We start from the raw sequence: 55,955 nt of genomic DNA on the forward strand, positions 1-55,955 counted from the left end.
GGGGCGGAAGTCACGGGCGGAGATTGCGGCGGAGGCGGCGGGGTAATCCTGCCGCACCGTAGCCCTATCTACTAATTGGAGACGAAGAAGCTAAGTAGTTATGGATAGAATTCTGTCCAAGTCGCGACGCATAGCATCGCGCTGATTATCTTCCATATGCCGAAATCCCCAGCCTGCATCTAAGATGTCCGCAACGATCCGCGCCACCAACTTGGCAAAGTCCGGCAATCCAGATATTTCGATCACCCAGCCGGTAGGTTCGAAATGGATGAACTGGTTGCGGATTTCATTATGCAATAACCGAAGCCAGTTAAGCTCCTTATCACTGATTGCTATATTTTTTCCGCCAAAATGACTGTCAGTTGAGTTTGGATTTCGTACTGCTTTCAGCAAACCTGGCAGACTCATCAAACAAGTCTTAGGCGGTGTCGCGGACTTATTTAAACGACGTTCTTCAAAATATTTTATCCATTCTTTACTATTGCTTTCTGTAATCGCTCCAAGTGGTGCGGCGGTGGTTGTCAGATGGCAGACGCAAGCACCCTGCAATGCAGAATGAAGCGAAAGCATGAACCATTTCCAAGCCTGAGGATCTTCGTTCACGAACTTGCTGCAACGGAGTGCATGGCGAATAGAGCCGGCTACATCTTCAGCCTCATTGGTTTCGATCCAAGCTTCAGTGGCCATCTTGATGATTCTTCCAAGCTGCTGATCACCTCAGATAACTGACAGTCTTCAGACTGGCTTCCCCCACCCATCAATGATCCCTACCGCCTCCTCCGCCGTCTCGACAAAGCGGAACAGGCCCAGGTCCTCCTCGGAGATCGTGCCGGCCTCGGCCAGAGCCTTCCAGTTTATGATCCCTTCCCAGAATTCCCGCCCGAACATCAGGAAGGGGACGCGGGCCATGCGGCCGGTCTGGATCAGGGTCAGGGCCTCAAACAACTCGTCCAGGGTGCCGAAGCCGCCGGGGAAGATGGTGATCGCCCGCGCGCGCATCAGGAAATGCATCTTGCGGATCGCGAAATAGTGGAAGTTGAAGCACAGTTCCGGCGTGACATAGACGTTCGGCGCCTGTTCGTGGGGTAGCACGATGCCCAGGCCGATGGACTTGCCGCCGACCTCGTGCGCGCCCAGGTTGCCCGCCTCCATCACGCCGGGGCCGCCGCCGGTGGTGATGACGAATTCGCGCCCGCCGGCTTCCAGGCTGCGGCGGGTCATCTCCTGCGCGAAGAGCCGCGCCTGTTCGTAATAGGCCGACAGCTTCGCCAGCGTCGGCGTGCGCGCAAGACCCGCGTTTTCGGGCGAGGGGATGCGCGCGCCGCCAAACATCACCACGGTCGATTCCACCCCGGCCTCGTCCAGCAGCATCTGCGGCTTCAGCAGCTCCAGTTGCAGGCGGACCGGGCGCAGTTCTTCGCGCAGCAGGAAGTCGCGGTCGGTGAAGGCCAGCTGATAGGCGGGCGAGCGGGTCTGCGGCGTGTCGGGGATCTGTTCGGCGCGGACCGCATCCTCGTCGCTGTGGGGAAAGGGATGGGCGCGGTCTTCGGCGGTCTTGGTCGCGTCGTTCATCGGATCCTCGGATTGCACGGGCCTCGGATTGCATGGGCCTTGTCCCAGGCTTATAGCCCCGGTGAACCAGTTTCCACCCGCAGTAGCCATCCAGGAGAGGCCCATGACCCAAGCACTTGAGACCGCCATCGAGGCCGCGTGGGAGGCCCGCGCCGATATCGACGCCGGCACGACCGGCTTCGTGCGCGAGGCGGTGGAGGAAACCCTGGCGCAACTGGACAGCGGCGCCCTGCGCGTGGCCGAGAAGCGCGGTACCGACTGGCATGTGAACCAGTGGGCGAAAAAGGCGGTGCTGCTGTCCTTCCGCCTGAACGACATGGAGGAGATGTCGGGCGGCCCGCAGGGCGGGAACTGGTGGGACAAGGTGCCCTCGAAATTCGCGGGATGGGGCGACAGCCAATGGCGCGCGGCCGGTTTCCGCGCCGTGCCCGGCGCCATCGTGCGGCGGTCGGCCTTCATCGGCAAGGGCGCGGTGCTGATGCCCTCCTTCGTGAACCTGGGCGCCCATGTGGGCGAAGGCACGATGGTCGATACCTGGGCCACGGTGGGCAGCTGCGCCCAGATCGGGAAAAACGTCCACCTGTCGGGCGGCGTGGGCATCGGCGGCGTTCTGGAACCGCTGCAGGCCGGGCCCACGATCATCGAGGACGACTGCTTCATCGGCGCCCGGTCCGAGGTGGTCGAGGGCTGCATCGTCCGCGAAGGCTCGGTCCTGGGGATGGGCGTCTTCATCGGCCAGTCCACCAAGATCGTGGACCGCGAAACGGGCAAGGTCATGTATGGCGAGGTTCCGGCCGGATCGGTCGTCGTCGCGGGGTCGATGCCGTCCAAGAACGGCGTCAGCCTGTATTGCGCGGTGATCGTCAAGCGGGTGGACGCCAGGACACGCTCCAAGACCTCGATCAACGAATTGCTGCGCGACTGACGGGGGCCGGGTGACCACGCTGTTCATCGACGCCGACGCCTGCCCGGTCAAGGCCGAGGCGGAGCGCGTGGCGACGCGCCTGAAGGTGCAGATGGTGCTGGTCTGCAATGGCGGGCTGCGTCCCTCGGCCAATCCGCTGGTCAGCCTGCGGATCGTGGCCGAGGGACCGGACGAGGCCGACAAGTGGATCGCCGACCAGTGCGGGCCGGGCGATGTGGTGGTCACTGCCGACCTGCCGCTGGCCGACCGCTGCCTCAAGGCCGGGGCGCGGGTCGTCACACATGACGGCGAGGTGCTGACCATCGCCAATATCGGCCCTCGATTGGCGACGCGCGACCTGATGGCCGATCTGCGCGCCGCCGATCCCTTCCTGCAGGGCGGGGGTGCGGGTTTTTCCAAGGCCGACCGATCGCGCTTCCTGCAGGTTCTGGACCGCGAACTGGGCGCCGCCCTGCGCGGCTGACCTTCGGGCCGAACCTTCCGCCGCCGGGATGCGTTGGCCCCCGGCCATTGCAGGAAGGGGAAACGGTGCAGGACGAGGAAACGGTGCAGCCCCTGCTGGACGCGGCAGGCGCGGCCTCGGACGGCAAGAAGACCTCGGTCGGGCAGATCGTCGAATCGCTGGGCGAGAATTCCCTGATCCCCAACCTGATCTTCGTGGCGCTTGCGGTCGTGTCGCCCTTGTCCGGCATCCCGCTGTTCTCGTCGGTCTGCGGCATCGCCATCGCGCTGATCTCGGGGCAGATGCTGGTGGGGCGCGATCATATCTGGCTGCCGGGCTTTGTGATGTCGCGCCAGATCGACAGCGACAAGCTGGATCGCGCGCTGAAGATCATGCGCCGCCCGGCCCGCTGGCTGGACCGCGTCGCAAGGCCCAGGCTGGCTTTTCTGGTCCATGGCCCCCTGCGCAAGCTGACGCAGGCGCTGTGCATGGTCTGCGGCCTGGCGATGCCCTTTCTGGAACTGGTTCCCTTCACATCCTCGATCCTGGGAACCGTGGTCAGCCTTCTGGCCTTCGGGATGCTGGCACGGGACGGGTTGTTCACCCTTCTGGGATTTGCCATTCTGCTGTCCTTGGGCGGCGGCGTCCTGTGGTTCCTGCAATAAACGGGCAAAAAGCCCGTCGTCTTGCCTTGCGGTCCGACCGTGCATGGCTATAACCCCGGACGATTTATCAGCCGCAAGCCCCAGGGGACCCCCATGCCGAAAAGAACCGATATCAAGTCGATCCTGATCATCGGCGCAGGCCCCATCGTCATCGGCCAGGCCTGCGAATTCGATTACTCCGGCGCACAGGCCTGCAAGGCCCTGCGCGAGGAAGGATACCGGGTGATCCTGGTCAACTCGAACCCCGCGACGATCATGACCGACCCGGAAATGGCCGACGCGACCTATATCGAGCCGATCACCCCCGAGATCGTCGAGAAGATCATCGCCAAGGAACGCCCTGACGCGTTGCTGCCGACGATGGGCGGGCAGACGGGCCTCAACACCGCGCTGGCGCTGGCGGACATGGGCGTGCTGAACCGCTATGGCGTTGAACTGATCGGCGCGCAGCGTGCCGCCATCGAGATGGCCGAGGATCGCAAGCTGTTCCGCGAGGCGATGGACCGGATCGGCCTGGAAAACCCCAAGGCCACCATTGTCGCCGCACCCAAGCTGCCAAATGGCAAATACGACATCAACGCGGGCGTCCAGCAGGCGATGGACGCGTTGGAGGAGATCGGCCTGCCCGCGATCATCCGCCCCGCCTTCACCCTGGGCGGCACCGGCGGCGGCGTGGCCTATAACCGCGACGATTACGAACGGATCGTGCGCTCGGGGCTCGACGCCTCGCCCGTGGCGCAGGTGCTGGTCGATGAAAGCCTGCTGGGCTGGAAGGAATACGAGATGGAGGTCGTGCGGGATCGCAACGACAACGCCATCATCGTCTGTTCCATCGAGAACGTCGATCCGATGGGCGTCCACACCGGCGATTCGATCACCGTGGCGCCTGCCCTGACGCTGACGGACCGCGAATACCAGATCATGCGCAACGGCTCCATCGCCGTGCTGCGCGAGATCGGCGTGGAAACCGGCGGGTCCAACGTGCAATGGGCGATCAACCCGGCCGACGGCCGCATGGTCGTGATCGAGATGAACCCCCGCGTCAGCCGGTCCTCGGCGCTGGCGTCGAAGGCCACGGGCTTCCCCATCGCCAAGGTCGCCGCCAAGCTGGCCGTGGGCTATACGCTGGACGAGCTGGACAACGACATCACCAAGGTCACGCCCGCGTCCTTCGAGCCGTCCATCGACTATGTCGTGACCAAGATCCCGCGCTTCGCCTTTGAGAAATTCCCCGGCAGCAAGCCCGAACTGACCACGGCGATGAAATCCGTGGGCGAGGTCATGGCCATCGGCCGCAGCTTCCACGAATCGCTGCAAAAGGCGCTGGCATCCATGGAGAACGGCCTGACCGGCCTCGATGAGATCGCCATCGAGGGCGCGGCGGACCAGGGCAAGCCCGCCGTCATCGCGGCCCTGTCGCGCGCCACCCCCGACCGCATCCGCGTCATCGCGGAGGCGATGCGCTTCGGCATGAGCAATGACGAAATCCAGCGTGTCACCAGCTTCGACCCGTGGTTCCTGGCGCGCATCCGCGAGATCGTGGATGCCGAACACAAGGTCCGGCACGAAGGCCTGCCCATGGATGCCGAAGGGCTGCGCACACTCAAGATGATGGGCTTCACCGATGCCCGCCTGGCCCATCTGACCGGCCGGGACGAAACTGATGTCCGCCGCGCCCGCCGCAATGCCGGCATCCTGCCCGTCTTCAAGCGCATCGACACCTGCGCCGCCGAATTCGAGGCGCAGACTCCCTATATGTATTCCACCTACGAATCCCCCGCGATGGGCGACGTGGAATGCGAATCGCGCCCGTCCGATGCGAAAAAGGTCGTCATCCTGGGCGGTGGCCCGAACCGGATCGGCCAGGGGATCGAGTTCGACTATTGCTGCTGCCATGCCTGCTTCGCCCTGACGGATGCGGGCTATGAAACGATCATGATCAACTGCAACCCGGAAACGGTGTCCACCGATTATGACACCAGCGACCGGCTGTATTTCGAGCCGCTGACCCTGGAACACGTCCTGGAAATCCTGCGCGTGGAACAGGAGAACGGCACGCTGCACGGCGTGATCGTCCAGTTCGGCGGCCAGACGCCCCTGAAGCTGGCCAACGCGCTGGAGGCCGAGGGCATCCCGATCCTGGGCACCACCCCCGACGCCATCGACCTGGCCGAGGACCGCGAACGCTTCCAGAAGCTGCTGAACGACCTGGACCTGCGCCAGCCGATCAACGGCATCGCCCATTCCGATGCCGAGGCGATCCAGATCGCCGAACGCATCGGCTTCCCGCTGGTGATCCGCCCCTCCTACGTCCTGGGCGGCCGCGCGATGGAGATCGTGCGCGACATGGACCACCTGCGCCGCTACATCACCGAGGCCGTCAGCGTGTCCGGCAAGAACCCGGTGCTGCTCGACAGCTATCTGTCCGGCGCGATCGAGGTCGATGTGGACGCCCTGTCGGACGGCGAGAATGTCCATGTCGCGGGCATCATGGAGCATATCGAGGAGGCCGGGGTCCATTCGGGCGACAGCGCCTGCTGCCTGCCCCCGCACACCCTGGACGCCGCCACCATCGACGAACTGAAGCGCCAGACCGTCGCCATGGCCCGCGCCCTGCGGGTGAAGGGCCTGATGAACGTGCAATTCGCGATCAAGGACGGCGCGATCTATGTGCTGGAGGTGAACCCGCGCGCGTCCCGCACCGTGCCCTTCGTCGCCAAGGCCACCGACAGCGCCATCGCCTCCATCGCCGCGCGGCTGATGGCCGGGGAACCCATGTCGAACTTCCCCCTGCGCGACCCCTATCCCGCAGGCGTCGGCCCCGAGGACGACCTGCCCTTCGCCGACCCGCTGACCCTGGCCGACCCGATCACGCCCTGGTTCTCGGTCAAGGAGGCCGTGCTGCCCTTCGCCCGCTTCCCCGGCGTCGATACGCTGCTTGGCCCCGAGATGCGTTCCACCGGAGAGGTGATGGGCTGGGACCGCAACTTCGCCCGCGCCTTCCTCAAGGCGCAGATGGGCGCGGGCACGCATCTGCCGCATGAAGGGCGCATCTTCCTGTCCGTCAAGGACGCCGACAAGACCCCTGCCCTTGCGGCGGCGGCGCGCGATCTTGTGTCCATGGGCTTCTCGCTGGTCGCCACCGCCGGCACCGCCGAGTTCCTGGCGGCCGAGGGCGTCGAATCCACCCGCGTCAACAAGGTCTATGAAGGCCGCCCGAACATCGTGGACCGCCTGAAGAACGACGACATCGCCATGGTCCTGAACACGACCGAGGGCGTTCAGGCCATCGCCGACAGCCGCGAGATCCGGGCGGTCGCGCTGTATGACAAGATCCCGTATTTCACCACGGCCGCGGGGAGCATCGCGGCGGTGGCGGCGATCAAGTCGCGCGAGGAGGGGGAAGTCGGTGTGAGGTCGCTGCAGGCTTAGACGGCAAAAAATACCTCCGCTGAAGATGTATTGACGTCTTCAGCGGCGAAATTTTAAGGTGCACTTCTGACCCGACCAACCTCGGTAAATTCTACGATCCACTATCTCACCTTCATATCCGATAATTCCAAAGATAAGCACCTCCACAAGCCACTGCATCATTAACCATGCTTCATGCAACTCCAGTCCCTTAGGTAGATACTTTGGATCCTGATGCACTATCTTGTTGCGAATGAAACTTAAAATCTCGAAAGGATCCATATTGTTACGCGATCTGCTAAGTCTTTCAAGATTTTCGCTATGCTTCATTATCTGATCCGAAATGCCAATATAGGCGCTTGCTGCTCGTAATTTATCGCAGAAGCTTATCCTCTCAGTACTAAGGCTTCCAAACCATCCAGCTTGATATTCTAGAATGAAGTTGGTCAGCGCCTCCAAAGCACCATGAGCAGCAATTATAGACATCTCAATCGACACATCTCGTGATGCGTTTGACGCTCGGTAGAAGTTAAGTGCCTGCCGAAGCGCTCTTTCACGAATACTGCCATCGAATGAAGAAGCAAACAGTCGAAATATTTCGGGCAGTCTTGATTGTGCGTGCAGATCGAACCAATTTGGCGAGTGTTTGCAGCTATCATGGCGTGTAAAACCAATCATTTCGAATGCGGTAGAGCCACTTTCCGCTATTCCAATACTGTGCCCGAAGCCACAGTGCGTCCCTTTCATAAAAAGCATAAAATCGTTCAATACACGAGTGTCTTTAAATATTTCGTCGGTTGCCCCCCTATGTTTTGAGGTAACTAGTAAATACTCGCTCCCCTTTTTACCCATCGGCCTAAGGACAAATGACCTATCTTCGCCAACTGTGAGGTTGACCTCTCGCTCTATCAGTTTTGGTGGAGAAAGCATGATGGCTTTGAACGAAACGTAGTTTTCAGTATGAGGTATCAGCAATGGCTCGCGATCCGGCGTTGCCAGCACCGAGAACGTGCTAGGTCCAAGGCTAGCATTTGCGCTTGTGACTAGCACCTCGAAGCGGCACTTGCCGCGATAAGCATATATTCTTGCACTGGTGCTGCTATCACCTATAATGTTAAAATCACTATTAAAGTCAAATTGACCAGTAAGATCCAAAATGATACGATTACCAGTGTAGCACACTGGTATGGAAATATTATATTCCTCCCTTTCACCAATTTTCAGCCTGTCTAAACCTAGCCCAAAATTTATCTCGTAATTATCTTTTTGAAAGTTCTCCGGGTCAAATAACATGGCGATCTCTTTTGGTTTTACTGCTTTGCGTATTTTAATACTGTCGCATCCAAGCTACATGATTGCAGTAACAAGACAAGTAGGATATAGTTTACCACTCAATTCGCGGTCACCCGGACTCCCACTTCAGGCATAGTCTCCTAGAGCCACCATGTCGGCTTGGCGCATTTTCTCACCATCCATGCAGCAATCCCACCTCGCGCAACCAACCCGCCCACTCAGCGTTGAGCCAAACCCACCCCCTCTGGATCCGCGCTCATGCCCAAGGACGGCCCCGTCATTCCCGACCCGCAGGACGCCGCGCGAGAGGCGGGGCTGGTCTATGTCAACGACGACATGCCGGGGATCACTCGCCAGCGATCCGGCAAGGGGTTCAGCTATCGCGGTCCCGGCGGCAAGGCCATCACCGACAAGGCGGAACGCAAGCGGCTGGCCTCGCTGGGGATCCCGCCCGCCTATACCGATGTCTGGATCTGCCCCGATCCGCGCGGTCATATCCAAGCCACGGGGCGCGATGCGAAGGGGCGCAAGCAGTACCGCTATCACCCCGATTTCCGCGCCATCCGGGACAGCGCCAAATACGAACACATGGTCGAATTCGCCCATGCCCTGCCCCATATCCGCGCGCAGGTCGATCAGGACATGTCGCGGCACGGGATGCCCGCCGAAAAGGTCCTGGCGACGGTGGTGTACCTGCTGGAAAACACCATGATCCGGGTGGGCAATGCCGATTATGCCAAGCAGAACAAGTCCCACGGGCTGACCACGCTGCGCGACCGGCATGTGACCTTTGACGGCAACCAGGTGCGGTTCCGCTTCAAGGGCAAGTCCGGCAAGGAATGGGACCTGGGCCTGCGCGACCGCCGCGTGGCCCGGATCGTGCGCGCCGCCCAGGACATTCCGGGCCAGCACCTGTTCCAGTATCTGGACGAGAATGGCGAACGGCAGAAGGTCACCTCGACCGAGGTGAACGCCTATCTGCGCGCGATCTCGGGCCAGAACGTCACCGCCAAGGATTTCCGCACCTGGACCGGCACCGTCCTGGCCGCCCTGGCCCTGGCGGAATACGAGGCCTGCGACAGCGAGGCCGCCGCCAAGCGCAACATCCGCGAGGCGATCGAACGGGTGGCGGCCCGCCTGGGCAACACGCCGACCATCTGCCGGAAATGCTATGTCCACCCGCAGGTGATCGACGCCTATCTTGCCGACGAGTTGAAGCTGGAATTGCGCGAGGAAATCGACGACGATCTGCAACAACCCGGCCTGCGCCCCGAGGAACGGCAGGTGCTGGAATTCCTGAAGAAAAGGTTGAAGGCATGAGCACAGTCACAGCCACCCCCGCCGCCCTGGACCTGATCGCCGAAATCGTCGCCGACCACGGCCCCGTCCTGTTCCACCAGTCGGGCGGCTGCTGCGACGGATCCTCGCCCATGTGCTATCCGCAGGGTGATTTCCGCGTCGGCGAACGCGACGTGAAGCTGGGCGAGATCGGCGGCGCGCCCTTCTATATCAGCGCCTCCCAAGCCGAGGCCTGGGCCCATACCGACCTGATCATCGACGTGGTGCCCGGCCGGGGCGGCATGTTCAGCCTGGACAACGGGCGCGAGAAGCGGTTCCTGACCCGGTCGGAAATCTGCCGGATCTGATTGGCAGGACTGCTGCCGTCCCCTATAACGCCCGGACATTTTCCAGGGGGCGGACCATGGCATACAGCGTTTTCATCGACGGCGAGGCAGGCACCACGGGCCTGCAGATCCGGGAGCGGCTGGAAACGCGCGACGACATCCGCCTGATCCAGATCGACCCGGACCGCCGCAAGGACGCCGGCGCCCGGCGCGAGGCGTTCCAGCAAGCCGATGTGGCGATCCTGTGCCTGCCCGACGATGCCGCGCGCGAGGCCGTGGAACTGGCGCGCGACCTGGATGTGCGGATCATCGACGCCTCCACCGCGCATCGGGTGGACGAACGCTGGGCTTTCGGTTTTCCCGAATTGGGCGCAGGCGCGCGGGACCGGATCGCGGCGGCAAGGCTGGTCAGCAATCCCGGCTGCTATTCCACCGGTGCCATCGCCATCATCGCGCCCCTGGTCGCCGCAGGCCTGATCGAGCCGTCCGAGCCGCTGACGATCAACGCCGTCAGCGGCTATACCGGCGGCGGCAAGGCGCTGATTGCGGAATACGAGGACGGCGCGGCCCCCGCCCATTTCGTCTATGGCCTGACCCAGCGCCACAAGCATATCCCGGAGATTATGGTCCATGCCGGCCTGTCGCGGCAGCCGATCTTTGCCCCTTCGGTGGGCAACTTCGCGCAAGGCATGGCCGTGCAGGTGCCGCTGTTCCTGAACGACCGCCGGACGCTGGACGGCCTGACGCAGGCCCTGGCGGACCATTATGCCGGGCAGCGCTTCATCGAGGTCGCGCAGGGGACGGGCTCGCGCATCGTGCCCACGGATCTGAACGACACCAACCGCCTGCGCATCACCGTGCAGGGCGATGCCCAGAACGGCTGCGCGACACTGGTGGCGGTGCTGGACAACCTGGGCAAGGGCGCGTCGGGCGCGGCGGTCCAGAACCTCAACATCATGCTGGGCGTGGACGAGGCGGCGAGCCTCTAGAGCAAAAGGCACCGGCCGGGGCCGGTGCCTGCCGTCTTATTCCGCCGCCTCGGCATAGCTTTCCAGGGGCGGGCAGGTGCAGATCAGGTTGCGGTCGCCATAGGCGTTGTCCACCCGGCCCACCGGCGGCCAGTACTTGTCCACGCGGAAGGCGCCCGCCGGGAAGCAGCCCTGTTCGCGCGAATAGGGGCGGTCCCAGTCGGCCACCAGATCCTCGACCGTGTGGGGCGCATGGCGCAGCGGGCTGTCGGCCGCGGCGATGCGGCCCTCGGCCACGTCCGTGATCTCGTCCCTGATCGCCAGCAGGGCGGTGATGAAGCGGTCGATCTCGGCCTTGGTTTCCGATTCCGTGGGTTCCACCATCAGCGTGCCCGCGACCGGCCAGCTCATGGTCGGTGCGTGGAAGCCATTGTCGATCAGGCGCTTGGCGATATCGTCCACCGTCACGCCGTGATCGGCAAAGGGCCGCGTGTCGATGATGCATTCATGCGCGACGCGTCCCCGGTTGCCCATGAACAGGATCGGATAGGCCCCCACCAGCCGCGACGCGATATAGTTCGCGTTCAGGATCGCCACGCGCGTGGCCTGGGTCAGCCCCGCCCCGCCCATCATCAGGCAATAGGCCCAGGAGATCAGCAGGATCGAGGCCGATCCGTAAGGCGCCGCCGACACCGCGCCCTCGCCCGTCTGCGGATCGCCCGGCAGGAAGGGCGCTAGATGCGCCTTGACGCCGATCGGCCCCATGCCCGGACCGCCGCCGCCATGGGGGATGGCAAAGGTCTTGTGCAGATTCAGGTGGCTGACATCGCCGCCGATCTCGCCCGGCTTCACCAGGCCGACAAGCGCGTTCATGTTGGCCCCGTCGATATAGACCTGGCCACCGTGCCTGTGGGTGATGTCGCAGACCTCGCGCACGGTATCCTCGAAGACGCCGTGGGTGGAAGGATAGGTGATCATCACCGCCGCCAGCCGGTCGCCCGCCTTGGCCGCCTTGTCCGCGAAATCCTCGAGGTCGATGTCGCCATTGGGCGCGGATTTCACCACCACGACCTTCATCCCGCACATCTGTGCCGAGGCAGGGTTGGTGCCATGCGCCGACACGGGGATCAGGCAGATGTCGCGATCCTCGCCGCGCGAACGGTGATAAGCGGCAATCGTCAGCAGCCCCGCATATTCCCCCTGCGCGCCGCTGTTGGGCTGCATGGAAAAGGCGTCATAGCCGGTGATCTGGCACAGCTTGTCGGTCAGGTCGCCGATCGCCTCGGCATAGCCTGCGGCCTGGTCGGCGGGGGCAAAGGGATGCAGCGCGCCGAACTCGGGCCAGGTGATCGGCATCATCTCGGCCGCGGCGTTCAGCTTCATGGTGCAGGACCCCAGCGGGATCATCGCCCGGTCCAGCGCCAGGTCGCGATCCGACAGCCGGCGCATATAGCGCATCATCTCGGATTCGGCGCGGTTCATGTGGAAGACCGGGTGGGTCAGGTAGTCGCTGTCCCGCAGCAAATCTTCGGGGATGGTCGGGCCGGTCGCGGCTTCCGCCGCATCGGTGATGCCGAAGGCGTCCAGCAGCCGTGCGATCACGCCCGCATCGGTCGTTTCATCCACGCTGATGCCCACGCGGTCGCGGCCCACCTTGCGCAGGTTGATGCCGCGATGGCGCGCGGCGGCCATGATGCCCGCCTGGCCCACGCCCACCTTGACGGTGATCGTGTCGAAGAACGCCTCCGGCGCGACCTCGGCCCCGGCGGCGCGCAGGGCATTGGCAATCGTGACGGCGTGAAGATGCACCCGCTGCGCGATGGCGCGCAGGCCCACCGGGCCGTGGAAGACGGCATAGAAGGACGCCATCACCGCCAGCAGCGCCTGCGCCGTGCAGACGTTGGAGGTCGCCTTTTCGCGGCGGATATGCTGTTCGCGCGTCTGCAGCGCCAGGCGATAGGCCTTGTTGCCCTTGGCGTCGATGGAAACGCCGACGATGCGGCCGGGCATGGCGCGCTTCAATTCGTCCCGGCAGGACATGAAGCCTGCATGCGGACCGCCATAGCCCATCGGCACGCCGAACCGCTGCGCCGATCCAACGGCGATGTCGGCGCCCATCGCGCCGGGTTCCTTCAGCAGGCACAGGGCCAGCAGGTCGGTCGCCACGACCGCAAGCGCGCCCGCCGCGTGCAGGGCCTCGATCTCGGGCGTCAGGTCGCGGATATGGCCATAGGTGCCGGGATACTGGAAGATCGCGCCGAAGACCTGGTCGGCCTGAAGATCGTCGATGGAGGCCTTGACGATGCGGATGCCCAGGGGTGCCGCCCGCGTCTCGATCACGGAAATGGTTTGCGGATGCAGGTCATGGGCCACGAAGAAGGCGTCCGCCTTCGACTTCGACTGCCGGTGCGCCATGGCCATCGCCTCGGCCGCGGCCGTCGCCTCGTCCAGCAAGGACGCATTGGCGACAGGCAGCCCGGTCAGGTCGGCCACCATGGTCTGGAAGTTCAGCAGCGCCTCGAGCCGCCCTTGGGCGATTTCCGGCTGATACGGGGTATAGGCCGTGTACCAGGCCGGGTTTTCAAAGATGTTGCGCTGGATCGCCGGGGGCGTGACGGTGCCGTAATAGCCCTGGCCGATCAGGCTGGTCATCACGGTGTTCTTCGCCGCCACCTGCCGCATCCGGTCCAGCAGCGCCGCTTCGGACAGCGCGGGCCAGTCCAGGCTGCTGTCCTGCCGGATCGCCTGCGGCACGGTCTGGTCGATCAGCGCGTCCAGGCTTTCGGCGCCCACGACCTTCAGCATCGCCTCCATCTCGGCGGGCGAAGGGCCGATGTGGCGGCGGTTCGCGAAATCGTCGGGGTTATAGTCGGTCGGTTTCCAGCGGGTCATGCGCGCCACATCTTCTGTGTAAAAATTATCCTCGGGGGTCCGGGGGCAGACAGCCCCCGGGCGACATCAGCCGATCAGCGCCTGATAGGCGGCCTCATCCATGAAGCCCTCGATGGCCTTCGGATCGGCGGGCTTGATGCGGAAGAACCAGGCGGCCTGGGGATCGTCGTTCACGCTGCCCGGCGCATCGGCCAGGGCCGCGTTCACCGCCGTGATCACGCCCGCGATGGGGGCCGAGATGTCGGATGCGGCCTTGACCGACTCGATCACCACGACCTCCTCGCCCGCCTCGACCTCGCGGCCCTCGTCGGGCAGTTCGATGAAGACGACATCGCCCAGCTGCTCGCTGGCATGGGGGGTGATGCCGACGACGACCTCGTCTCCTTCGGCGCGCAGCCATTCATGGTCTTCTGTGTATTTCAGCATGGGTCAGGATCCTCAGCGTTTATAGGACGGGGTGACGAAAGGCAGGGGGGTGATGGAGACGGGGATGCGCTTGCCGCGCAGTTCGGCATGAAGCGTCGCACCATCCGCCAGGTCAGCAGGCAGCCGGGCCATGGCCATGGGGCCGCCCACCGACGGCCCGAAGCCGCCCGAGGACACATGGCCGATCGCCTTGCCGCCTTCGGCCTGGTCGAAGATCGCCACGCCTTCCCGGATGGGTGCGCGGCCCTCGGGGCGCAACCCGCGCCGCACCGAGGTCGCGCCATCGGCCAGTTCGGACAGGATGATCCCTGCCCCCGGAAAACCGCCCGCGCGCGCCCCGCCCGTCCGGCGAACCTTCGGGATCGACCAGCCCAGCGCGGCCTGCGCCGGGGTCACGGTGCCGTCCATGTCATGGCCGTAAAGCGGCATCCCCGCCTCCAGCCGCAGGCTGTCGCGCGCGCCAAGGCCGATGGGGGCGACTTCGGGCTGATCCAGCAGGGCTTTCGCGAAATCTGCCAGCCGAGCCTCGGGGATCGAGATTTCGAATCCGTCCTCGCCGGTATAGCCCGACCGCGACACCCAAAGGTCCACGCCATTCCAATCGAGGATCTGGCTGTCCATAAAACGCATCGCGGCAACCGCGGGGACCAGCCGCGCCAGAACCTCGGCCGCAAGCGGGCCTTGCAGGGCCAGCAATCCCCGGTCGGTGACAGGGGTGATCGTCACGCCGTCCAGCGTTTGCAGATGCGCGATGTCCTGATCCGTGCAACCGGCATTGACCACCAGCAGGAAGTGATCGCCCCGGTTGGCGAACATCAGGTCGTCCAGGATCCCGCCCGCATCATTGGTGAACAGCCCATACCGCTGCCGCCCCTGCGGCAGGCCCAGCACATCGGCCGGGATCAGGCTTTCCAGCGCCAGGGCCGCCGTTTCCATCCGCCCGTCGTCGGGGGTCACCAACACCTGCCCCATATGGCTGACATCGAACAGCCCTGCCTTTTCGCGGGTGTGCAGGTGTTCCGCCATCACGCCCATCGGGTACTGGACCGGCATTTGCCATCCGGCAAAGGGCACCATCCGGGCACCCAGCGACAGGTGCAGGTCGTGAAGCGGGATCCGGCGCGGGTCGTCGGTCATGTGACCTCCTTCTCTCAAGCAGCCGGACAGCCGGCATCGGTTGGCGGGCGGATGCCCGTTCGATGCCCCCTCTGTCCCTGCCCGCCCGGACCTGCCGGATTGGGCGCCTGAGATCGTTATCCCTTCGGCGGGCCGGAACGGCCACTCTCCAGAGCTTCTGACGGAAAACGGTCCTTCTGCCTGAGAGTTCGCCGGGGCGGCTGCTCCTTCGGCACTGGCACGGGCCAGCTTCTCCCGAGTTCCGATGGCTGACAGCTAGCCGGGCGGCAAGGCCAAGGCAAGCCTTTTGTCGTAGCCCAGCCGATTGACAGCCTGCCTGCATCGCCCCAAGGTCGCGCGGCATCGGGCGGGGGGCGGCGTGGCGCGAAAATTCTTCCAGATCGGCTTCAACAAATGCGGCACGACCTTTATCGCCAAGCTGTTCCAGATGAACGGCTATCCGGCCGTCCACTGGGCCGAGGGCGCCCTGGCCGAGGATATCGCCTGGTCCAAGCTGACGGGCGTGAAGCCCTTGCAGCCCTGGGCCGACACGGTGGCCTTCACCGACATGGAATCGGTTCGCTATCTGAACATGCCCATCGTCGAGGCCTTCAGGGAGTTCCGCTTTCTTGACGAAAGCCATCCCGGTTCGGTCTTCCTGCTCAACACCCGCCGGATCGAGGATTGGGTCATCAGCCGCTACATGCATCGGGGCGGCAGCTATGCCCGTGCCTATGCCCAGATCCGGGGTGTCGCCGTCGCCGATCTGGCCGACCTCTGGGCGGCCGAATGGGAGGCCCATCTGGCCGATTGCCGCGCCTATTTCGCGGGCCGGGCCGAGTTCGTGGAGATCGACATCGACCAGGCCACCCCCGGCGATTACCGCGATGCCCTGGCCCCCTGGTTCGACCTGCGGACCTGCCCGCCCCGCCCCGGCGCGGGCGCCCGGTCGCGCCGCGAAGGCTATCTGGCCGGGCTGTCGCGGATGCTGACGACGCCGCGAACCGTTGACGCGCCGGACAGCCGCGCGGCGACCGCGGATATCGTCCGCACCGCCCTTCCGACCCGCGTTTCGCCGGAAGGAACAGCCCCGTCCGCCGGGACCATCGTCGATCTGGACCGGGGCGAGGTCCGCGACGGCGGCGGCAAGATGCTGCCCATCAGGCGCGCACCCGACGGGTTCTTCTATGCCGCGCCCGGATCCCCCCGCCTGCTGCGCATCGCCACGATGGCCAACGACATGGCCCAGGCCGCCCATCGCGGCAGCTATGTCATCGAGGCGCAGCCGGGATTTTCCGGCGGGACCGGCCCCGTCCTGGCCCCCAGCCGCCGGACGGGGGCCGCCAATGTGTTCCTGTGGCCGATGCCCTGGATCCATCGGCTGGGCAATGACGGCTATCTGGGCCGGCCCGACCGCCTTGACTCGCCCTGGGCCGAAAAGCTGGACCGCGCGGTCTTTCGCGGCGATCTGTCGGGCCATGTGATCACAAAGGACGGCCAGCCGCTGCGCCCGCTGCATCAGGTGGTGACGGATGTGCTGGCGGGCGGGCCGGCGGCGGATCTGAGGGATGCGACGCGCGTGGCCCTGGTGCTGCGCCACCAGGGGTCGCCCGATATCGACGCCGGCCTGACGCCCGATGCGCGGGGTGCGCGTGCCCTGGACCGCGCGGGCCTGGCCCATCTGATCGCTGCGCGCAAGGGGGACGATTTCCTGCTGTCCCATCGCTATCTGATCTGCCTCGGCGCCACCTCGGGGGCCGAGGATTTCCTGCCGCTTGCCAACAGCAATTCGGTGGTCCTGCTTGAAGAAGACGGGTGGGAGACCTTTGCACGCGGCGCCTTCCAGCCCTGGCAGCACTATATTCCGCTGCGCTCCGGCGCGGGCGACCTGCCCGACAGGCTGGCCTGGGCGCGCGCCCATCCCGATATCTGCCAACAGATATCGGCCCGCGCCCGCGCGCTTTGCGCGGTGCTGGCAGACCCCAAGCCCCGCCGCGAACAGCTTGCCGCGATCCTGCGCGCCTATCGGTCCGGAACCCCGGCCACTTCCGCCGGATTGGCCCTGCAAAGGAGCGACGCATGAAATCCCATGACGAGATCTGGGGCGAATGGCAGGATCTGGTCAACATGACCCCCACCGAACTGCGCAAGTGGCTGGACGGCGAGAACAGCAAGTCCGTGGGCGATACAGGTGGCGAGGGCGAAAGCACGGGCCACAAGTCCGGCAGGCGCATCCTTCAGATCAAGGACAGGAAAAAGGCCGATCTGGACGATGACGATTGGGCGCACATGGCCAAGGTCGTGGGCTATATCAAGCGCCATGCGGCCAAGGCGGGCCCCATAACAACAAGGAAAACAGCCACTGGCGCTTTTCGCCGATGAACTGGGGCCACGACCCGCTGAAGTGACCGGCCCTAAACCGTGGCGTTCAGCGCGCCGCCGTCCAGAAGGATGTTCTGGCCCACGATGAAGCGCGCCTGCTGGCTGCACAGGAAGGCGCAGGTCGCCCCGAAATCGCCCGCATCGCCATAGGTGCCGGTGGGAATCCCCGCCTGCCGCTGGCGCCGCGCATCCTCGATGCTGATGCCCTGCTTGTCCGCCACGCCCTTGTCCAGGCTGACGGCGCGGTCGGTCGCATGGATGCCGGGCAGGATGTTGTTGACGCAGACCCCATGCCCCGCCACCTGCCGCGACATGCCCGCCACGAACCCGGTCAGCCCGGTCCGCGCCGTGTTCGACAGACCCAGCACCGACACGGGCGAGCGGACCGAGGCCGAGGTGATGTTGACCACCCGGCCCCAGCCACGGTCCATCATGCCCGGCACAAGCGCCTGCATCAGCGCAATGGCCGACAGCATGTTGGCGTCGATGGCGCGGATGAAGTCGTCGCGGCTCCAGTCGCGCCAGTCGCCCGGCGGCGGGCCGCCCGCGTTCGTCACCAGGATATCGGCCTGGCCCACCGCCGCCAGCACCTTGGCGCGACCTTCGTCGGTGGTGATGTCGGCGGCAATCGGGGTAACGCTCACGCCGTATTTTGCCGCGATCTCATCGGCAGTCCGGGTGATCTCGGATTCGGTCCGGCTGTTGATGACCAGATCCACGCCCGCCTCGGCCAGGGCTTCGGCGCAGCCGCGCCCCAAGCCTTTCGATGCCGCGCAGACCAGCCCGCGTTTTCCCCTGATACCCAGATCCATTGTCCCGTCCCTTCTGTATGCGTTGGCGCAGGGAAGCGCGGGACAGGCGGATTGTCAAACCGCTTGGGCCAGCCCCCTCGCCGCATCGCGGATCGTGCGGATGTTGTTGCCATAGACCTGCGGCTGGCCGACGGATCCGCCCTTGAACACGGCCGATCCCGCAACCAGCACATCGGCCCCGGCTTTCGCCACGATGGGCGCGGTCTTGGGATCCACGCCGCCGTCCACCTGGATGTGGATGGGCCGGTCGCCGATCATGCCGCGCAGCCGGGCGATCTTGTCCACCTGGGAATGGATGAACTTCTGCCCGCCGAAGCCGGGGTTCACGGTCATTACTAGCACCATGTCGGCCAGATCCAGCAGGTATTCGACCGCCTCGACCGGGGTGCCGGGGTTCAGCGCGATGCCGGCCTTTTTCCCCGTGGCGCGGATCGCCTGCAGGGTGCGGTGGGGATGCGGCCCGGCTTCGACATGGGCGGTGATCATGTCGGCGCCGGCCTCGGCATAGGCCTCGATATAGGGGTCCACGGGTGCGATCATCAGGTGGACGTCCATGAAGGTCTTCACATGCGGGCGGAAGGCCTTCACGGCGGGGGGGCCGAAGGTCAGGTTCGGCACGAAATGCCCGTCCATCACATCGACATGGACCCAGTCTGCGCCCTGATCCTCGATGGCGCGGATCTCTCGGCCGAAATCGGCGAAGTCGGCGGACAGGATGGACGGCGCGATCTTGATGCTGCGGTCGAAGGTCATAAACGGATTTCCCTATTCGGCGGCCTGGTGGATGGCCTGCCCGGTCCGGCGGCCCCCGTCAAGCCTGTCGACCGCAAGCCCGCCCCCGAAGACGCGGCTGGCGCGCAGGTCGGGTTCGGTGATGGTGGACAGGGTATCGGCGTCCAGCGGGCCTTTCGCCTGGTTGAACAGGCGGTTCGCCTGGCGCAGGCGGGCACGGTCCAGCGCGTTCCTGACCGAACGGGCATTGGCGAAATGCGGCTGGCGCCTGCGCGCGGCGATGTATTCGGCCATGGCCCCGCGCGCATCATCGTCGAGGCGATAGTTCTGCGCGGCCAGCATCTGTTCCGCGATATGCAGCAGTTCGGGGTCGCTGTAATCCGGGAATTCGATGTGATGGGCAATCCGCGACCGGAAACCGGGGTTCGAGGCGAAGAAGCGGTCCATCCGGTCGGCATAGCCCGCCAAGATCACGACCAGGTCGTCGCGGTTGTTTTCCATGACCTGCAACAGGATCTCGATGGCTTCCTGGCCATAGTCGCGTTCGTTTTCGGGGCGATACAGGTAATAGGCCTCGTCGATGAACAGCACGCCGCCCATGGCCTTCTTCAGGACCTCCTTGGTCTTGGGGGCGGTGTGGCCGATATACTGGCCGACCAGGTCGTCGCGCGTGACCGTCACCAGGTGCCCCTTGCGGACATAGCCCAGGCGGTGCAGCAGGTCGGCCATCTTCAGCGCCACGGTGGTCTTGCCGGTGCCGGGATTGCCGGTGAAGGACATGTGCAGCGTCGGCGTCTCGGTCGCTAGGCCCATCCGGCGGCGGGCCTTGTCCACCAGAAGCAGGGCGGCGGTCTCGCGGATGCGGGACTTGACGGGTTCCAGTCCGACCAGGCTGTCGTCCAGTTCGCGCAGCACGTCCTTGACGCCGCTTTCCTCGAAGGACTGGGCCAGATCGACATGGGTGGGGCGGGCGGCGGTGTCGGTGTCTTCGGTCATGATCGCGCCTTTCCAGCAGGTGGCATGAAAAGACCGGGCAGCGGGAGGGCACCGCCCGGCCGGGGCCGTCAGGCGTAGCGGAGGCCTTCGGGTTCGCGGGTGGCATAGCTTTCGATCGTATAGCGGACCACGCGGCCCTCGGCTTCCTGCCGGACAAGGCGGAAGCCGGGTTCGGTGGCGGGACGGTTCACGATGAAGCTCATGCGGATGGATTCCCATCCGGGGGACGCGTCAAAGGCGATGACGCGGATGTATTTGCCGCCATGTTCCTTGCGGCATTCGTTGACCTCGAAGACGACGGCGGCTGCATCCGGGTTGTCGAACATCGGATGTCCCCACATTTCCCAATAGGTGTTTCGGGGATGCGGGTCGTCGGAATATTCCACGGATACCGCCCAGCCATTGTCGATGGCGTATTGGGCCTGCACGCGAATGTCGTCATCCGAAAGATCGGGAAGAAAGCTGAACTGTCCTTGGCGCAGTTTCATGGAAATCTCCTGTAAGGGGGGCGGTGCGTGCAAGCACGCACCCTACGGGTCTGGTCGGCGGTCGTGGGCTGCGTATTCACACGCATCCTGGCGGTCACATCGACACTTCGGAGGTGGGCGCGAAATCGGGCGCGTCGGTCGAGGCATAGTTGAAGGAGACATCCTTCCAGGTATCCAGTGCCTGCTGCAGCGGCGTGCAGGTCTTGGCCGCGTCGCGCAGGATATCCTCGCCCTCGTTCCAGATGTCGCGGCCGGCGTTGCGGGCGAAGACCATCGCCTCCAGCGCCACGCGGTTGGCGGTCGCGCCCGCCTGGATGCCATGCGGGTGGCCGATGGTGCCGCCGCCGAATTGCAGGACCACATCCTCGCCCAGATAGGTCAGAAGCTGGTGCATCTGGCCCGCATGGATCCCGCCCGAGGCGACAGGCATCATCTTGTTCAAGGACGCCCAGTCCTGGTCGAAGAAGATGCCGTTTTCCAGGGCCATCGGATTTCGCTCCTCGCGGAAGATGTCGTAATAGCCCTTGGTGGTGGCGGGATCGCCTTCCAGCTTGCCCACCACGGTGCCCGCGTGAAGATGATCGACGCCTGCAAGCCGCATCCATTTGGCGATTACGCGGAAGCTGACGCCGTGGCTGCGCTGGCGGGTATAGGTGCTGTGCCCTGCGCGATGCAGGTGCAGGATCATGTCGTTGTCCCGTGCCCATTTCGCCATCGACTGGATCGCGGTGTAACCGATCACCAGGTCGATCATCACGATCACGCTGCCCAGGTCCTTGGCGAAATTTGCGCGTTCGTACATCTGCTCCATCGTGCCGGCGGTGACGTTCAGATAGGTGCCCTTCACCTCTCCGGTCGCCGCCGAGGCGCGGTTCACGGCTTCCATGCAATACAGGAACCGGTCCCGCCAATGCATGAAGGGCTGGCTGTTGATGTTCTCGTCGTCCTTAGTGAAATCGAGGCCGCCCTTCAGCGCCTCATAGACCACGCGGCCATAGTTGCGTCCCGACAGGCCCAGCTTGGGCTTCACCGTCGCGCCCAGCAACGGGCGGCCATAGACGTTCAGCCGTTCGCGTTCGACGACGATGCCGGTGGCCGGGCCCTGGAAGGTCTTCACATAGGCCACGGGCAGGCGCATGTCCTCCAGCCGCAGGGCCTTCAGGGGCTTGAAGCCGAAGACGTTGCCGATGATCGATGCGGTCAGGTTGGCGATGGAGCCCGGCTCGAACAGGTCCAGGTCATAGGCGATATAGGCGAAGTATTCGCCCGAGGCGTTCGGGACCGGATCCACGCGGTAAGCCTTGGCGCGGTACTTGTCGCAGGCGGTCAAGCGGTCGGTCCAGACCACCGTCCAGGTCGCGGTCGAGCTTTCGCCCGCGACCGCCGCCGCGGCTTCGATGGCGTCCACCCCGTCCTGCGGCGTGATGCGGAACAGCGCGATCACGTCGGTGTCCTTGGGGGTATAGTCGGGTTCCCAATATCCCATCTGCGCGTATTTCAGCACGCCTGCGGAATAGCGCTTCTTGGCATCCATCTTGGGGTTCGACATCTCGTTCATGGTCTTTCCTCCTCTCAGGCGGCGCGCGCGCCGGTAATGGCCGGGTCAAGCGCCCCCGACGCATAGCGTTCGGCCATCCCGTCCATCGCGATGACCTTGATCTTGTGGGCCTGCCCCGCCGTCCCGAAGCGTTCGAACCGGTCGCGGCACAATGCGGTCAGTTCGGCCATGGCGGGGATCATGAACTTGCGGGGATCGAATTCGTCGGGGCGGTCGCGGGCGACCTTGCGGAAATGCCCGGTCATGGCCATGCGGCAGTCGGTGTCGATGTTGACCTTGCGCACGCCCATGCGGATGCCGCGCTCGATCTCCTCGACGGGGACGCCGTAGGTTTGCGGCATCTCTCCGCCGGATTCGTTGATGAGGTCCTGCAGGTGCTGGGGCACGCTGGACGATCCGTGCATCACCAGATGCGTGCCGGGCAGGCGGTCGTGGATCGCCTGGATGACATGCATCGCCAGGATCTCGCCATCGGGCTTGCGGGTGAACTTGTAGGCGCCGTGGCTGGTCCCGCAGGCAATCGCCAGCGCATCGCAGCGGGTGCGCAGCACGAAATCGACGGCCTGGTCCGGGTCGGTCAGAAGCTGCGAATGATCCAGCTTGCCTTCGGCGCCCGATCCATCCTCGGCGGCGGCCTCTCCGGTTTCCAGGCTGCCGAGGACGCCCAGTTCCCCCTCGACACTGGCGCCGACCGCGTGCGCCGCCTCGGCCACCTTGGCCGTCACCGCGACGTTGTATGCATAGTCGGCGGGGGTCTTCATGTCCTCGTGCAGCGAGCCGTCCATCATCACGGAGGTAAAACCGTGGCGGATCGCGGACATGCAGGTCGCCAGGTTGTTGCCGTGGTCCTGGTGCAGGCAGATCGGGACGCCCGGATTCATCTCGGCCAGGGCCTCGACCATGCGGCGCAGCATGATGTCGCCGGCATAGGACCGCGCACCCCGGCTGGCCTGCAGGATCACCGGGGCATCGACCGCAACCGCCGCCTTCAGGATCGCCAGACCCTGTTCCATGTTGTTGATGTTGAAGGCGGGCACGCCGTAGCCGTTCTCGGCAGCGTGGTCCAGAAGCTGTCGCAGCGTGATCAGCGCCATCAGTCCTCTCCCTTGATGAGTTTCCGGGCCAGGTCTGCCGTGGCCTCGGGCGTGATGCCGAAATGGCGGAAGAGCGCGGGGGCAGGGGCAGATGCGCCAAAGCCCGTCATGCCGACGAAGCCGTCTTCGGGGCGCAGGAACAGATCCCATCCTTGCCGGATCGCGGCCTCGATCCCGATGCGGGGGGCGTCGCACAAGACGCCCTGCCGATAGGCGCGGTCCTGCCGGGCAAACAGCTCGAAGCAGGGGGCCGAGACGACGGCGGCGTTGATGCGGTCGGCCTTGAGCAATTCGGCAGCGGCCAGGGCGATTTCCACCTCGGACCCCGTGGCGATCAGCGTCACGTCGCGCGGCGTCGGCGTGGCGCGCAGCACATAGGCGCCCCGGCGCGAGCGGTTGGTGTCCTCGTCCTCGATCCGCACGGTGGGCAGGTTTTGGCGCGACAGGGCGAGGACCGAGGGCGTGCCCTCGCTGGTCAGCGCGATCTCCCAGGCCTCGGCGGTTTCCACCGCATCGGCGGGGCGGAAGACCTGCAGGTTCGGGATGGCGCGCAGGGACGCCAGATGCTCGACCGGCTGGTGGGTCGGGCCATCCTCGCCCAAGCCGATGCTGTCATGGGTCATCACATGGACGACCGGCACCCCCATCAGCGCGCCCAGCCGGATCGCGGGCCGCGAATAGTCGGCAAAGGCCAGGAAGGTTCCGCCATAGGGGATGAAGCCGCCATGCAGCGCGATGCCGTTCATCACGGCGGCCATCGCATGTTCGCGGATGCCATAATGGACATAGCGGCCGGCATAGTCGCCGGGGCGGATGGACCCCATCCCCGTGCTGCGGGTCAGGTTCGATCCGGTCAGNCGCCCAAGCCGATGCTGTCATGGGTCATCACATGGACGACCGGCACCCCCATCAGCGCGCCCAGCCGGATCGCGGGCCGCGAATAGTCGGCAAAGGCCAGGAAGGTTCCGCCATAGGGGATGAAGCCGCCATGCAGCGCGATGCCGTTCATCACGGCGGCCATCGCATGTTCGCGGATGCCATAATGGACATAGCGGCCGGCATAGTCGCCGGGGCGGATGGACCCCATCCCCGTGCTGCGGGTCAGGTTCGATCCGGTCAGATCCGCGCTTCCGCCGATGGTCTGAGGCAGGGTCGCGTTGATCACCTCCAAGGCCATCTCGCTGGCCTTGCGGGTCGCGACCTTTGGACGATCCTGGACAAGCCTTTGGCAGTGTTCGGCAATCGCCTTGCGCAGCGCGGGCGCATCGGTTGCGTCCTGGGCGGCAAGAAAGGCGGCACGGTCGGAGGAGGCGTCCAGCCGCGCCGCCCAGTCGGCCCGAGCCTGCGCGCCGCGCGCGGCAATCGCGGCCCAGGCGGCGATCACATCCTCGGGCAGGGTAAAGGGGTCGTGTGGCCAGTCCAGCATCTTGCGCGCGGCGGCGATCTCATCCGCGCCCAAGGGTGCGCCATGGACATCGTGCCCGCCCTGCTTGTTCGGCGCACCGAAGCCGATGATGGTCCGGCAGGCGATCATGGACGGACGGCCATCGGCCCGCGCGGCCTCGATGGCGGCGGCTACCGCCTCGCGATCATGCCCGTCCACGGCCTGCACATGCCATCCGGCGGCGGCAAAGCGCGCCTTCTGGTCGGTGCTGGTGGACAGATCCGTGCCGCCGTCGATGGTGATGCCGTTGTCGTCCCACAGCACGATCAGCCGGCCAAGCCGCAGATGTCCTGCAAGGTCGATGGCCTCGTGGCTGATCCCCTCCATCAGGCAGCCATCGCCCGCGATCACATAGGTCCAGTGATCCGCCAGATCCGGCCAGCGGGCATGGGCCATGCGTTCGGCAAGCGCCATGCCGACGGCACTGGTGATGCCCTGGCCCAGGGGGCCGGTCGTCACCTCGATCCCCTTGGCGTGGCCGTATTCGGGATGGCCCGCCGTGCGCGACCCCATCTGCCGGAAGGCGCGGATCTGGTCGGTGCCCATGTCGTCATAGCCCAGCAGGTGATGGATGGCATAGACCAGCATCGACCCATGCCCGGCCGACATCACGAAGCGGTCGCGGTCGGGCCAGCGGGGGTCCGCCGGATCCACCCGCATGAAGCGGTGAAACAGCACGGTCGCCACATCCGCCATGCCCATGGGCGCACCGGGATGGCCGGATTTCGCGGCCTCGACCGCGTCCATGGCCAAGGCGCGGATGGCATTGGCCATCTTCGTTTCAAGCGCAGGGTCGATGCGGGTCATCTGGTTCATGGTGTGTCCCCTCAGGCGCGTTTCGCGTCGTCGATCAGGCGCAGGATCATCGGCGTCAGGATCAGCTGCATGGCGAGGTCGGTCTTGGGACCGGGAATGACGATGGAATTGGCCCGCGTCATCCAGGACCCGTCGATCATCTGGGTCAGGTAGGAAAAGTCGATGCCGCGCGGGTTGCGAAAGCGGATCACCACCAGGCTTTCGTCGGCCGTGGGGATCCAGCGCGCGATGAAGGGGTTCGAGGTATCGACCACCGGCACCCGCTGGAAGTTGATGTCGGTCTGGGTGAACTGCGGGCAGATGCAATGCACATAGGCGTGCATCCGGCGCAGGATCGTGTCGGTCACGGCTTCCGTCGAATAGCCCCGGCTGGCCTTGTCGCGGTGGATCTTCTGGATCCATTCCAGGTTGATGACCGGCACCACGCCGATCTTCAGGTCGGCCAGACCCGCCAGGTTGACGCTGTCATTGACAACCGCGCCGTGCAGCCCTTCGTAGAACAGCAGGTCCGAGCCTTCCTCGAAAGGCGCCCAGTCGGTGAAGGTCCCGGGCGGCGTGCCCCAGCGTTCAGCCTCTCGGTCGTCATGGACGTAATGGCGCGTCTCGCCCCGGCCGGTTTCGCCATAGATGCGAAAGATCTCCTCCAGCTTTTCCAGTTCGTTGGCGTCGAAGCTGAAATGGCTGAAGGTCTGGTCGCCCTCGGCCAGCCGCCGGGCCAGTTCGTCCTTCATGGCCTGGCGGTCGAAGCGGTGGAAGGCGTCGCCCTCGATGCTGACGGCGCGGATCCCTTCGCGGCGGAAGATCTGGTCGAAGGTGGTCTTGACGGTGGTCGTGCCAGCGCCGGAACTGCCGGTAACGGAAATGATGGGGTGCTTCTTGCTCATGATATCCTCAGGCCCGGAACAGGCCGCGATGGCCGAACAGGGCGGACACCTCGGCATCGGGCAGGTCGTGATAGGCGGCGACGCGGTCGACCTTTTCGGCCGATCCGAAAACCATGGGCGTGCGCCCGTGGAGGTCGGTGATAAGGGCGTCCAGGATCGGCAGCGCGCCGTCGGTCGCCCTGCCGCCCGCCTGTTCGATGACAAAGGCGATCGGCGCGCATTCGTACAGCATCCGCAGCCGGCCCTTTTCATAGCCTTTGCGGGCATCGGCCGGATACAGGAAGATCCCGCCCCGCATCAGGATCCGATGCGCCTCGGCCACCAGCGACGCGATCCAGCGCATGTTGAAGTTGCGCGCGCGTGGGCCGTCGATCCCCGACAGGCAGTCGTCGATATAGGCGCGGATCGGGCGCGGCCAGTGGCGATAGTTGGACGCGTTGATGGCGAATTCGAAGAAGCAGTCCGGCAGGGTGGCGCGGGGATCGGTCAGGTCGAAGCAGTCGGTGTCCGGGTTCAGCGTATAGATCTGCGTGCCGTCGCCAAAGCTGACCACCAGGCAGCAGCGCGGGCCATAGATGATGTATCCCCCGGCGATCAGGTCGCGGGCCGGGCGCAGGAAGCTGGCATCGGCCTGATCCGTGGCCGGATAGACCGCGAAGATCGTACCGACCGAGACATTGGTGTCGATGTTGGACGATCCGTCCAGCGGGTCGATGGCAAGGGCGAAGGCGCCGTCCGGCTGCATCGCGATGGGGGCGTCCTGTTCCTCGCTGGCATACCAGCGCAGCCCCGCATCGCGCAGGACGTCGCGGAACAGCGCATCGGCTTGCACATCAAGCCGCTTCTGCCCGTCGCCGTCGCTGTTGGTCCCGACCTCGGCCGACAGGCTGCCGTCGCCGCGCCGGATAACGCCCGCCAGGGTCGCGCCACCACGGGCCAAGGCCAGCATCAGCGGCCGGAACTGCAGCGGTATATGCGTGGTGTCGATGCTGGGCGTCGTCATCAGCCCCTCCCTTGGCGTCTGGCAGGAGGAAGATTGACAGGCGGAAGTTTTCGAGGAAATTTAATAATCTGAAAGACAGATTAGATTTCATCGAACATGAAGCTTGACGGGATCAGCCTGCGCCAGTTGCGCTGCCTGCGCGCGGTGACCGACAGCGGCAGCCTGACGGGTGCTGCCGGCCTGCTGGGCCTGACCACGCCCGCGATCCACAGCCAGTTGCGGGGGCTGGAGGATCTGGCGGGCTGTCCGCTGGTCCAAAGGGCCGAACACGGCGCCTTTCGCCCGACGCCCGCGGGCATGGCGCTGTTGCTGGCCGAATCGCAGGTCGCCACCGCCCTGGCCCGTGCGGGACGCGAAATCGGCGCCTTGCAGCAAGGCTATGTGGGAAGCGTGGTTCTGGGCGTGGTGTCCACCGGCAAGTATTTCGCCCCCGGCCTCGTCGCCCGCCTTCTGCGACTTTTGCCCCAGATCGAGGTGACGCTGCGCATCGGCAATCGCGATGCGATCCTGGCCTCGTTGGCCGGGGACGACCTGGATCTGGTCATCATGGGGCGGCCGCCGCGCGAACCGGCGGTCATCGCCGACCCCATCGGCCCCCATCCGCATATCATCATCGCCGCCCCCGATCACCCGCTGGCCGATGCCGATCCGGTGATGCCAGGGGACCTGCTGGCCCAGACCTTCCTGTCGCGCGAGGAAGGGTCGGGCACCCGCATCCTGATGACCCGCTTCCTGGACCGCATCGGCGAGGGCGCGACCTGGCGCGCGGTGGAAATGGGCACGAACGAGACGATCAAACAGGCGGTGATCGCGGGCTTGGGGGTGGCGCTGATTTCCCAGCACACCGTGACCGAGGAATTGCGGTCTGGCCGCCTGATCGCCCTTCGCGGCATCGGATTGCCCATTCAGCGAAGCTGGTATCTGCTGCGCCGCGCCGATCGAGAGATGAGCGCGGCGACCGCCCGGATCCGCGACGAAACCCTGGCGATGCGCGGCAGCTTCCTGCCGCAGCTTTAATCCGCGCCGCGCAGCGCCTCGATGTCGCTGGCAAGCGCCGATCCGCCGCCCTCGAAGATCAGCTCGATGCCACGGTTGCCCAGCTCGGCTTCGGCCACGCGGACATAGGCGCCAACCGCGTCCTCCGAGATCACCTCGCCCGCGCGGCTGCTTTCGATCACGAAGGAATAGCGCCCGTCGGCCAGCTTTTCGCCCCCATCGTCGCGGCCGAACCAGTCGATCTGCCCTTCGCCCGGGCCGATTTCCTCGCGCGAAACCTCGGTTCCCGCTTCGTTCAGCACCACAAGCGTCACGCTGTCGGCCCGGCTGTCTGGCGCGATGTCCAGCGTCAGCGCCTTGTCCCCGAACCAGACGGGTTCGGTGGTGCGCACCTCCTTCCCGATCCAATCCGCCAGTTGTCCCAGGCTGCCGCCCGACTGCATCAGCATCATCTGCAGAAGCTTGTTGGTCTGCGCCTGCTGCTCGACACCCGAGAATGTCGCGAGCTGGACCGCGAAGTCGCTGCCCTCCATCGGGTTCAGCGGATCCTGGTTCTTCAACTGCGTTGTCAGCATTCTCAGGAAAGTGTCGAAATTCGTCGATCCGGCTGCTGTCGTGCCTGCCGTCATGGGCGCGGCGCCCCCGGACGAGGGGATCGTGCTGGCGGTGATTGCGGAAACCAAGCGATTCTCCTTTCAGATGCGAATGTCCAGACGGGCCGGAACCACCAAAGGCGCCCAGGCCAGCGGGACCGAAATCGATTCGGCCATGTCGAACCCCTGCTGGATACCGTCGGGCAGGGATTGCCTGCTCCCCGATCCATCCGAACCGTCGCCCTGGAATTCGAAGGACGCACCGGCCATGCCCGCATCGCCGAAGCACTCCTGCAGGAACGAGGCATTGCGGCGCAGCTGATCCAGCACTTCGGGTCGTTCGGCCCAGATCAGCACATGCGGATTGTGTTCGGGCCCGGACATGACCATGCGGATCCTGCCCAGTTCCTCGGGCGCCAGGACCACCTCGATCCGATCCTCGCGCGCGGTCACCACGGCTTCGGCAATCTGCTGCGAGATCGCGGCCACAGGGATTTTCGGCGATGAAGGATGCAAGGGGACGGGCGCGATTTCTTTCCCTCTGACCGTGGCAGGCAGCGGCGAATCGGCCAGAAGGGCATCGACGACAGGGACATCAACCGGAAAGGCCTCGATGGGACCGGCCCCGGCATCGGGCTGCACGACCCCTTCGGCGGCCGAGAAGAAATCCGGGGACATGCCGGCAAGGATTCGCACATCCCCTCCGGGCGTGTCAGGCGCCTTCCGGGCCTGAGCAGTCGGCTCGGCTTCTGCCGGTGGCGATTCGCGCAGGGTGCTCGTGACTCCCGACAGGTCCTCGATCAGCATCTGCAACCGGTCCTGCGGCGGCATGTCGGTCGGCTGTGCATCCGGGGCAACCGGATCGGCGGCAAGCTCCTCGGACGGGGCTTCATCGACCGTGAAGGCGATGTCTGACGCGGGCTCCCCCTCGATCCCCGTTTCGATGGGTGTGGCAGATGCCGCAGGCACGGCGATCGGAAGAACCGCAGCAACGGGTAAAATGGAACACTCGGACATGGGTTGATCCCTGGACTGACCAGCCCAGAGATAAGGCCGAGTCCTTACGATTTATTTACTGCGAGAAGCTAGTCCTGAAAAATATCCGCAAATCAGGAAACTTCCCATGCAGGTAAACCAGGCTTCAACTTTCCCGGTCCCCGTGCCGACACAACGCCCGCCATCGGAACAGCTGGAACAGGCTTTTCTGGAAGAAATGCTGAAATACTGCGGCCCGAAATCCAATACCGGCGCCTTTGGCGGCGGGATCGGAGAGGATCAGTTTTCCAGTTTCCTGATCCAGGAACAGGCGGCCGTTCTGGCAAGGCAGCTTGATTTCGGCTTCGCAAAGGAGTTGGCGCAATGAAACCCAAGCATCGCCAGCTTCTGGACGGCGTGGAGCAGGCCATTATCCAGGGCAACGGGGCCCTGGCGCTTGACCGGATCGAAGCACTTGCCCGGCAAATGGAACGCGACGGCCTGGACGACGCATCCAAGGCGAAGATGGAGAAAACCTTGCAGCACCTGCTGCGCCTGGCCGAGGATTCGGCGCGCGGCACGCAGCGGGCGATCGACCAGATCCGGGATATCGTGAAAAACGCCCGCAGCCTGCAAACCTATGACCAGGCGGGCCAGCGCCATAATACGCCGACCCAAGCCATCCTGGCGCAAAGGTTTTAAGTAAAATGCGCCGCTTTCAACCTTTGAGTGAGTGGAACAAATTCACTATCCATCAATCACCGGCTGCTAGCACTGCGGTCATGCCCAAAGCGGCACAGGGATAAACGCCCAGGGTCAGAAGGCCAGTCGTCACAATCACGGATGCAAAGCATCCATTATATCCGAGGATAAGATGTCCAGTATTCTGACCAACAACGGCGCCATCGTTGCCCTGCAGACCCTGAAGAACGTGAATTCCAACCTGAACAAGGCGCAGACGGAAATCGCGACCGGCAAGACGGTCAACACCGCCAAGGACAACGCGGCAGTCTGGGCCATTTCCAAGGTCATGGAAACCGACCAGTCGGCCTTCAAGGCCATCCAATCGAACCTGAACGTAGCCGGCGCTGTCGTCGGAACCGCTCGTGAAGGGGCTGAACAGATCGCCACCCTCTTGCAGGAAATGAAGAACCTGGCCATCGGCGCATCGAACGACTCGGCTGACTTCGGCAAGATCCAGACCGACATCGACTTCAAGATGGAACAGATCACCTCAATCATCGGCGCATCGCAGCTCAACGGTATCAACCTGCTGGCGACCGATGTGAACGGCGCCGGTGGTACAGCATTCACCGCCCTTGGATCGCTTGATCGCGTGAACGGCACGGTTGCCACGACCGCCGGCGACATCGAAGTGGCGGGCGTCGATTTTGAAGCCGACATCGAAGGCGCGACCATCACGTCCATCACCGACCGCGCCTCGGCCCTGACCGCCATTGGCGAGATCGAAGAGCTGATCGATATTGCCGTTCAAGGGGCTGCCGACCTCGGCTCCGCAGGCAAGCGGATCTCGGACCAGTCCGAATTCGTGGGCAAGCTGGCCGATTCGCTGAAAGTCGGCATTGGCTCGCTGGTGGATGCCGACATGGAGGAGGCGTCGGCACGCCTGCAAGCCTTGCAGACCCAACAGCAGTTGGGCATCCAGGCACTGTCGATTGCGAACCAGGCACCTTCTGCGGTCCTATCGCTGTTCCGCTGATCCAGGATATTCGTTGGGGCGCCTTGTGGCGCCCCGTTATCGCTGACCCTTCTGATCAGGATGATCAACCTTGAACGCGGTCTCGTCTTTTTCCAGCACTGGCTATGGCAACAGCGTCGTTCGCACCGCGCGCGATGCCGAATACGATATCTTCTCTCGCGTGACGCGGATGTTGCGTCAAGCGACCGAGCGTGGACACGGTCCAGACATGATCGCGGCCGTGGACAAGAACAATCAACTCTGGACCATATTGGCAAGCGACTTGGCCGATCCCGGCAATGCCCTTCCGGACGAGGTGCGGGCAGGACTGCTGTCGCTGGCCGGATTTTCATTGCGCCACGGTCACCAAGCCTTGGCCGGAAAAGTCAGCCTTGCCCCGCTGATCGACATCAACATGGCCATGATGCGCGGCCTGCGCCAGGAGGCCGTGGCATGAGCGGCCTTGTCCTGAAACTGGCCCCCAACGAACGGGTGCTGATCAACGGCGCCGTCATCGAGAACGGTGACCGCAGGTCCAAGATCGCGATCCGCACGCCGAATGCGCATGTCCTGCGGCTGAAGGACGCCATTCATCCTGACCGCGCCAACACCCCTGTCGGCCGGGCATGCTACATTGCCCAACTGATCCTGTCAGGCGATGCCGAACTTGCCGAAGGCAAGCGCCAACTGCTTCTGGCAGTTACGCAGCTTGCCGTGGTTTTCGAAGATGCCAGCAGCCAGACCATCCTTCACGAGGCGCGGGCCAATATCGAAGCCGGCGCCATCTATCCAGCCTTGCGCCGGTTGCGCGATCTGTTGCCCGAGGAAGACCGCCTTATCCAGCTTCGCCGTCAGTGAGGGCGCCATGACTGCAATCACCGTGGGATTGGGCGGCCTGGCAGGGTGGCGGGTCTTGCAAAGGATGGAAGCCCGACAGGTCGAGGCAACGGCCAAGGATCCCGTGGTCCAGCGCGCGGCGGCCTATTTCAGGGACAATCTGTCCACCAAGACGACGACAGATGCCCTGGTGGGCGATTACAAGATGTTGCAGGTGGCGCTTGGCGCCTTCGGCCTGGACACGGACATTGCCAACAAGGCCTTCATCCGCAAGGTTCTGGATTCGGATCTGGGTGACCGCGCCTCTCTGGCAAACAGGCTGGGCGACAAGCGTTACCTGAAATTTGCCGAGGCATTCAAGAATATCGGCAACGCAGCCTCGACCGGCCAGGCGATCACGGATGCCTATGTCCAACGGCAATTCGAAAAGCGTGTGGGCGAAGGAAACGAAAGCTATCGGCTGGCCCTGAATGCGCGCAATGAAATGAAGGCATTTGCGACCCGCACCTCCAGCGACAAGACGATGTGGTACGAGGTCTTGGGCAACAAGGCGCTTCGAACGGTTTTCGAGGGCGCCTTGGGGATGAACAATTCAATCGCCAACCTGCCGATCGACCGGCAACTGGAAATGTTCGTCTCCGCGTCGGAACGTGTGCTTGGCAGCAGCAGCTTTTCCGAAATCGGCACAAGCGAAAAGATCGACAAGCTGGTTACACGCTATCTTGCCTTGTCACAGATTCAGACCAACACGACCAGCACCCGTTACAGCGCCGCCCTCAGCCTGTTGTCGCAGCGATGATCGTCTGAAGGTTAAGGGAGAGGCAAGCGAGGATGCGCAGCCGGGATGCCTTACCTGCGCCTCCAAGATTGCTTCTGTGCCGCTCCGATCAGAAAATACGTGATTGTTCCCGACCCAGTGTTTCAGGTTCTTCGAGCATTGGCGGCATGAATTGAAACCCGTGCAATCGAGAAGAAGTCGCCACAGTGGGCGCAGAGCCTGCAAGCCGACATGCTGACCGCGTGCCACAGCGTTGGACGTGAAGCGGGCCGCATGGCCCGCTTCACCTCATGCGATCAGAAGAAGCCCAACTTCTTCGGGCTGTAGCTGACCAGCATGTTCTTGGTCTGCTGGTAATGATCCAGCATCATCTTGTGGTTCTCGCGCCCGATGCCCGACTGCTTGTAGCCGCCAAAGGCCGCATGGGCCGGATAGGCGTGATAGCAGTTGGTCCAGACCCGGCCCGCCTTGATCGCGCGGCCGAAGCGATAGCAGGTATTGGCCTCGCGCGACCAGACACCCGCGCCCAGGCCGTACAGCGTGTCATTGGCGATCGACAGCGCCTCGTCTTGGTCCTTGAAGGTGGTCACCGACACGACCGGGCCAAAGATTTCCTCCTGGAAGATGCGCATCTTGTTGTTGCCGCGGAACACGGTCGGCTTGATGTAATAGCCGTTCGACAGTTCCCCGCCATGATCGGCCGCCTCGCCGCCGATCAGCACCTCGGCCCCTTCCTTCCGGCCGATGTCGAAGTAGGAGAGGATCTTCTCCTTCTGCTCGGACGATGCCTGGGCACCGACCATCGTGGCGCTGTCGCGCGGGTCGCCCAGCTTGATCGCTTCGACGCGCTTCAGCGCCCGTTCCATGAAGCGGTCATAGATCGATTCCTGGATCAGAACGCGCGACGGGCAGGTGCAGACCTCGCCCTGGTTCAGCGCAAACATCGCGAAGCCTTCCAGCGCCTTGTCGAAGAAGTCGTCGTCCTCGCGCACCACATCCTCGAAGAAGATGTTGGGGGACTTGCCGCCCAGTTCCAGCGTGACGGGGATCAGGTTTTCGGACGCGTATTGCATGATCAGCCGCCCGGTGGTGGTTTCCCCGGTGAAGGCGATCTTGGCGATGCGCGGGTTCGAGGCCAGCGGCTTGCCGGCTTCCAGACCGAAGCCGTTGACGACGTTCAGCACGCCCGGCGGCAGCAGGTCGGCGATCAGGTCCACGAAGACCATGATGCTGGCGGGCGTCTGTTCGGCGGGCTTCAGCACCACGCAGTTCCCGGCGGCAAGCGCCGGTGCCAGCTTCCACACCGCCATCAGCAGCGGGAAGTTCCAGGGGATGATCTGGCCCACGACGCCCAGCGGCTCGTGGAAGTGATAGGCGATGGTGTCGTGGTCGATTTCCGAAATCCCGCCTTCCTGCGCGCGCAGGACGCCCGCGAAGTAACGGAAATGGTCGATGCCCAGCGGCAGGTCGGCGGCCATCGTCTCGCGGATGGGCTTGCCGTTGTCCCAGGTCTCGGCCGTCGCCAGCAGCTCCAGGTTCTGTTCCATCCGGTCGGCAATGCGCAGCAGCACCAGCGACCGTTCGGCGGCCGAGGTCTGGCCCCACTTGTCCTTGGCGGCATGGGCCGCATCAAGTGCCGCCTCGATGTCCTCGGCGCCCGACCGGGCAATCTCGCCGATTTCGGCGCCGGTGATGGGGGTGGTGTTGGTGAAGTACCTGCCCGATTTCGGCGCGGTCCACTGACCGCCGATGAAGTTGTCGTAGCGCTTGGCAAAGGGCATCACGCCCACGCCACGAAATTCATGCGTCTGGTCGTTCGGCATTTCTTCCTCCTCTGGATATTGCCCGGAGTCTCTCCCTCTCCGGGTATGGGTGACAGCTTGGCGCAGGGACGATTCGTTGCAAGCGGCTATCCCCTGCGACAATGCGGAAGCTGTCTCATGGGTGAGACAGTCAGCCGGTTTTTTCAGCCAAACCCAGGCGCGCCATCCGGCGATACATCGTGGCCCGCCCGATCCCCAAGGCACGGGCCGCAGCCGATACATTGCCATCGGCACGCGCAAGCGCCCGGGCCACGGCGGCCCGTTCGGCCTTGTCGAACCCCTTCAGGTCGTCGTCGCGGCCCAGAAGGTCGGCGGCGGGGCGCGGGCGGATCGCGCCTTCGCGTTCCAGGCCCAGGGCGCGGCGGGCGGCGCGGGTCGCACCGATGGCCAGGTCGTTCCTGTCCACCGCCAGCAGGACCGCCGCATCGGCATTGTCGTCGGATGCCACGACGATGCGGGCGTCGGGAAAGCTGGCGCGGAAGAAGACCGCCTCGATTGCACGGGCGGTCTGGGCGACCTGGGCGGAAATCAGGCGGTTGTATCGCTCTGTCTGGTCGGCACGGGCGGAACTGACATCCAGGGCCGCCAGCAGCCGCCCGTCCGGCCCCCAGATCGGCGCGTCCATGCAGGACATGGCCGTGTTGCGGGTATGGAAATGTTCGTTGCGATGGATCGTGACCTGCCGTCCCTCGGCCAGGCAGGTGCCGATGCCGTTGGTGCCCTGGGCCGCCTCGGACCAGACCGTGCCCTGCCACAGGCCCCAGTCGCGGAACTGTTCGGCATCCGCCCCGCCGACCCGCTGGTCCATCACCACGCCCTCGGCATCGGTCAGCAGCACGTTGCAGCCGGACAGGCCCACCAGGTTGAACAACTGGTCCAGTTGCGGGCTGGCCAGGCGCAGGAACTGGTCCATGGCCTGGCGGCGGCGGGACAGTTCTTCCAGAGTCAGACGTTCCGGGCGCCGGATGTCGGAGGGATCCAGCCCGTGCTTCAGAAGCGACCGCCGCCACGACGCCGCAAGGGCCGAGGTTGCGGAATTCGACTGCGACTGACTTGCGACATAGTCCGCGTGACGCATACCGGGCCGGCTCCTCCTCCGTCGTCGGTAGCGGACACTATAACACGCAGTCTGGCAATTCGACCAAGGGCTAATTGCCTCAGGCGGGGACGGGCGCCGAGACGCGGGGCTGATAGGGGGGCAGATCGACCCCCGCGCGATACAGAAGCGACTGCCCGTCATGGAACAGGTGCAGCGCCGCCGGGTCGGCGGTCAGCCGCACGCTGCGGCCGTTCAGGCCCGGATGGATGCCCGGCAGCTTGGCGATGACCGGCACGCCTTCGCCGCGCGTGCCGAAATAGAGAAGGGTCACTTCGCCCAGGGCCTCGGTCAGATCGACGGTGCCTTCGAAGATCGCCTGCCCTTCGGTTTCGCGCATATCCTCGGGGCGGACGCCCAGGTTGACGCGCATCCCCTCGTCGCCCGGGCGGGTGGGAATGGCGGCCTGCGCCACGCCGCCGCCGTCAAGCTGGACGGTGGTCATCGGGCCGGTGGCGGTGACGCGGCCGGGCAGCAGGTTCATGGCGGGGCTGCCGATGAACTGGGCCACGAATTCGTTGACCGGGCGTTCGTAAAGCTCCAGCGGCGCGCCGACCTGGGCGATGCCGCCGCCCGCCAGCACGACGATGCGGTCGGCCAGGGTCATCGCCTCGGTCTGGTCATGGGTCACATAGATCATCGTGCGGTCGGGCATGGCGGCCTTCAGTTGCGCGATCTCGATCCGGGTCGCCACGCGCAGCGCGGCGTCCAGGTTCGACAGGGGTTCGTCGAACAGATAGACCTTGGGGTCGCGCACGATGGCCCGGCCAATGGCGACTCGCTGCCGCTGCCCGCCCGACAGGGCCTTGGGAAGCCGGTCCAGATAGGGGGTCAGTTGCAGCATCCGTCCCGCGCGGTCGGTGGCCTCCTGAACCTCGGCCTTGGACTTGCCGGCGATCTTCAGCGCGAAGGCCATGTTGTCGCGCACCGTCATATGCGGATAAAGCGCGTATGACTGGAACACCATCGCGATGCCCCGCTGGCTGGGCGGGATGTCGTTCATCACCTGCCCGTCGATTTCCAGCGTGCCGCCGCTGATCCGTTCCAGCCCCGCGATCATCCGCAGCAGCGTGGATTTGCCACAGCCCGAAGGGCCGACGAAGACGATGAACTCGCCCGACCGGATATCCAGGTTGATGTCCCGAAGCACATTCACCTCGCCATAGGACTTGGCGACATCGGTCAGTTTCAGATCGGCCATCGGCGTCCCCCCTGTTGAACCCTATCCCTCGATGATCTGGACCTGCCATGGCCGCAGGCCGCCCGCCTCCTCGGCCGACAGGTTCGCCCGGATCTGCAGCGACTGCCGGCTATCGGCGCGGTTGAAGGTCAGGACCGGCCCTTCGGCATGAATGTCGGTCATGTCGCCGCCCCGCAGGGCCGAATGCTTGCGCCGCAACCCGATGGCCCAGCGGTAATGGTGCAGCATCGACTGGGCGTCGGCTTCCTGGCCCACGACGGTGCGTTGCAGATGGGCATGCGGCACGGGCAGCCAGGGCCTGGCTGTCGAAAAGCCGCCGTTCACGCCCATGTCCCAGACCATCGGCGTCCGGCAGCCGTCGCGGCCCTTGAATTCGGGCCAGAACTCCTTGCCGTAAGGGTCCTGCAGATCCTCATAGGAGATGTCGGCCTCGGGCAGGCCCAGTTCCTCGCCCTGATACAGGCAGACCGACCCCTTCAGGCACAAAAGCACCGTCGCATAGGCCTTGGCGGCCTGGTCGGTCAGGTTCCAGCGGCTGATATGGCGCACGACATCATGGTTCGACATCGCCCAGCAGGGCCAGGAATTCGGCGCCACCGCGTGCAGGCTGTCGAAGACCTCGCTGATGCGGGTCGCGGCCAGGTCGTTGCCGGACAGGAAGTCGAAGACATAGGACATCTGCATCCGGCCCGCGACACCCGTATATTCCTCGAGCAGTTCCAGCGATCGTTCGCTGTCGCCGATCTCGCCGATGACGGCCGCGCCATATTGGCGCAACAGCGCCGCGAAGCGTTCGAGGAAGGCGATGTTCTCGGGCTGCGACTTGTCGTATCTGTGGCTTTGGTGGTTGTAGGGGTTGACCGCCGGTGCCGTGTCCGCCTTGCGCAATTCCCTGGGCAGGGGCGGGTTGTCGCGCAACTGCGCATCGTGGAAATAGAAGTTGACCGTGTCCAGGCGGAAGCCGTCCACGCCCCGGTCCAGCCAGAACCGCGCCATCTCCAGCAGTTCGTCCTGAACGGCCGGGTTGTGGAAGTTGAGGTCGGGCTGCGAGGCCAGGAAGTTGTGCAGGTAATACTGTTCGCGCCGGGCCTCCCACTGCCAGGCGGGACCGCCGAAGATCGACAGCCAGTTGTTGGGCGGCGTGCCGTCCGGTTTCGGATCGGCCCAGACATACCAGTCGGCCTTGGGGTTGTCGCGGCTGGCGCGGCTTTCGACGAACCAGGGATGCTGGTCCGAGGAATGCGACATCACCAGGTCGATCATCACCTTCAGGCCCAGTTCATGGGCGCGGGCGATCAGGGCGTCGAAATCCTCTAGGTCGCCGAACAGGGGGTCGATGCCGCGGTAATCGGACACGTCATAGCCGAAATCCTTCATCGGCGACGTGAAGAAGGGCGAGATCCAGACTGCATCCACGCCCAGCGACGCGACATAGGGCAGGCGCTGCGTGATGCCCGGCAGGTCGCCGATGCCGTCGCCCGTCGTGTCCTGGAAACTGCGCGGATAGATCTGATAGATGACCCCACCCTTCCACCAGTCGATTTTCACGTCCGTCAAGTCTCATCCACCTTTCACGGACCCGGCCAGAAGGCCGCGGACCAGATATTTCTGCATCGCGAAGAACACGATCAGCGGCACCGCGATGGAAATGAAGGCCGAGGTGGCAAGGATTTCCCATTCCCCGCCCTTGGACCCCATCAGTTCGCGCAGCACGCCGGTCATGACCAGTTGTTCGCGTGTATTGCCAAGGAACACGGTGGCGACAAGCAGGTCGTTCCAGACCCACAGGAACTGGAAGATGGCGAAGCTGGCCAGGGCCGGGAAGGACAGCGGCAGGATGATCTTGCGAAAGATCTGGAACTCGGTCGCGCCGTCCACGCGGGCGCTTTCGATCACCTCTCGCGGCAAGCCGACCATGTAGTTGCGCAGCAGGTATATCGCCAAGGGCAGGCCGAAGCCGGTATGGGCCAGCCAGATCCCCAGGTATCCCTTGCCGATGCCTAGTTCGTTGTGCAGCCGCAACAGCGGGATCAGCGCCACCTGCAAGGGCACGACCAAGAGGCCCACCACGGCGGCGGTCAGCAGGGCGCGGCCCGGAAACTCCATCCAGGCCAGGGCATAGGCCGCGAAGGCCGCGATCAGGATGGGGATCACGGTCGCGGGGATGGTCACGGTCATGGTGTTCATGAAGGCGCGGCCCAAGCCTTCGGCGGTCAGCACGCGGTCATAGTTTTCGGTCGTCAACCGGGCGGGCGCGCCGGTCGTGACGAAGATCCGCTCTCCCCTCCGCATCTCGAAGGGCGTGTCCGAGGTCAGGCGATAGCTGCCGTCCTCGGCCACGGTCAGTTGCCAGCCGTCCTCGATCTCGGTCGTCTCGCCGGGCTGGAAGGCGGCCGGTTCGCGGGCGCGGATGCCCCAGCCGATCAGGTTCTGGCCTTCCTCCAGCACGGTGCCCTCGATGACATACTGGCCGTCCTCTTGGACCGCGTCGTCGCCGGTGCCGGTGCGCACGAAGCCCGTGGCCTCTTGCGGGGAAAAGGACTGCCACCAGCCCGAGGTCAGGATCTGGTCGCGGTCGCGGAAGGACGACACCAGAAGCCCCAGCGTCGGGATCGTCCACAGCAGCACCAGCAGGAAGGCGGCGATGTTGACCGCCCAGACCAGCGAGGATTTCTGTCCGGCCATGCCTTCCATCAGCGAACCTCTCGACGCGCGTTGACGATGTTCCAGATCATGATGGGGGTCACCAGCAGCATCAGGATGATGGCGATGGCCGATCCGCGCCCGTAATCGGGCGTGCCGCGGAACATCCAGTCATACATCAGGTTCGCCAGCACCTGCGTGCCCCATTGCCCGTTGGTCATCACGAAGACGATGTCGAAGACCTTCAGGACCACGATGGTGATGGTGGTCCAGACCACCGCGATGGTGCCCATGATCTGCGGCACCTTGATCTTGAAGAACACCTGCCAGGGGGATGCGCCGTCCAGGATCGCGGCCTCGATGGTTTCCTCGGGGATGCCGCGCAGGGCGGCGGACAGGATCACCATGGCGAACCCCGTCTGGATCCAGACCAGCACGATCATCAGGAACAGGTTGTTCCAGGGGATCAGCGTCAGCCACAGTTGCGGATCGCCGCCAAGCGCCTGGACGATGGCGTTCAGCAGCCCGATCTGGGTTTCGCCGGGCGCGCGGTATTCATAGATGAACTTCCAGATCACGCCCGCGCCCACGAAGCTGATCGCCATGGGCATGAAGATCAGCGACTTGCCGATATTGCCCCATTTCAGCCGGTCGGTCAGCTGCGCCGCGATCAGCCCGAACAGCGTGGACAGCGCCGGCACCACCAGCAGCCACAGCAGGTTGTTGCGCATGGATTCGCGGAACTTGCCGTCGCCCATGTGCCAGGCATAGTTCGACAGGCCCACGAACTCGCTTCCCCGCGCATTGTGCATGGACCGCCACAGGCTGTCGAAGATCGGATAGACCAGATAGATCCCCAGGAACAGGATCGCAGGCCCCAGGAACAGCCAGGGCCGGATCTGGTTGGCCTTGCGGATATTGTCGCCCGCATTGGGACCGCGCGGGGGATAGATGCGGTCGAGGATCAGGTTGGATCCCCAGAACCACGCCACGCAGCCGAAGACGCCGATGGCGATCGTGATGACGGCCAGCCAGAACAGTTCCATTCTTGAACCCCGAAATCAGGACAAGCGCGGCGGCTGGCCCGCCGCGCCACGGGCTTACTTCAGCGTGGCCCAGGTCTGCTGGATGCGGTCCGCGACGTCCTGCGCGGACGCGCCGCCCACGAAATCAACCATCGCCGTCCAGAAGACACCGGCACCGACCGCGCCCGGCATCAGGTCCGACCCGTCAAAGCGGAAGGTGGTCGCATCCAGCAGGATCTGGCCCATCTTGCGCTGGGTCTCGCTGGCATAGGCATCGATGTTCACGCCGGTATGGGGCGTGGTGAAGCCCGACTGCGCCATCCACAATTCATGCGCGGCGGGCGTCTTCAGGAACTCGACAAAGGCCATGGCGACCGGATTGTCGGTGAACACCCCGAACAGCGTGCCGCCGCCCAGCACCGGCTGGCCGACGCTGCCGTCAGCGGGCGCGGGGAAATAGAAAAAATCATAGTCCTCGCCCTCGACCGTGCCTTCGGGGAAGAACGAGGGGATGAAGCTGGCCTGCCGGTGCATGTAGCAGCCCGGAGGGCTTTCGAACAAACCGGCGGGGCTTTCGCGGAAATCATTGGACGCGACCGAGGCCGTGCCGCCCGCCACGAAATCGTCGTTCTTGGCGAACCAGCCGAAATCCTCGATGGCGGCGACGACCTTGGGATCGTTGAAGGGCAAGGCGTTGGTGGTCCAGGCGTCGTAATCCTCGGGGCTGTTCAGGCGCAGCATCAGATCCTCGACCCAGTCGGTCGCGGGCCAGCCGGTCGCCCCCCCCGATGCCAGGCCGATGCACCAGGGGGTTTCCCCGTCGGCGGCGATCTGTTCGGTCAGGGCCTTCAGATCCTCATAGGTTTCGGGGATCTCGTATTCCGCATCCTCGAAGTTTTCCGGGACATACCAGACCAGCGACTTCACGTCGGCCTTGTAGGGAAAGGCGAACATCCTTTCCGCCCCGTCCTGGCCCGCATAGGTGCTGAGCGCGACCCAGCTTTCGCCCGCCGCATAGTTGTCGCGCACCCATTGCGCGGTTTCCTCGCCCAGGTCGCGCAGATGACCCTTGGCGGCCAGGTCGGCCGCAAGCCCCGGTTGCGGCAGCACCGCGATGTCGGGGGGCGATCCGGCCTCGCTGTCGATGACGATCTGCTGTTCGAAGCTGGTCGAGCCGGAGTAATTGACCGTGGCGCCCGTCACATCCTCGAAATAGGCGGTGATCGAGGTGAACAATTCCTGGTCCGGTCCCAGCCATGGGCCCAGGATCGTCACGCTCTGCCCCTCGATGTCAGAATGGGCCGCGCCGAAATCCTCCAGGCTTTGCCAGTTGATGCGGTCGTCGCTGCCCTTCTCGATCACAAGCTGGGCCTCTGCGGACCCCGCAAGCAACGCGGCCAAGGCCACGGTCGTGTGGAAAACTGCCTTCACGTATTCCCCCCTCCCCCTTGCCCGCAACCTGCGTGCGAGCCTTGATTGCAATGGTCGCCTGACAAGGCGCAATCTGTCAAATCCTTACTCCCATTCCAGTTCCTTGAAGGCTGCGGTGGCATCGCGTGCCGCCGAGTCCGGAAAGGAAGCCCATTCCGCGGCAAAGGGTTGCAAGGCCTCGACGATGGCGGGGACCGCCTGGGACATCGGCAGGCCGTCGCGGATTGTCTGGCGGGTTGCCTGGGCCAGGGTCGTCAGGAAATCCTGCTGGGCGGTGACGGCGTCCGGCCAGCTTGCGGCGACGGGGCCGTGGCCGGGCACCACCGGGCCGCCGGCCTGCGGCGCCGCCATCCAGTCCAGCCAGCCCGGCAGCGACCCGTCCACGATGGGCGTCAGCCCGCGAAACACAAGATCGCCCGCAAAGAAGGTGCCGGTCGCCCGGTCCAGCACGGTCAGGTCATTGTCGCTATGCGCCGTGGCCACGGCTTTCAGCGTCAGGACCCGATCGCCCAGGTCGATGTCCAGGCTGTCCGCGACCGCGACATCCGGCAAGACGACCCGTGTGCCCGCCATGGCACCCGCACCGTAAAGCCGGACAAGATTGTCCAGATAGGTCGGCCCCCGCCCCTGCAAGGCATCCGCCAGGCCCTGATGCCCGACGATCGTCGCGCCCGCTTCGCGAAAGACCTCGGCGCCGAAGGCATGGTCGGGATGCATATGCGTGACGATCAGGTGGCTGATCGGCTTGTCGCTGATCCGGCGGATGGCCGCGAACAGCGCCTCGCCCTGTCGGCGCGAGGCGCCCGCATCGATCACCGCGATGCTGTCCCGCCCGATCACGAAGCCCAGGTTGGCGATCCAGCCGTCGGGGCTGTCCTCGAACTGGGCGATCTGGCCGACATGGACATGAACGCCGTCCGCAACGGGCTGGACCGGCAGAATGGGAAGGCTGTCAAAGGGCGCGCATTCCAGGCGGTCGAGGGTCCAGCCGGATTGGCTGCCCAGCCAGTCGCGGGCGATTCGCGGCGCGGCGGCCTCGCATTCTGCCTGTGCGGCAAAAGCATGGCCGACGGGCGTCACCGTCCCGCAGGACCGGGAATCCGCCGCAAGACAAATGGTCAAAATGGCATAAAGCATTGCCGAATCTTCCCAACATGGACGCGAAGCGGCCAACTTTTCGTGACCTTGCGACCTTAGTCGTGTTGAAAGGCGTTGTCTCTCCTCTAACATAGAACGCAGTCGCCGTGATGGCGGCCGTGGATTTGGAGGAAATGCATGGCTTGGACGAAACCTACCCTGAAAGAAATCGCCTGCGGCATGGAAATCAACATGTACGCCCCGGCCGAGGACGAACCGGTCCTGTTCTGAGGCGTCGCGCTTCAGGCATCATGAACGGCCCCGTCCGACACCATCGGGCGGGGTCTTTTCGTCAGGGACATCATGAAGATCATAGTGCTGGGCGCCGCAGCCGGCGGGGGCCTGCCGCAATGGAACTGCGGCTGCGACAACTGCAATGCCGCACGGGCCGGGCGCATCCCGGCGATGACGCAAAGCTCGATCGCGGTCAGCGCGGACGGGCGGCACTGGGCAGTTCTGAACGCCTCGCCCGACATCCGGGTCCAGCTTGCGGCCATGCCCGCGCTGCATCCGACGGGACTGCGCGACATGCCGCTGCGCTCGGTGCTGGTGACGAATGGCGACATCGACCATGTGGCGGGCCTGCTGACGCTGCGGGAAAGCCAGCCCTTCACCCTGTTCGCGACGCCCGCGATCCACGAGGTGCTGGCCCAGAACCCGATGCTGACGGCCCTGCGGGCCGATCTGGTCGCGCGGCAGCCGGTGGCCCTGGACCAAGGGGTCGAGATCGCGCCCGGCCTGACGGCGACCCTGTTCGCAGTGCCCGGCAAGGTGCCGCTGTATCAGGAAGGCGCCATGGTCGAGACCGGGCTGGTCGGCGAGACGACGGTGGGGGTCGAGTTGTCCGCGAACGGGCGGCGCACGCTGTATATCCCCGGCTGCGCGGAACTGCCCGGCTGGCTGGCCGACCGCATCGCGGGGGCCGATCTGCTGATGTTCGACGGCACGCTTTGGGACGATGACGAGATGATCCGCATGGGCCTGGGCCAGAAGACCGGCCGTCGCATGGGCCACATGCCCGTGGTGGAAACCATGGCCGCGATGCGCGACCTGCCGGTCGGCCGAAGGGTCTTCGTCCACATGAACAATTCCAACCCGCTGGTCGATCCGGCCAGCACCCAGACGCGCGAAGCGGAAGCCAGCGGCTGGCAGGTTGGCCGCGACGGAATGGAGATCACGCTGTGAAAGATGTACAGGAACAGGCGCAATCGCGCGAGGATTTCGAGGCCCGGCTGCGCGCCATCGGCGCCCAACGCTATCACGACCGTCACCCGTTCCACGAACGCCTGCATGGCGGCCATTGCACCCCGGACGAGGTGCGCGCCTGGGTCATCAACCGCTGGATGTACCAGTCCCGCATTCCCATGAAGGACGCGGCCTTCATGAGCCGGGTCGAGGATCCCGACCTGCGCCGCGCCTGGCGCAAGCGGATCGAGGATCACGACGGCGGCGTGACCGAAGGCGGCGGCATCCGCCGCTGGCTGGCCCTGGCGCAGGCGGTGGGGCTGGACCCGGACTATGTGGCTTCGGGTGTGGGCATCATGCCCGCGACGCGCTTTGCGGTGGACGCCTATGTCCGCTTTGTGCGCGACATGCCCCTGTTGGACGCGGTGGCGGCCAGCCTGACGGAACTGTTCGCGCCCAAGATCCACGCGCAGCGGATCGAAGGCTTGTTGGCCCATTACGATTTCGCGGACGACAGCAGCCTGTCCTATTTCAAGAAACGCCTGACCGAAGCGCCCGAGGATGTGAAATTCGGCCTGGATTATGTTCTGACCAACGCCGACACCAAGGAAAAGCAGGACGCGGCGGCGGCGGCGCTGACCTTCAAGACCGACGTGCTCTGGGCGCAGCTTGACGCCCTGTGGCACGGCTATGTCGAGGGCAACATCCCGCCGGGCGCCTGGCGGCCGGGCGAGGGGATGGCCCCATGAACGCCCAGCCAGCCCCTATCCGCCCTGCGCCCCTGATCGGCCCGGACGATGTGCCCTATCTGCCGCGCGGGGTGCGCCTGCAGGATGACAGGGTGCGCGGCATCCGCGTGCTGCAGGCCCCCGAACGGGCGATGCAGCTGGACGCCATCGGCGACGCGATCCTGGGGGAACTGGACGGCAGCCGCAGCATGGCGGCCATCGTCAGCGGCCTTGCCGCGCGCTATAATGCGCCCGAAGACCAGATCGCGGGCGATGTGCGCGACTTCCTGACGGGGCTGATCGAACGCCGCATGGTCTTTGTGAGGAAGCCATGAAGGACCAGCAACACCAACCCCGCGACCTGGACGGAAACCCCGTCACCCCCGGCCTGCCGATGGCCATGCTGGCCGAGGTGACGCATCGCTGCCCGCTGGCCTGCCCTTATTGTTCCAACCCCGTGGAACTGACCCGCGCGGCCCAGGAACTGACGGCCGACGACTGGGGCCGGGTCTTCCGGCAGGCCGCCGATCTGGGCGTCTTGCAGGTCCACATTTCGGGCGGGGAACCCGGCGCGCGGCGCGATCTGGCGCAGATCGTGGCCCATGCGCGGGATGCGGGGCTGTATGTGAACCTCATCACCTCGGGGATCGGCATCACGCGCGACCGGCTGGAGGAACTGGACCGCGCGGGCGTGGATCACGTCCAGCTTTCGTTGCAGGGCATCCGCCCCGACATGGCCGACCGGATCAGCGGCCATCCGGGATCCTGGGACAAGAAGATGCACTTCGCCGAATGGGTGCAACAGATCGGCTTTCCCCTGACCATCAACGCCGTGGTCCACCGCCAGAACCTGGAACGCCTGCCCGACATGATCGAACTGGCGGAAACCCTGGGCGCGCGGCGGATCGAGGTCGCGACCGTGCAGTTCCACGGCTGGGCGGACCTGAACCGCAAGGCCCTGATGCCCACGCGCGAACAGGCGGCATTCGCCCGACAGGTGGTGAACGACGCGCGCATCCGGCTGCGGGGGCGGATGGTCATCGACTATGTCCCCGCCGACCACCATGCCGTCTTCCCCAAGGCCTGCATGGGCGGCTGGGGTTCGACCGGCCTGAATGTCGCGCCCGACGGCACGGTCCTGCCCTGCCATGCCGCGCAGACGATCACCTGGATGCGCTTCGAAAACGTCCGCGACCGCGACCTGGGCGACATCTGGCAGAACTCGGACAGCTTCAACGCCTTTCGCGGCACCGGCTGGATGCCCGAACCCTGCCAGTCCTGTGACCGCAAGACCATCGACTTCGGGGGATGCCGCTGTCAGGCCATGGCGCTGGCGGGCGATGCGCGGGCGACCGATCCGGTCTGCTCGCTGTCGCCCTTCCATGCCGAAGTGGTGGTCCGTGCCGAGGCCGATGCCGAGGCGGATACCGCCGACCTGATCTATCGCCGCATGAGGAAGGGAGACTAGCGATGAAGGCCCGCATCCTTGCCGCGCTGCTTCTGGCCACGCCCGTGGCGGCGCAGGACAATCCCCTGCAGAACACATCGACCTGGGACGATCTGCGCGCTTCCGTCCTGGGCCTGTCGGCCGAGGTGCCGCTGGATCTGGCGGTGCTGGATCTGGAGGCGCCCGTGCGCGCCCACGAGGCCGCGATCGTGCCCATCCGCCTGACCCAGCCCACGGATGCCCCGCCGGTGCAGGCGGTCACGCTGGTGATCGACGAAAATCCCGCGCCGGTGGCCGCCGAATACACCTTCGGTCCCGCCATGGCGCCGCTGGATTTCGAATTCCGGGTGCGCGTGGACAGCTATTCCGACGTGCGCGCCATCGCCGATACCGGCAACGGCAACCGGGTGATGGCGGGCCGCTTCGTCAAGGCTTCGGGCGGCTGTTCCGCCCCCGCGGGCAAGAACATGGCCGAGGTCGAGGCGACCATGGGCCAGATGCGCTGGAAAAGCGATCAGCAGGACGGCCGCACCATCGGCACGCTGATGGTCCGGCATCCCAACTTTTCGGGGTTGCAACGCGACCAGGTGACGCTGCTCAACATCCCCGCCCATTTCATCGACCGGCTGGAGGTGCGGCAGGGCGACGAGGTGCTGTTCACCTTGCAGGCCGGCATCTCGATCAGCGAGGATCCGGTGTTCCGCTTTGCCTATCGGTCCGACGGCCAGCCCATCCGCGTCCATGTCGAGGATACGGACGGCAATACCTGGGACCAGACCTTCGATGCCGTCAACGGATAAGGAAACCATCATGACCAGACGCGCCGCCATCGCCGTGGACATCCAGAACGACTATTTCCCCGATGGAAAATTCCCGCTGGAGGGTATGGAACAGGCTGCCGCCAAGGCCCGCGCCGTTCTGGACGCCGCCCGCGAGCGCGGCGACCTGATCGTGCATGTCCGCCACGAATTCGCCGACGCCTCGGCCCCCTTCTTCCATCCCGGCAGCCCCGGCGCCGAGATCAACCCCGCCGCCGCGCCCCAGGGCGACGAGATCGTCGTGACCAAGAACAACGTCAACGCCTTCAAGGACACCGACCTGAAGCGCATCCTGGACGACAATGGCGTGACCGAAGTCGTGATCGTCGGCGCCATGAGCCATATGTGCATCGACGCCGCCACCCGCGCCGCATCCGACCTGGGCTACAAGACCACGGTGATCGCCGACGCCTGCGCGACGCGCGACTTGGAATTCCAGGGCACGACCGTTCCCGCCGCCCAGGTCCATGCCGCGATGATGAGTGGGCTGGCCTTCGGCTATGCGACCGTTACTGATGCCGGGGACTGGATCGCGGACCGGACCACGGCCTGACCATCCGCCGCCGACCGCGACCTTTGTCGCAGATGCGGGCTTGCTTTGCCGGGGCAGTGGCCTAAACTTGGATGGAGGATGCGGACGGGAGACCGCAGGACCATCCGAGGAGGGAACCACATGACAGCCGCAGCCATGCAGGCGCGATCGCCGCAGACGCCACGGCAAAGTGCCGATCAGGTGCGCGAAATCCTGATCGTCGATGACCATCCGTTGATGTGCGACGCGCTTGCGCTGACGCTGAAGATCAGCTTCGGCCTGAAGAATGTCCGCACCGCCCGCAGCCTGGGCGCGGCCCTTGACGGGATCAAGGCGCAGGGCGCCCCCGATGCGGTGATCCTGGACCTGAACCTTCCCGACGCGCGGGGGGCCGAAGGCATCGTGACCCTGCGCCGGCAATTGCCCGACGTGCCGATCACGATGATTTCCGCAGACATGGACGGCGCCATGATCTCGGCCGCGATGGCGGCGGGGGCGCAGGGCTATATCAGCAAGTCCCTGGGGCGCGAGGCCCTGGTGGACAGCCTGCGCCGCATGTGGGAAGGCGAATACGTCACGCCCGAAGGCTATGCCCCCGACCAGGCCGATGCCGACGACGCAGCCAAGGCCGAACTCGCCCGCCGCTTCGCCACCCTGACGCCCCAGCAGATGAAGATCCTGCGGCTGATCTGCCAGGGCAAGGCGAACAAGGAAATCAGCTATGACCTGTCCATCGCCGAGGCGACTGTGAAGACCCACATCACGGCGATCATGTCCAAGATCAACGCGCGGCGCCGCACCCAGGCCGTGCTGCTTGCCAATACGGTCCGGCTGTTCGAGGCGGGCTGATGGATACCGGCCCGGTCGCGAAGGAGGGCGCCATCGGGCCGGTGGCCGTGCAGGCCGACCGCGGAAAGGCCGACCCTGGCCGGATCCTGCTGGACGGCCTGCGCGGAGCCGATCCGGGCCTGGTGCTGGTCTTCGGCGCGGATGGCGCCGAACTGGCCGGGCTTGACGCGGTGTTGCGCGCGGGCCTGCCGGACGGCTGCCTGATCGCGGGATGTTCGTCCGCCGGTGAAATCGGCCCGTCGGGCTATGCCTCGGGCAGCATCGTGGCGATCGGCTTTCCCGCGGCCCATTTCCGGGCCTCGGCCCTGATCCTGCCGAACCTGGATGCCCTGCCCGTGTCGGACTGGATGGCGGCGTTGCGCCGGCTGCAGGCCGGTTTCGGGCCCGATCCGCAGCGGTCGCTGTTCGGGCTGTTGCTGGTTGACGGGCTGGCGGGTCAGGAAGACGTGCTTGTCGCCACCATCGACGCGGCCCTGCCATCCGTTCCTACCCTGGGCGGATCGGCGGGCGACGGGCTGTCCTTCAAGCAAACCTGGCTGCTGGCGCAGGGACAGGTCATCACCAATGCCGCCGTCTTCCTGCTGGTCGAAACCGACCTTGCCGTCAGCGAGGTGACCTTCGCCCATTTCAGTCCCACCGCGACCCGCGTCGTGGTGACGGCGGCGATCCCCGAAAAGCGCCGCATCCTGGAACTGAACGCCGAACCCGCCGCCGAGGAATATGCCCGCCTGACCGGCATTTCCCCCGATGCGCTGACGCCCAGCGAATTCGCCCGCCACCCCCTGCTGCTGCGGATGGGCCGCCACCACCATGTCCGGGCCATCAGCGCCCAGACCGCCGATGGCGGGCTGTCCCTGATGTCGGCCATCGACACCGGCACCGTCCTGACCCTGGGCCGGGCCGAGGACATGACCCAGGGTTTCGCCGAGGCCCTGGCATCCCTGCCCCGTCCGCCGCTGATGGTGCTGGGCTTCGACTGCATCCTGCGCCGCCTGGCCCTGGAACGCGAAGGGCTGCACGACCAGATGTCCGAACTGCTGACCCGCTATCGCGTGGCGGGCTTCAATACCTATGGCGAACAGCACAGCGGGATGCATGTGAACCAGACCTTCGTGGGCCTGGCCTTCATGCCCAATACGGATGCGCCTGCCCATGCTTCGTAACGACGACGGGCCGGAACGCCGGATCGAGAAGCTGGCCCGGATCAACCAGGTGCTGATCGACCGCATCGACCGGCTGGAGGAATCGCGCGGCTCCGCCTGGTCGATGTTCCAGGCCGCCGTCGCCCTGGAACAAGAGGTGATGGTCCGCACCCGCGACCTGGAACGCGCCCTGGCCGATCTGTCGCAGCGCAACCGCGAGCTGGCGGTCGCGCGCGCATCGGCCGAGGAAGCGAACAGGTCCAAGACCCGCTTCCTGCGGGCGGCCAGCCACGACCTGCTGCAACCCTTGTCGGCGGCGCGGCTGTTTCTGGCGGCCCTGGCCGATACGCCCCTGAACGAACATCAGCGGGAACTGTCCGACCGTCTGTCGGGCGCCTTCGAATCGGTGGAACAGCTGATGCACGCGGTTCTCGACATTTCCCGCCTGGACAGCCAGCGGATCGAGTTCCACCGCCAGCCCGTGCCGCTGGACGAGTTGTTTCGAAAGCTGGCCATCGAATATGCCCCCCTGGCCGAGGCCAAGGCCCTGCGCCTGGCCTTCGTGCCGACCGATGCGGTCGTGGAAAGCGACCCTGTCTTTCTGCGCCGCATCGCGCAGAACCTGGTGTCGAACGCGATCAAGTATACCCACCGGGGCGGCGTGGTGGTGGGCGCGCGACGGCGCGGGCCTTTGTGCTGGCTTTGCGTCTATGACACGGGGGTGGGCATCCCGGCGGTAGACCGCAACCGGATATTCGACGAATTCCAGCGCCTTGGAAACGACGCGCGCACGCCGGGCATGGGGCTTGGGCTGTCCATCGTGCGGCGTGCCTGCGCCAAGCTGGACCATCCCATTCGCCTTGATTCCGAGGCGATGCGCGGCACCGTCTTTCGCGTGGGCCTGCCACTGGTCCAGCAGGCCGACCGCCCCGGTCCCGACCAGCCCGCCCGATCCACCCTGCCCCTGCGCGGCCGCGTGGCTTTGGTGGTGGAAAACGACCACGGCATGCAGCGCGGATACGAGATGATCCTGCGCGACCGGCTGGGCATGGTGGCCCGCGTGACCGGCGGCACGGCCGAGGCCCTGGCCGCCATGGGCGACGAACCGCCCGACGTGATCCTGGCCGATTACAACCTGGAAAACGGCGATACCGGCGTCCAGGCCATCACGGCGCTGCGCCAGTCGGCGGGCCAGGCCATACCGGCGGTGATGATCACGGCCCATCGCGATCCCCAGATCGCCCGCAGTTGCGCGGCGATGCATGTGCATCTGATGGAAAAGCCCGTCCGCCCCACCGAACTGGCCGAGATGCTGGGCGGGATCCTGGGGTGATCGGCACGATCTGCGACCAAAGGCCGAGGGATCGGGGGCCGGGCTTGTCCTTGGCCCCCGCCTTCGCAACTCTGACACCGGAAGTGGGAGGGATATCATGAGAAAAGCCATTGCCGCGGCCCTGTGGCTGGGCCTGTCCGCGCTGAGCACGGGCCATGCCCTTGCGGGCGAGGCAGGGGATGCCGTCTTTGCCGAACGCGGCCCCTGGTCGCTGGGCGGGCAGGAACTGCAATGGTCCGTCCATGTCGAGGGGCCGGATGCGCCCGGCTTCCTGCGCATCGACGATGGCAGCGTGACCCTGGCCGAGGTCGTCGATCCGTCCGACCAGCAGCCGGTCCTGCAACTGACCCAGAAGACCGACAGCCGGACACGTCAGATCGGGCCTTTCCCGATCTCGGGGGGCGATCCGGTGCTGACCTTCTTTCTGGAACAAACCGCCCGCGACATGGCGGGACTGACCGGCGGCAGCCCGCATTACATCCGCAACCGCATCAAGGACGCGCTGTTCCGCGGCGGCCAGATCGCCCGCCAGGGCGAGGCATCGGTCGCCACCTTCACCCCCTTCGCCGAGGATCCGAATGCAGCCCGCATGAAGGGGTTCGAGACGCTGACCCTGACCTTCGTCCTGGACGATCCCAAGCAGCCGATCCGCGAATTGCGCGCCGAAACCCAGGGCGACATGCCCGGCTATGTGAACCGGATGGCCCTGCAATGAAGCTGCGTCTGATCGCGCTTGGCACGGCCCTGGCCGCCGCCGCCCCCTCGGCTCATGCGCAGGCGGTGAACGATTACCCGACCAACGCGCGGGCGGAATATGTCTTTGCCTGCATGGCCACGAACGGCCAGACCCGCGACATGCTGGACCGCTGTTCCTGCGCCATCGACCAGATCGCCGAGGTGCTGCCCTATGACGATTACGTCCAGGCCGAAACCGTCCTGCGGATGCAGCAGACCACCGGCGAACGGTCCGGCATGTTCAAGAGCATGGCCCAGTTGACCGAGATCGTGGCCGGGCTGAAGCGCGCCGAGGCCGAAGCCGAGATCCTGTGCTTCTGAACCATCCCTTCGCGCGGTGAATCCAAGGGCCGGCGGACCGGCCCCTCAGACCAGCGCCACCCCCAGGGCCGCACCCGCCCCCAGCGCCAGCACCACCGCTAGCCAGACGGGCGCCCCGCGCCGGACCAGGATGGGCTGGACCAAGCGCGCGTCCTCGGGGTGGGCGCGTTCCCACAAGGCCTGTTCCACGATGCGCGGCAGCAGCGGGCCGTATCGCCCGACCGTCTGCGCCACGCGCGCCATGTCGCCCGCCAGCGCCTTGGCACCGATGTTCGACCGGATGTAATCGGACACCACCGGCTTGGCCGCGTCCCAGATGTTCAGTTGCGGATCGACAGACCGGGCCACGCCCTCCACCACCACCATGGTGCGTTGCAGCAGGATCAGTTGCGTCTGCGTCTGCATCCCGAAGCGTTCCGTCACCTCGAACAGATAGGCCAGCAGGTTCGCCATGGAAATCCGGCTGGCATCGGCGCCGAAGATCGGCTCGCCCACAGCACGCAGGGCGCGGGCGAACTGCGCCTCGTCCCGGTCGCGGGGGACATAGCCCGCCTCGAAATGGACGCGGGCCACACGGCGGTAATCGCGCTGGATGAAGCCATAGAGGATCTCGGCATAGATGCGGCGGGTGTATTCGTCGATCTCGCCCATGATGCCGAAGTCATAGGCAATGACATCGCCATTGGCCCCGACCTTCAGGTTGCCGTGATGCATGTCGGCATGGAAGAAGCCGTCGCGCAAGGCGTGCTGCAGGAAAAGCTGGATCACCCGCGCGGCGATCCGGCTGGTGTCGTGCCCCGCCGCCACCAGGGCCGCGCGATCGCCCATCGGCAGCCCCTCCGCCCAGTCCGAGGTCAGCACCCGGCGCGAGGACAGGTGCCAATGCGGTTGGGGAACGGCGAAGCCCGCATCGTCCTTGGTGTTTTCCGCGAATTCGGACGCATTGGCCGCTTCCAGCCGCATGTCCTGTTCGGCGGTGACAGTCGATTCGAAATGGCGCACCACGTCGCGCGGGCGCAACCGCCGGCTGCCGGGCGACAGGAATTCGATGATGCCCGCGGCAAAGTGAAAGGCGTCGATGTCGCGGCGGAAGGCGCCGGCGATGCCGGGGCGCAGCACCTTGACCGCGACCTCTTGCCCCGTTTCGCGGATCCGGGCGCGGTGGACCTGGGCGATGGACGCCGCAGCCACAGGTTCGGAAAATTCCGAAAACAGCAGATCGACCGGCTGGCGCAGGTCGGCCAGGATGATGTCCTTGGCGATCTCGGTCGGGAAAGGCGGCAGGCGGTCCTGCAGCATCCGCAACTGCTGGGCCATCTCGACGCCCACCACATCGGCGCGGGTGGACAGGATCTGGCCGAACTTGATGTAGGCGGGGCCAAGCGCGGTGATCGCCCGCGTGATCGGCGGCAGGTTCGGATCGCCCTTGTAGCCCAGCCAGCGGAAGGGCCAGCCCAGCACGCGGGCGGCGACGCGCAGCCGGGGCGGGGCTTCGACCGCATCCAGAACCGCGCGCATGGCGCCCGTGCGTTCGAAGGTGGCGCCCGTCCGGATCAGGCGCAAAAGGTTATGCGGACCCCTCACAGCTTCCAGCCCGAATGGAGTGCTGCAATGCCCATCGACAGGTTGCGGTATTGGACCCGGTCGAAGCCAGCGGCCCGGATCATGTCCGCGAAGCTGTCCTGGTCGGGAAACTTGCGGATCGATTCGACCAGGTATTGATAGCTGTCGCGATCCCCCGTCACCGCCTGGCCCATGGCCGGGATGACGTTGAAGGAATAGCGGTCATAGGCCCATTGCATCGCGGGCACCGGGATCTGGCTGAACTCCAGCACCATCAGCCGCCCGCCGGGGCGCAGCACGCGATACGCCTCGGCCAGGGCGTCGGGGATGCGGGTGACGTTGCGGATGCCGAAGCTGATCGTATAGCGGTCAAAGCTGTTGTCTGCGAAAGGCAGCGCCATCGCATCGCCCGTGACCCAGGCCAGCCGGTCGCCCTTTTCCACGGCATCGGCGCGCTTGCGCCCCTCGACCAGCATGGATTCGGTCATGTCGCAGACCGTGACGCGCCCGCCCGGCGCGCGGTCCAGGAAGCGGAAGGCCACGTCGCCGGTGCCGCCAGCGACATCAAGAAGGTGCTGGCCGTCGCGCGGGGCCAGCCAGTCCATCATCGCGTTCTTCCAGACGCGGTGGATGCCCGCGCTCATCAGGTCGTTCATCAGGTCGTATCGGGACGCGACGGATGAAAAGACCCCGTGGACCATCCCGGCCTTGGCATCCTCGTCCACGGTCTGGAAACCGAAATGGGTCTGCTTCTTGTCGCTCATACGCTTGCCGTTCACCTGTTTCATCGCCAGATAAGCCCGACGCGCCTTGCGCACAATGCAGCGAGAGGACTGTAATTGCCAGAACTGCCCGAAGTCGAAACCGTGCGCCGCGGCCTGTTGCCGCACCTGGAAGGCCAACGCATCGCGCGCGCCGAAGTTCGACGCCCCGACCTGCGCTGGCCCATGCCGGTCGATCTGGTTCAGGTGCTGACCGGGGCCACCGTCACAGCGCTGCGGCGGCGGTCGAAATACCTGCTGGCGGATCTGGACCGGGGCGGCACGCTGTTGATGCATCTGGGCATGTCGGGGCGGATGCTGGTCCAGGGCGGCAGCCTTGGCGATTTCCACCGCGATCCGGCGATCCTGCCGCGTCACGACCATGTGGTGCTGGTGACGGAAGGCGGCAGCACGATCACCTTCAACGACGCCCGCCGCTTCGGCATGGTGGACCTGATCCGCGAGGGCTCGGCCCATCCGCTGCTGGATCACCTGGGGCCCGAACCCTTCGACGACGGCTTCTCGCCCGCCTATCTGGCCGCGGCCTTTGCGGGGCGCAGGGTGCCGGTGAAACAGGCGCTGCTGGACCAGCGGATCGTCGCGGGCTTGGGCAACATCTATGTGTCCGAGGCGCTGCACCGCGCGGGCATCGACCCGCGCCGGGCGGCGGGGCGCATCGGGGGTGCGCGCATCGCCGCGCTTGTCGGCCATATCCGCAACGTGCTGACGGATGCCATCGCGGCGGGCGGATCCAGCTTGCGCG

55 protein-coding genes, 3 pseudogenes and 1 riboswitch (2 of these 59 only partly in view) are annotated in these 55,955 nt (G+C 65.2%); of the genes and pseudogenes, 30 read left to right on the forward strand and 28 right to left on the reverse strand.

All coding sequences use genetic code 11. The features are described 5' to 3' along the window. Positions 1–46, forward strand: partial view of a 23S rRNA (adenine(2503)-C(2))-methyltransferase RlmN gene (gene rlmN / locus CK944_RS08075; RefSeq protein WP_103172551.1) — the 3' end only. 1,127 nt of this gene lie to the left of the window's left edge; 46 of the gene's 1,173 nt are visible here — the last part of the coding sequence; the start codon falls outside the window, past its left edge; it ends in the stop codon at positions 44–46. A gap of 44 nt (positions 47–90) precedes the next feature. Here rlmN and CK944_RS08080 read toward each other — a convergent pair whose 3' ends face one another. Both CK944_RS08080 and CK944_RS08085 read right to left on the reverse strand, forming a co-directional pair. Continuing rightward, a complete protein-coding gene (locus CK944_RS08080) occupies positions 91–687 on the reverse strand; it encodes a hypothetical protein (RefSeq protein ID WP_103172552.1) in 597 nt (198 codons plus the stop codon). 48 nt (positions 688–735) lie between these two features. Beyond that, complete coding sequence (locus CK944_RS08085; RefSeq protein WP_103172553.1) at positions 736–1,572, reverse strand: LOG family protein; 837 nt, start codon at positions 1,570–1,572, stop codon at positions 736–738. A gap of 103 nt (positions 1,573–1,675) precedes the next feature. Between CK944_RS08085 and dapD the strand changes: the two genes are divergently transcribed. From dapD to carB, 4 genes are all read left to right on the forward strand, one after another. After that, positions 1,676–2,497 carry a 2,3,4,5-tetrahydropyridine-2,6-dicarboxylate N-succinyltransferase gene (dapD, locus tag CK944_RS08090; RefSeq protein ID WP_103172554.1) on the forward strand — a complete coding sequence of 274 codons (822 nt, stop codon included), beginning with the start codon at positions 1,676–1,678 and terminating at the stop codon, positions 2,495–2,497. Positions 2,498–2,507: 10 nt separating this feature from the next. Further along, complete coding sequence (locus CK944_RS08095; RefSeq protein ID WP_103172555.1) at positions 2,508–2,960, forward strand: YaiI/YqxD family protein; 453 nt, start codon at positions 2,508–2,510, stop codon at positions 2,958–2,960. Positions 2,961–3,025: 65 nt separating this feature from the next. Further along, entirely contained in the window at positions 3,026–3,604 is a 579-nt protein-coding gene (locus CK944_RS08100) for an exopolysaccharide biosynthesis protein (RefSeq protein WP_239986005.1), read from the forward strand. A 93-nt stretch (positions 3,605–3,697) separates the two neighbouring features. Continuing rightward, positions 3,698–7,036, forward strand: a complete 3,339-nt coding sequence (gene carB / locus CK944_RS08105) for a carbamoyl-phosphate synthase large subunit (protein ID WP_103172557.1) — start codon at positions 3,698–3,700, stop codon at positions 7,034–7,036. Between the two features lie 39 nt (positions 7,037–7,075). On the opposite strand, the gene CK944_RS22860 is transcribed toward carB, so the two are convergent. After that, positions 7,076–8,308: a hypothetical protein gene (locus CK944_RS22860; RefSeq protein ID WP_146038626.1), complete on the reverse strand. Its 1,233-nt coding sequence runs from the start codon at positions 8,306–8,308 to the stop codon at positions 7,076–7,078. A gap of 258 nt (positions 8,309–8,566) precedes the next feature. On the opposite strand from CK944_RS22860, the gene CK944_RS08115 reads away from it, so the two are divergent. The 3 genes from CK944_RS08115 to argC are packed head-to-tail and all read left to right on the forward strand — an operon-like array spanning position 8,567 to position 10,922. Beyond that, on the forward strand, positions 8,567–9,628 hold the full coding sequence (locus CK944_RS08115) for a DNA topoisomerase IB (RefSeq protein ID WP_103172559.1): 1,062 nt from the start codon (positions 8,567–8,569) through the stop codon (positions 9,626–9,628). Next, positions 9,625–9,954 (forward strand): DUF779 domain-containing protein, encoded by a 330-nt coding sequence (locus tag CK944_RS08120; RefSeq protein ID WP_103172560.1) that lies wholly within the window; start codon positions 9,625–9,627, stop codon positions 9,952–9,954. The genes CK944_RS08115 and CK944_RS08120 overlap by 4 nt, the downstream gene beginning before the upstream one ends. Before the next feature lie 56 nt (positions 9,955–10,010). After that, positions 10,011–10,922: an N-acetyl-gamma-glutamyl-phosphate reductase gene (gene argC / locus CK944_RS08125; RefSeq protein WP_103172561.1), complete on the forward strand. Its 912-nt coding sequence runs from the start codon at positions 10,011–10,013 to the stop codon at positions 10,920–10,922. Between the two features lie 36 nt (positions 10,923–10,958). On the opposite strand, the gene gcvP is transcribed toward argC, so the two are convergent. From gcvP to gcvT, 3 genes are all read right to left on the reverse strand, one after another. Then, the gene (gene gcvP, locus CK944_RS08130) at positions 10,959–13,793 is read right to left on the reverse strand and encodes an aminomethyl-transferring glycine dehydrogenase (protein ID WP_103172562.1); all 2,835 of its coding nucleotides are present in this window, start codon (positions 13,791–13,793) and stop codon (positions 10,959–10,961) included. 66 nt (positions 13,794–13,859) lie between these two features. Then, the gene (gene gcvH / locus CK944_RS08135; RefSeq protein ID WP_188714632.1) at positions 13,860–14,216 is read right to left on the reverse strand and encodes a glycine cleavage system protein GcvH; all 357 of its coding nucleotides are present in this window, start codon (positions 14,214–14,216) and stop codon (positions 13,860–13,862) included. Positions 14,217–14,231: 15 nt separating this feature from the next. Next, a complete protein-coding gene (gene gcvT, locus CK944_RS08140) occupies positions 14,232–15,356 on the reverse strand; it encodes a glycine cleavage system aminomethyltransferase GcvT (protein ID WP_103172564.1) in 1,125 nt (374 codons plus the stop codon). A gap of 158 nt (positions 15,357–15,514) precedes the next feature. Beyond that, positions 15,515–15,603: riboswitch (glycine riboswitch) on the reverse strand. A 57-nt stretch (positions 15,604–15,660) separates the two neighbouring features. Between gcvT and CK944_RS08145 the strand changes: the two genes are divergently transcribed. Together CK944_RS08145 and CK944_RS08150 are read left to right on the forward strand one after the other, a co-directional pair. Further along, complete coding sequence (locus CK944_RS08145; protein ID WP_103172565.1) at positions 15,661–17,418, forward strand: glycosyl transferase family 90; 1,758 nt, start codon at positions 15,661–15,663, stop codon at positions 17,416–17,418. Beyond that, positions 17,415–17,743, forward strand: a pseudogene (locus CK944_RS08150) (DUF3140 domain-containing protein). Before CK944_RS08145 ends, CK944_RS08150 begins: the two are co-directional and overlap by 4 nt. Positions 17,744–17,749: 6 nt before the next feature. On the opposite strand, the gene CK944_RS08155 reads toward CK944_RS08150, so the two are convergent. From CK944_RS08155 to CK944_RS08200, 10 genes and pseudogenes are all read right to left on the reverse strand, one after another. Beyond that, on the reverse strand, positions 17,750–18,529 hold the full coding sequence (locus CK944_RS08155) for an SDR family oxidoreductase (RefSeq protein WP_103172566.1): 780 nt from the start codon (positions 18,527–18,529) through the stop codon (positions 17,750–17,752). Positions 18,530–18,583: 54 nt separating this feature from the next. Next, entirely contained in the window at positions 18,584–19,282 is a 699-nt protein-coding gene (gene rpe, locus CK944_RS08160; protein WP_103172567.1) for a ribulose-phosphate 3-epimerase, read from the reverse strand. 12 nt (positions 19,283–19,294) lie between these two features. Continuing rightward, positions 19,295–20,257, reverse strand: a complete 963-nt coding sequence (cbbX, locus tag CK944_RS08165) for a CbbX protein (protein ID WP_103172568.1) — start codon at positions 20,255–20,257, stop codon at positions 19,295–19,297. A gap of 68 nt (positions 20,258–20,325) precedes the next feature. Then, positions 20,326–20,745 (reverse strand): ribulose bisphosphate carboxylase small subunit, encoded by a 420-nt coding sequence (locus tag CK944_RS08170; RefSeq protein WP_103172569.1) that lies wholly within the window; start codon positions 20,743–20,745, stop codon positions 20,326–20,328. Between the two features lie 94 nt (positions 20,746–20,839). Then, complete coding sequence (locus CK944_RS08175) at positions 20,840–22,303, reverse strand: form I ribulose bisphosphate carboxylase large subunit (protein ID WP_192877741.1); 1,464 nt, start codon at positions 22,301–22,303, stop codon at positions 20,840–20,842. A 14-nt stretch (positions 22,304–22,317) separates the two neighbouring features. Then, complete coding sequence (gene fba / locus CK944_RS08180) at positions 22,318–23,397, reverse strand: class II fructose-bisphosphate aldolase (RefSeq protein WP_103172570.1); 1,080 nt, start codon at positions 23,395–23,397, stop codon at positions 22,318–22,320. Then, positions 23,397–24,254 (reverse strand): annotated as a pseudogene (locus tag CK944_RS08185) (transketolase C-terminal domain-containing protein); the annotation flags it as partial. The gene fba and the pseudogene CK944_RS08185, both read right to left, overlap by 1 nt. A gap of 14 nt (positions 24,255–24,268) precedes the next feature. Further along, positions 24,269–25,648 (reverse strand): annotated as a pseudogene (locus CK944_RS08190) (1-deoxy-D-xylulose-5-phosphate synthase N-terminal domain-containing protein); the annotation flags it as partial. A gap of 20 nt (positions 25,649–25,668) precedes the next feature. Beyond that, positions 25,669–26,541, reverse strand: coding sequence for a phosphoribulokinase (locus tag CK944_RS08195; RefSeq protein WP_103172572.1), 873 nt, complete (start codon positions 26,539–26,541; stop codon positions 25,669–25,671). A gap of 7 nt (positions 26,542–26,548) precedes the next feature. Further along, positions 26,549–27,544: a class 1 fructose-bisphosphatase gene (locus tag CK944_RS08200; RefSeq protein ID WP_103172573.1), complete on the reverse strand. Its 996-nt coding sequence runs from the start codon at positions 27,542–27,544 to the stop codon at positions 26,549–26,551. 96 nt (positions 27,545–27,640) lie between these two features. Between CK944_RS08200 and cbbR the strand changes: the two genes are divergently transcribed. Beyond that, on the forward strand, positions 27,641–28,561 hold the full coding sequence (gene cbbR, locus CK944_RS08205) for a LysR family regulator CbbR (protein ID WP_103172574.1): 921 nt from the start codon (positions 27,641–27,643) through the stop codon (positions 28,559–28,561). Here cbbR and CK944_RS08210 read toward each other — a convergent pair. Together CK944_RS08210 and CK944_RS08215 are read right to left on the reverse strand one after the other, a co-directional pair. Further along, positions 28,558–29,223, reverse strand: coding sequence for a flagellar hook capping FlgD N-terminal domain-containing protein (locus CK944_RS08210; protein WP_239986006.1), 666 nt, complete (start codon positions 29,221–29,223; stop codon positions 28,558–28,560). The two genes, cbbR and CK944_RS08210, sit on opposite strands and share 4 nt — an antisense overlap. A 12-nt stretch (positions 29,224–29,235) precedes the next feature. Then, entirely contained in the window at positions 29,236–30,150 is a 915-nt protein-coding gene (locus tag CK944_RS08215) for a flagellar hook-length control protein FliK (RefSeq protein WP_103172575.1), read from the reverse strand. A gap of 142 nt (positions 30,151–30,292) precedes the next feature. Here CK944_RS08215 and CK944_RS08220 point away from each other — a divergent pair, with 142 nt between their 5' ends. The 6 genes from CK944_RS08220 (at position 30,293) to CK944_RS08245 (ending at position 33,443) form a co-directional block, all read left to right on the forward strand. Beyond that, a complete protein-coding gene (locus CK944_RS08220; protein ID WP_229665068.1) occupies positions 30,293–30,496 on the forward strand; it encodes a rod-binding protein in 204 nt (67 codons plus the stop codon). Next, positions 30,493–30,810, forward strand: coding sequence for a hypothetical protein (locus tag CK944_RS08225; RefSeq protein ID WP_103172577.1), 318 nt, complete (start codon positions 30,493–30,495; stop codon positions 30,808–30,810). Before CK944_RS08220 ends, CK944_RS08225 begins: the two co-directional genes overlap by 4 nt. A gap of 172 nt (positions 30,811–30,982) precedes the next feature. Further along, positions 30,983–31,828: a flagellin gene (locus tag CK944_RS08230; protein ID WP_103172578.1), complete on the forward strand. Its 846-nt coding sequence runs from the start codon at positions 30,983–30,985 to the stop codon at positions 31,826–31,828. A gap of 70 nt (positions 31,829–31,898) precedes the next feature. Then, positions 31,899–32,264, forward strand: coding sequence for a flagellar biosynthesis regulator FlaF (flaF, locus tag CK944_RS08235; protein WP_103172579.1), 366 nt, complete (start codon positions 31,899–31,901; stop codon positions 32,262–32,264). After that, positions 32,261–32,665, forward strand: a complete 405-nt coding sequence (flbT, locus tag CK944_RS08240) for a flagellar biosynthesis repressor FlbT (protein WP_103172580.1) — start codon at positions 32,261–32,263, stop codon at positions 32,663–32,665. Before flaF ends, flbT begins: the two co-directional genes overlap by 4 nt. A 7-nt stretch (positions 32,666–32,672) precedes the next feature. Beyond that, positions 32,673–33,443 carry a DUF1217 domain-containing protein gene (locus CK944_RS08245; protein WP_103172581.1) on the forward strand — a complete coding sequence of 257 codons (771 nt, stop codon included), beginning with the start codon at positions 32,673–32,675 and terminating at the stop codon, positions 33,441–33,443. A gap of 275 nt (positions 33,444–33,718) precedes the next feature. Here CK944_RS08245 and adh read toward each other — a convergent pair whose 3' ends face one another. The 8 genes from adh to CK944_RS08285 form a co-directional block, all read right to left on the reverse strand. Next, positions 33,719–35,245, reverse strand: coding sequence for an aldehyde dehydrogenase (gene adh, locus CK944_RS08250; RefSeq protein ID WP_103172582.1), 1,527 nt, complete (start codon positions 35,243–35,245; stop codon positions 33,719–33,721). 130 nt (positions 35,246–35,375) lie between these two features. Beyond that, complete coding sequence (locus CK944_RS08255; RefSeq protein WP_103172583.1) at positions 35,376–36,323, reverse strand: GAF domain-containing protein; 948 nt, start codon at positions 36,321–36,323, stop codon at positions 35,376–35,378. A gap of 79 nt (positions 36,324–36,402) precedes the next feature. Continuing rightward, the gene (locus CK944_RS08260; protein WP_103172584.1) at positions 36,403–37,542 is read right to left on the reverse strand and encodes an ABC transporter ATP-binding protein; all 1,140 of its coding nucleotides are present in this window, start codon (positions 37,540–37,542) and stop codon (positions 36,403–36,405) included. 21 nt (positions 37,543–37,563) lie between these two features. Next, on the reverse strand, positions 37,564–39,099 hold the full coding sequence (locus CK944_RS08265; RefSeq protein WP_103172585.1) for an alpha-amylase family glycosyl hydrolase: 1,536 nt from the start codon (positions 39,097–39,099) through the stop codon (positions 37,564–37,566). A 3-nt stretch (positions 39,100–39,102) separates the two neighbouring features. Further along, a complete protein-coding gene (locus CK944_RS08270; RefSeq protein WP_103172586.1) occupies positions 39,103–40,236 on the reverse strand; it encodes a carbohydrate ABC transporter permease in 1,134 nt (377 codons plus the stop codon). Continuing rightward, on the reverse strand, positions 40,236–41,231 hold the full coding sequence (locus tag CK944_RS08275; RefSeq protein ID WP_103172587.1) for a carbohydrate ABC transporter permease: 996 nt from the start codon (positions 41,229–41,231) through the stop codon (positions 40,236–40,238). The genes CK944_RS08270 and CK944_RS08275 overlap by 1 nt, the downstream gene beginning before the upstream one ends. Before the next feature lie 54 nt (positions 41,232–41,285). Then, positions 41,286–42,641, reverse strand: coding sequence for an ABC transporter substrate-binding protein (locus CK944_RS08280; protein ID WP_103172588.1), 1,356 nt, complete (start codon positions 42,639–42,641; stop codon positions 41,286–41,288). A gap of 84 nt (positions 42,642–42,725) precedes the next feature. Continuing rightward, positions 42,726–43,778, reverse strand: a complete 1,053-nt coding sequence (locus tag CK944_RS08285) for a quinoprotein relay system zinc metallohydrolase 2 (RefSeq protein ID WP_103172589.1) — start codon at positions 43,776–43,778, stop codon at positions 42,726–42,728. A 138-nt stretch (positions 43,779–43,916) separates the two neighbouring features. On the opposite strand from CK944_RS08285, the gene pqqA reads away from it, so the two are divergent. The 12 genes from pqqA to CK944_RS08345 all read left to right on the forward strand — a co-directional run bounded on the left by pqqA (position 43,917) and on the right by CK944_RS08345 (position 52,868). Beyond that, positions 43,917–44,009 (forward strand): pyrroloquinoline quinone precursor peptide PqqA, encoded by a 93-nt coding sequence (gene pqqA, locus CK944_RS08290; RefSeq protein WP_076522366.1) that lies wholly within the window; start codon positions 43,917–43,919, stop codon positions 44,007–44,009. Positions 44,010–44,081: 72 nt separating this feature from the next. Continuing rightward, complete coding sequence (gene pqqB / locus CK944_RS08295; protein WP_103172590.1) at positions 44,082–44,963, forward strand: pyrroloquinoline quinone biosynthesis protein PqqB; 882 nt, start codon at positions 44,082–44,084, stop codon at positions 44,961–44,963. Then, the gene (pqqC, locus tag CK944_RS08300; protein ID WP_103172591.1) at positions 44,960–45,712 is read left to right on the forward strand and encodes a pyrroloquinoline-quinone synthase PqqC; all 753 of its coding nucleotides are present in this window, start codon (positions 44,960–44,962) and stop codon (positions 45,710–45,712) included. The genes pqqB and pqqC overlap by 4 nt, the downstream gene beginning before the upstream one ends. After that, positions 45,709–46,026, forward strand: coding sequence for a pyrroloquinoline quinone biosynthesis peptide chaperone PqqD (gene pqqD, locus CK944_RS08305; RefSeq protein ID WP_103172592.1), 318 nt, complete (start codon positions 45,709–45,711; stop codon positions 46,024–46,026). The genes pqqC and pqqD overlap by 4 nt, the downstream gene beginning before the upstream one ends. After that, positions 46,023–47,159: a pyrroloquinoline quinone biosynthesis protein PqqE gene (pqqE, locus tag CK944_RS08310; protein ID WP_103172593.1), complete on the forward strand. Its 1,137-nt coding sequence runs from the start codon at positions 46,023–46,025 to the stop codon at positions 47,157–47,159. The genes pqqD and pqqE overlap by 4 nt, the downstream gene beginning before the upstream one ends. A 2-nt stretch (positions 47,160–47,161) precedes the next feature. Next, positions 47,162–47,938, forward strand: a complete 777-nt coding sequence (locus tag CK944_RS08315; RefSeq protein WP_103172594.1) for a quinoprotein dehydrogenase-associated SoxYZ-like carrier — start codon at positions 47,162–47,164, stop codon at positions 47,936–47,938. Positions 47,939–47,948: 10 nt separating this feature from the next. After that, positions 47,949–48,509, forward strand: a complete 561-nt coding sequence (locus CK944_RS08320) for a cysteine hydrolase family protein (RefSeq protein WP_103172595.1) — start codon at positions 47,949–47,951, stop codon at positions 48,507–48,509. Positions 48,510–48,629: 120 nt separating this feature from the next. Beyond that, a complete protein-coding gene (locus CK944_RS08325) occupies positions 48,630–49,337 on the forward strand; it encodes a response regulator transcription factor (protein ID WP_103172596.1) in 708 nt (235 codons plus the stop codon). Beyond that, positions 49,337–50,500: an FIST N-terminal domain-containing protein gene (locus CK944_RS08330; RefSeq protein WP_103172597.1), complete on the forward strand. Its 1,164-nt coding sequence runs from the start codon at positions 49,337–49,339 to the stop codon at positions 50,498–50,500. The genes CK944_RS08325 and CK944_RS08330 overlap by 1 nt, the downstream gene beginning before the upstream one ends. Next, positions 50,490–51,812 (forward strand): hybrid sensor histidine kinase/response regulator, encoded by a 1,323-nt coding sequence (locus tag CK944_RS08335; protein ID WP_103172642.1) that lies wholly within the window; start codon positions 50,490–50,492, stop codon positions 51,810–51,812. The genes CK944_RS08330 and CK944_RS08335 overlap by 11 nt, the downstream gene beginning before the upstream one ends. Positions 51,813–51,909: 97 nt before the next feature. After that, a complete protein-coding gene (locus CK944_RS08340) occupies positions 51,910–52,527 on the forward strand; it encodes a hypothetical protein (protein ID WP_239986007.1) in 618 nt (205 codons plus the stop codon). Beyond that, positions 52,524–52,868 (forward strand): hypothetical protein, encoded by a 345-nt coding sequence (locus CK944_RS08345; RefSeq protein ID WP_103172598.1) that lies wholly within the window; start codon positions 52,524–52,526, stop codon positions 52,866–52,868. The genes CK944_RS08340 and CK944_RS08345 overlap by 4 nt, the downstream gene beginning before the upstream one ends. 45 nt (positions 52,869–52,913) lie before the next feature. Here CK944_RS08345 and ubiB read toward each other — a convergent pair whose 3' ends face one another. Then, positions 52,914–54,452 carry a 2-polyprenylphenol 6-hydroxylase gene (gene ubiB, locus CK944_RS08350; protein WP_103172599.1) on the reverse strand — a complete coding sequence of 513 codons (1,539 nt, stop codon included), beginning with the start codon at positions 54,450–54,452 and terminating at the stop codon, positions 52,914–52,916. Then, positions 54,449–55,195 (reverse strand): bifunctional demethylmenaquinone methyltransferase/2-methoxy-6-polyprenyl-1,4-benzoquinol methylase UbiE, encoded by a 747-nt coding sequence (ubiE, locus tag CK944_RS08355; RefSeq protein WP_103172644.1) that lies wholly within the window; start codon positions 55,193–55,195, stop codon positions 54,449–54,451. Before ubiE ends, ubiB begins: the two co-directional genes overlap by 4 nt. 75 nt (positions 55,196–55,270) lie before the next feature. Between ubiE and mutM the strand changes: the two genes are divergently transcribed. Beyond that, on the forward strand, positions 55,271–55,955 hold the 5' portion of the coding sequence (gene mutM, locus CK944_RS08360; RefSeq protein WP_103172600.1) for a bifunctional DNA-formamidopyrimidine glycosylase/DNA-(apurinic or apyrimidinic site) lyase. The gene runs 161 nt beyond the window's last position; the window shows 685 of its 846 coding nt (coding positions 1–685); its start codon is at positions 55,271–55,273; the stop codon falls past the right edge of the window.

The sequence above is a fragment of the Paracoccus sp. SY genome (genome assembly GCF_002901215.1).
Classification (GTDB): Bacteria; Pseudomonadota; Alphaproteobacteria; order Rhodobacterales; family Rhodobacteraceae; genus Paracoccus; species Paracoccus acridae.

Excerpts from the sequence above, each read along its gene's own strand:
- CK944_RS08080 (WP_103172552.1), bottom strand. The coding sequence starts at position 687 with ATGGCCACTGAAGCTTGGATCGAAACCAATGAGGCTGAAGATGTAGCC.
- CK944_RS08085 (WP_103172553.1), bottom strand. The coding sequence starts at position 1,572 with ATGAACGACGCGACCAAGACCGCCGAAGACCGCGCCCATCCCTTTCCC.
- dapD (WP_103172554.1), top strand. The coding sequence starts at position 1,676 with ATGACCCAAGCACTTGAGACCGCCATCGAGGCCGCGTGGGAGGCCCGC.
- carB (WP_103172557.1), top strand. The coding sequence starts at position 3,698 with ATGCCGAAAAGAACCGATATCAAGTCGATCCTGATCATCGGCGCAGGC.
- CK944_RS22860 (WP_146038626.1), bottom strand. The coding sequence starts at position 8,308 with ATGTTATTTGACCCGGAGAACTTTCAAAAAGATAATTACGAGATAAAT.
- CK944_RS08115 (WP_103172559.1), top strand. The coding sequence starts at position 8,567 with ATGCCCAAGGACGGCCCCGTCATTCCCGACCCGCAGGACGCCGCGCGA.
- CK944_RS08120 (WP_103172560.1), top strand. The coding sequence starts at position 9,625 with ATGAGCACAGTCACAGCCACCCCCGCCGCCCTGGACCTGATCGCCGAA.
- argC (WP_103172561.1), top strand. The coding sequence starts at position 10,011 with ATGGCATACAGCGTTTTCATCGACGGCGAGGCAGGCACCACGGGCCTG.
- gcvP (WP_103172562.1), bottom strand. The coding sequence starts at position 13,793 with ATGACCCGCTGGAAACCGACCGACTATAACCCCGACGATTTCGCGAAC.
- gcvT (WP_103172564.1), bottom strand. The coding sequence starts at position 15,356 with ATGACCGACGACCCGCGCCGGATCCCGCTTCACGACCTGCACCTGTCG.
- CK944_RS08155 (WP_103172566.1), bottom strand. The coding sequence starts at position 18,529 with ATGGATCTGGGTATCAGGGGAAAACGCGGGCTGGTCTGCGCGGCATCG.
- rpe (WP_103172567.1), bottom strand. The coding sequence starts at position 19,282 with ATGACCTTCGACCGCAGCATCAAGATCGCGCCGTCCATCCTGTCCGCC.
- cbbX (WP_103172568.1), bottom strand. The coding sequence starts at position 20,257 with ATGACCGAAGACACCGACACCGCCGCCCGCCCCACCCATGTCGATCTG.
- CK944_RS08170 (WP_103172569.1), bottom strand. The coding sequence starts at position 20,745 with ATGAAACTGCGCCAAGGACAGTTCAGCTTTCTTCCCGATCTTTCGGAT.
- CK944_RS08175 (WP_192877741.1), bottom strand. The coding sequence starts at position 22,303 with ATGAACGAGATGTCGAACCCCAAGATGGATGCCAAGAAGCGCTATTCC.
- fba (WP_103172570.1), bottom strand. The coding sequence starts at position 23,397 with ATGGCGCTGATCACGCTGCGACAGCTTCTGGACCACGCTGCCGAGAAC.
- CK944_RS08195 (WP_103172572.1), bottom strand. The coding sequence starts at position 26,541 with ATGAGCAAGAAGCACCCCATCATTTCCGTTACCGGCAGTTCCGGCGCT.
- CK944_RS08200 (WP_103172573.1), bottom strand. The coding sequence starts at position 27,544 with ATGACGACGCCCAGCATCGACACCACGCATATACCGCTGCAGTTCCGG.
- cbbR (WP_103172574.1), top strand. The coding sequence starts at position 27,641 with ATGAAGCTTGACGGGATCAGCCTGCGCCAGTTGCGCTGCCTGCGCGCG.
- CK944_RS08215 (WP_103172575.1), bottom strand. The coding sequence starts at position 30,150 with ATGTCCGAGTGTTCCATTTTACCCGTTGCTGCGGTTCTTCCGATCGCC.
- CK944_RS08225 (WP_103172577.1), top strand. The coding sequence starts at position 30,493 with ATGAAACCCAAGCATCGCCAGCTTCTGGACGGCGTGGAGCAGGCCATT.
- CK944_RS08230 (WP_103172578.1), top strand. The coding sequence starts at position 30,983 with ATGTCCAGTATTCTGACCAACAACGGCGCCATCGTTGCCCTGCAGACC.
- flbT (WP_103172580.1), top strand. The coding sequence starts at position 32,261 with ATGAGCGGCCTTGTCCTGAAACTGGCCCCCAACGAACGGGTGCTGATC.
- CK944_RS08245 (WP_103172581.1), top strand. The coding sequence starts at position 32,673 with ATGACTGCAATCACCGTGGGATTGGGCGGCCTGGCAGGGTGGCGGGTC.
- adh (WP_103172582.1), bottom strand. The coding sequence starts at position 35,245 with ATGCCGAACGACCAGACGCATGAATTTCGTGGCGTGGGCGTGATGCCC.
- CK944_RS08255 (WP_103172583.1), bottom strand. The coding sequence starts at position 36,323 with ATGCGTCACGCGGACTATGTCGCAAGTCAGTCGCAGTCGAATTCCGCA.
- CK944_RS08260 (WP_103172584.1), bottom strand. The coding sequence starts at position 37,542 with ATGGCCGATCTGAAACTGACCGATGTCGCCAAGTCCTATGGCGAGGTG.
- CK944_RS08270 (WP_103172586.1), bottom strand. The coding sequence starts at position 40,236 with ATGGAAGGCATGGCCGGACAGAAATCCTCGCTGGTCTGGGCGGTCAAC.
- CK944_RS08275 (WP_103172587.1), bottom strand. The coding sequence starts at position 41,231 with ATGGAACTGTTCTGGCTGGCCGTCATCACGATCGCCATCGGCGTCTTC.
- CK944_RS08285 (WP_103172589.1), bottom strand. The coding sequence starts at position 43,778 with ATGCTTTATGCCATTTTGACCATTTGTCTTGCGGCGGATTCCCGGTCC.
- pqqA (WP_076522366.1), top strand. The coding sequence starts at position 43,917 with ATGGCTTGGACGAAACCTACCCTGAAAGAAATCGCCTGCGGCATGGAA.
- pqqB (WP_103172590.1), top strand. The coding sequence starts at position 44,082 with ATGAAGATCATAGTGCTGGGCGCCGCAGCCGGCGGGGGCCTGCCGCAA.
- pqqD (WP_103172592.1), top strand. The coding sequence starts at position 45,709 with ATGAACGCCCAGCCAGCCCCTATCCGCCCTGCGCCCCTGATCGGCCCG.
- pqqE (WP_103172593.1), top strand. The coding sequence starts at position 46,023 with ATGAAGGACCAGCAACACCAACCCCGCGACCTGGACGGAAACCCCGTC.
- CK944_RS08315 (WP_103172594.1), top strand. The coding sequence starts at position 47,162 with ATGAAGGCCCGCATCCTTGCCGCGCTGCTTCTGGCCACGCCCGTGGCG.
- CK944_RS08320 (WP_103172595.1), top strand. The coding sequence starts at position 47,949 with ATGACCAGACGCGCCGCCATCGCCGTGGACATCCAGAACGACTATTTC.
- CK944_RS08325 (WP_103172596.1), top strand. The coding sequence starts at position 48,630 with ATGACAGCCGCAGCCATGCAGGCGCGATCGCCGCAGACGCCACGGCAA.
- CK944_RS08330 (WP_103172597.1), top strand. The coding sequence starts at position 49,337 with ATGGATACCGGCCCGGTCGCGAAGGAGGGCGCCATCGGGCCGGTGGCC.
- CK944_RS08335 (WP_103172642.1), top strand. The coding sequence starts at position 50,490 with ATGCTTCGTAACGACGACGGGCCGGAACGCCGGATCGAGAAGCTGGCC.
- CK944_RS08340 (WP_239986007.1), top strand. The coding sequence starts at position 51,910 with ATGAGAAAAGCCATTGCCGCGGCCCTGTGGCTGGGCCTGTCCGCGCTG.
- CK944_RS08345 (WP_103172598.1), top strand. The coding sequence starts at position 52,524 with ATGAAGCTGCGTCTGATCGCGCTTGGCACGGCCCTGGCCGCCGCCGCC.
- ubiE (WP_103172644.1), bottom strand. The coding sequence starts at position 55,195 with ATGAGCGACAAGAAGCAGACCCATTTCGGTTTCCAGACCGTGGACGAG.